This is a genomic window from Kineococcus halophytocola (assembly GCF_041276425.1).
Lineage (GTDB): Bacteria > Actinomycetota > Actinomycetes > Actinomycetales > Kineococcaceae > Kineococcus > Kineococcus halophytocola.
Window position 1 is genome coordinate 115,344 of record NZ_JBGFTU010000006.1, and the last position, 56,005, is coordinate 171,348.

A 56,005-nucleotide genomic window follows, 5' to 3' on the forward strand; every position below is an offset into this window, starting at 1 on the left:
GAGGGGGGTCGTGGTGGACGGGGCCGAAGCGTTCGAGGCGTTCTACCGCACCAGTTCACGCCGCGTCCTGGGGCACGTGTACCTGTCCACCGGGGACTTCGCGGCCTCCGAGGACGCGGTCGCGGAGGCGTTCGCGCGGGCCTGGCAGCGCTGGCAGGCCGTGAGCCGGGCCGACTCGCCCGAGGCGTGGGTGCGGACCGTGGCGCACCGCATCGCGATCAGCCAGTGGCGCAAGCTGCGCAACCGGCTGGTCGCCCAGCGCCGGGCCCACGAGGACGGCCCGCTCCCGGCCCTGGGCCCGGACCACGTGGCGCTGGTCGCCGCCCTGCGGGAGCTGCCCGTGCGCCAGCGGCAGGCGGTCGTCCTGCACCACCTCGCCGACCGCTCCGTCGCCGACATCGCCGACGAGCTCGACGTGGCCGAGGGCACCGTCAAGGCGTGGCTGTCGCGGGGCCGCACGGCGATGCGCGAGCACCTGCAGGAGGACCCCAGATGAGGAGGGACGACGTGAGCGGTGACGGGACGGGTGACGGCATGGGTGAGCGGATCGGACGGGCCGCGGACGAGGCCGCCCAAGGGGCCCGGCTGCCCTCGGCCGCCGAGGTGATGCGCCGGGGCGACCGCCGGCGCCGGCGGACCCGCACGACGCGCGCGGCCGCCGTGGCGCTGGTCGTCGCGGTCGGTGGCGGGGGCTGGTGGCTGACCCAGGACGGCCCGGAGCGCGGGGTCCCGGCGCCGCCCGCCTCGGCGACCGCGACGGCCACCCCGAGCCCCACGTCCGAGGACCCGGCCCCCGGCCCGACGCCGTCCCCGCCGGAGGCGACGTTCACGGCTCCGGACGGCTCGGTGCTGACGACGCGGACCGAGCCGGGCGCCGAACTCGCCGCCCCGGCCGAGGTCGCGGGTCCCACGATGCCCCTGTGGTCGGCCGATCCCGCCGCGACGCCGGGGCGCTACCTGCTGCGCAACGGGGCCCCGACCGACGGGCGGGACGTGTGCCTGTCGGCGCCCCTGGAGGACGCGGTCTCGACCGAGGTGTGCGACCCCGCCGCGACCGGCCAGCAGTTCGAGGTCACCCGCGACGGGTCCGGTTCGTGGACGCTGCGCACGGACGTCGGTTTCGTCTCCGCGGACGCCGACGGGGTCCTGACGACCACCACCGACCCGGCCGCCGCCACCCGGTTCACGGTGACGGCCGGGGACGACGCGGCGCCGTGGACCCCGGGGGACTGAGGAACCGGTCCCGGTACAGCGGCGGCCAAACCGTCCCCGGAGCTCGTCGCCGCGGGGCCGGACGGCGGGCATCGCGATCAGGGGTCGCGGGGGACGACGGGGGCGGGCAGCCCCAGCGCGCGGTGCCGCAACGGCCACAGCGCACCCTCGGCGGTGAGCGCGTCGTCGCCACGCGCCCGGCCCCGGGCGTCCGGGTCGTGGGCGCCGGCGATCCGGTCCTCGCCCGCGAGCGCCTCGGTGAGCCGTTCGGCCCACTGCCGCAGGTTGCCCGCGACGTGGGCGACGTACCCGGCGGCGGTCCCGGCCAGGTCCACCCGCACTCGGTGCACGGGTTCCCGAACCGGGCGGCGCCCCAGACCTCGGACGGCGCGGCGGGGTTCAGGGCAGCGTCAGGATCACGGGGCCGTCGGCGGTCACGGCGACGGTGTGCTCCTCGTGCGCGCCGCGGCTGCCGTCGACGCTGCGCAGGGTCCAGCCGTCGGGGTCGATGCGGTAGTCGGGGTTCCCCCCGGCGGTGAACCACGGTTCGATCGCGACGACCAGACCGGGTTTCAGCCTCAACCCCCGGCCGGCCCGCCCGTCGTTGGGGACGGAGGGTTCCTCGTGCATGGTGCGGCCGACGCCGTGGCCGCCGAACTCGGTGTTCACGCCGCAGCCGTGGGCGTGCCCGACCGCGCCGATGGCGGCCGAGACGTCGCCGACCTTGTTCCCGGGCACGGCGGCGGCGATGCCCGCGGCGAGCGCCTCACGGGTGGCCGCGACGAGGGTCTCGTCCTGCGGCCGGGGCGTCCCGACGCTGAACGTGGTGGCCGCGTCCCCAGCCCAGCCGTCGAGGACGGCGCCGCAGTCGACGCTCAGCAGGTCCCCGTCCTGGAGGGCGTAGGGCCCGGGGATGCCGTGCAGGACGGCGTCGTTGACCGAGGCGCAGATGACGCCGGGGAACGGGGAGTCGGCGAACCGGGGCTGGTAGCCCAGGAACGGCGATGTCGCGCCGGCGCCGAAGACCACCTCCCGGGCGACGGCGTCGAGCTCGTCGAGCCGCACGCCGACCGCGGCGGCCTCCCGCACGGCGGCGAGGGCCTGGCCGACGACGCGGCCGGCGGCGCGCATGGCCTCGACCTCGCCCGGCGTCTTGAGTTCCACCACGCTGACCTCCTGGGAAAACTATCCCGGTATAGTTGTCCCGGTATTAGTATCACGTCATGGTCCGTCCCCCGCTGCCCGACGAGGTGCGCGCCCGCGGCCGCCGCCTCGGCGAACTGCTGCGCACCGCCCGCGGCGACCGCACGGTCCCCCAGGTCTCCGCCCTCTCCGGCGTCCCGGCCGAGACGCTGCGCAAGATCGAGGCCGGCCGGGTGCCGACACCGGCGTTCTTCACCGTCGTGGCGCTCGCCGCCGCCCTCGACCTGCCGCTGACCGACGTCGTGGAGCACTGCACCCCGCCGGTCCCCGCCGTCGAGGGGGTCGCGTGAGCACGCACCCCGGCCTGCTGACCGGCCAGCTGCCCGGCCTGCTCACCGACGCCGCCTCCCGCGAGGCCGCCGCCACCGACCGGTCCGGGCACCGCCCGGCCACCGTGCCCGACGGCGTGGTGCGCGCCCGCGACGTGCAGGACGTCGTCGACACCCTGCTCTGGGCCAGCGCGCACCGCACGCCCGTGGTCACCCGCGGCGGCGGGTCGGGTCTGGCGGCGGGGGCGAGCGCGAGCGCCGGGGAGATCGTCCTGGACGTGTCCGGCATGGACCGGATCGTGGACCTGCGACCGCAGGACCAGGTCGCGGTCGTCGAACCCGGTGTGATCACCGCTCACCTGGACGCCGCCGCGGCCGAGCACGGGTTGTTCTACGCCCCGGACCCGGCCAGCGCCGCGTACTGCACGATCGGCGGCAACATCGCCACCAACGCGGGCGGGTTGCGCTGCGCGAAGTACGGCGTGACGCGCGAGGCCGTCCTCGGCCTGGACCTCGTGCTGGCCGACGGCCGCCGCCTCTCGACGGGCCGGCAGACGGTCAAGGGCGTCGCCGGGTACGACCTGACCGGGCTCGTCGTGGGGTCGGAGGGGACGCTGGCCGTGGTCGTCGGGGCGACGCTGCGGCTGCGGCCGAAACCGCTGGAGACCGCCACGCTCGCAGCGCACTTCGACGACGTCGTCGCCGCGGCCGCCGCGGCGGCGGCCATCACCGCCGCGCGCCTGCAGCCGGCCGTCCTCGAACTCGTCGACGCGGTGACGCTGGAGGCCGTCGACGCCGTCCGCGGGTCCTCGCTGCGGTCCCTGGGGGCCGCGGTGCTCGTCGTGCAGTGCGACGGCCGCGGTGCGCGCGCCGACGTCGACGCCGTCGGCGAGGTCGTGGCCCCGTTCGCGACGTCCTGGCGTGCCACGACCGACCCCGCGGAGGCCGAGGAGCTCCTGGCCGCGCGGCGGGCGGCGCTGCCGGGCCTGGAGGCGACCGGGGACGTGTTCATCGAGGACGTCGCGGTCCCCCGCTCGAAGCTGGCCGCCGCGGTCTCGGGCATCGAGGCGATCTCGGCGCGCACCGGCGTGCGGATCGCGACGGTCGCGCACGCCGGCGACGGGAACCTGCACCCGGTCGTCGTCGTCGAGCGCGGCGGCACCGTGACGCAGGGCCCGCCGTGGGAGGCGGCGTGCGCGGTGTTCGACCTGGCGCTGGAACTCGGCGGGACGCTGACCGGCGAGCACGGGGTGGGCCTGCTCAAGCGGACGTGGCTGGCACGGGAACTTGGGGAGGACTCCCTGGACCTGCAGCGCCGGATCAAGGCCGTGTTCGACCCCCTCGGGATCCTCAACCCCGGCAAGGGGATCTGACCGGCCACCGCGGGGCGGGCCGGGGCCCGCGGGCTAGCGTGAGGACATGCCTCGCGACGTGGACATCGCGCTCTTCGGCGCCTCCGGCTTCGTCGGGCGGCTCACCGCGGCCCACCTCGCCGCGCACGCGCCCGCCGGGACGCGGATCGCCCTGGCCGGCCGCTCCCGCGAGCGCCTGGCGGCCGTGGCCGCGGACCTGGGGCCCGTCGCCGCGGACTGGCCGCTGGTGGTGGCCGACGCCGCCGACCCCGCGTCGCTGCGCGCGCTCGCGGGCTCCACGCACGTCCTCGTCTCCACCGTCGGTCCCTACCTGCGCCACGGGCTGCCGCTGGTGCAGGCGTGCGCCCGCGCCGGGACCCACTACGCCGACCTGACCGGTGAGGTGCTGTTCGTGCGCCGCAGCATCGACGCCGCCGAGGAGGCGGCCCGGGCCAGCGGCGCGCGGATCGTGCACTCCTGCGGTTTCGACTCGGTGCCCTCGGACCTGGCCGTGCTGCTCGCCCACGAGTGGGCGAGCCGGCGCGACGGGGACCCGCTGGCGCAGGCCACGCTGGAGGTGCTGTCGGCGCGCGGTGGGTTCAGCGGCGGCACGGTCGACTCCCTGCGCCTGCAGCTCGACACCGTCCGCCGCGACGAGCAGGCGCGGCGGCTGGTCGCCGACCCCTACGCCCTGAGCCCGGACCGGGCCCGGGAGCCCGACCTGGGCCGGGAGTCCGACGCCTTCGGCCCGCACCGGCGCGCGGAGACGGGCGACTGGGTGGCGCCCTTCGTCATGGCCTCGTACAACACCCGGGTGGTGCGGCGCAGCAACGCCCTGCTGGACCACGCCTACGGGCCACGGCTGCGCTACGCGGAGGTCATGGCGTTCTCCGGGCGCACCGCCGCCGTGCAGGCGGCCGCGGTGACGGGGGTGCTGGCCGGGATCACGGGGTTGCTGGCGGTCGCTCCCCTGCGCCCGCTGGTCGACCGCCTGCTGCCCTCCCCCGGTGCGGGCCCGAGCGAGCGCACCCGCCGCACGGGGCACTTCCGCCTGCGCCTGGACGCGCGCACGGAGTCCGGTCGCCGCGCCGCCGTCACCGTGGCCGCCCAGGGTGATCCCGGGTACGCCGCGACCGCGGTCATGCTCGGCGAGAGCGCCCTGGCACTCGCGCTCGACGGTGACCGGCTGCCCGACCGCGCCGGGGTGTTGACCCCCGCCACGGGCATCGGCGTCGCGCTCGTGGACCGGTTGCGCGACAAGGGGTTCACGCTCGACCTCACCGCCTGACCGATCCCGCGCGCACCGTCGCGGGCGTGCACCCGGGGCGGCCGCCGCCAGCGTTGCATGTTCATGCACTGTTGTGCATACTGTTCCGCATGTCCAAGGTGCTCACCTCCCTGCCCGCCGGCGAGCGCGTCGGCATCGCCTTCTCCGGTGGTCTCGACACCTCCGTGGCCGTGGCCTGGATGCGGGAGAAGGGCGCCGTGACCTGCACCTACACCGCGGACATCGGCCAGTACGACGAGCCGGACATCGCCTCGATCCCCGACCGCGCGGGCGCCTACGGCGCCGAGCTGGCCCGCCTCGTGGACTGCCGCGCCGCCCTCGTCGAGGAGGGCCTGGCCGCCCTGACCTGCGGGGCGTTCCACATCCGCTCCGGCGGGCGGGCCTACTTCAACACCACCCCGCTGGGCCGGGCGGTGACCGGCACGCTGCTCGTGCGGGCGATGCTCGAGGACGACGTCCAGATCTGGGGCGACGGGTCGACGTACAAGGGCAACGACATCGAGCGGTTCTACCGCTACGGCCTGCTCGCCAACCCGGCCCTGCGCATCTACAAGCCCTGGCTCGACGCGGAGTTCGTCACCGAGCTCGGCGGCCGCAAGGAGATGTCGGAGTGGCTGCAGGCCCGCGACCTGCCCTACCGGGCGAGCACCGAGAAGGCGTACTCCACCGACGCGAACATCTGGGGCGCCACCCATGAGGCCAAGCGCCTGGAGCACCTCGACGTCGGCGTGGAACTGGTCGAGCCGATCATGGGCGTGCGGTTCTGGGACCCCGAGGTCGAGATCGCCGCCGAGGACGTCACGGTCGAGTTCGAACAGGGCCGGCCCGTGCGGATCAACGGCGCGTCCTTCGACAGCGCGGTCGACCTGGTCCTGGAGGCCAACGCGATCGGCGGCCGGCACGGCCTGGGCATGTCCGACCAGATCGAGAACCGCATCATCGAGGCCAAGTCGCGCGGCATCTACGAGGCCCCGGGGATGGCGCTGCTGCACGCGGCCTACGAGCGCCTGGTCAACGCGATCCACAACGAGGACACCGTCGCCAGCTACCACAACGAGGGCCGGCGCCTGGGCCGCCTCATGTACGAGGGCCGCTGGCTGGACCCGCAGTCGCTCATGCTGCGCGAGTCGCTGCAGCGCTGGGTCGGCAACGCGGTCACCGGCTCGGTCACGCTGCGCCTGCGGCGCGGGGAGGACTACTCGATCCTCGACACCTCCGGGCCGGAGTTCAGCTACCACCCGGACAAGCTGTCGATGGAACGCACCGAGGACTCCGCCTTCGGGCCGGTGGACCGCATCGGTCAGCTGACCATGCGCAACCTCGACATCGCCGACTCCCGCTCGAAGCTGGAGCAGTACGCCGGGCTGGGCATGGTCGGCAACGCCCAGGTCAGCCTCATCGGGGCCCTGGAGTCCGGTGGCGCGCAGGCCATCGCCTCGCGCGGGGAGTCCAGCGGGGACGACCTGCTGGACCGCGCGGCGATGGAGTTCGGGACCGACTGAGGAACCCCCGGCCCGAACCCGTCCGCGTCGAACGCGTCGGACGTTTCAGACGTGTCAGGTGAGGCGGACGGGTTCGGCGTCGCAGAGGCGGACCAGCTCGGCGAAGCTCGTCGGGAACACCGCCTGCGGCGTGCCCGCCGCCGCCCACACCACGTCGTAGCGCAGCAGGTCGACGTCGATGACCGTGCGCAGCCGCCGGGGGTGACCCAGGGGTGAGACGCCGGCGACGGGCTGACCCGTCGCGGCCCGGACCTGCGGCGCCTTCGGCCGCGTGAGCTCGGTGGCGCCCAGGGCGGCGGCCGTCGCCTCGACGTCGACGCGGTGGTCACCGCTGGCCAGCACGAGCACCGGTTCCCCGTCGGCGAGGAACACCTGACCGCTGGCGACGGCCCCCGCGGGGCACCCCAGCGCCTGCGCGGTCCGGCCCGCCGTCCGCGTGGACGCCGCGAGCTCGACGACCTCCCCCTCGGCCCCGGCCTCGCGCAACGCGCGGGCCACGGCGACTGCGTTGCGGTGCACGGCGACTCCTCCGGCCGGGGTGGTTCGTCGCGGTCCGCCGTCGTGGTCGGCACCGGCCCGGGCCCGCGGCCCCGACCGGTCCAGACCGCGCCGGCGCGGGACGATGCCCCCGAGCTTGGCGAAGGTGCGGCGGACGCGCACGCCGGGACCCGCGACGACCGCCCGGCAGGCCGTTCCCGTGGTCATCACATAGCGTGACTACATGGAACGTGGCGTGAGGACGCGTCGACCGCGCCGGTGGACTTCCCCGCACCGCGCGGCCCCCGCCCCGACGGTGGGTCACCATCGACCCGTGGCCGTCTGGAAGTCGTTCATGGACCTCGTGCACCTCATCGGTGCCCTCGGCTGCCTGGCGCTGACCGGCGGGTTCGCCGCGCAGGGCGAGACCGCCCGGGCGCTCTTCTACGGGCTGTGCACGATGGCCTTCGCCCTCGCGCTGGCCCGCCGCTGGCCCACCCCCGCCCCGCGCCCGGCCCCCGCGCCCGCCGTCGTCGACCTGCGCGAGGACGTACCCGCCTGGGTGACCCACCGGCCCTGACCCCGCCCGGCCGCGCCGCCCCGGGCGACTCGGTAGCGTCGCGCCGTGCCCACCACCACGACCGCCACCGCCGTCCTCGACGAGGCCCACGTCGGGCCGATGGACAACGTCGCCTACGTCGTGCGGTGCCGCAGCACCGGCCGCCGCCTGCTCGTCGACGCCGCCGCCGAGCCCGGGACGCTGCTGGCCCTGGTCGAGGGGACCCTCGACCTCGTCGTCACCACCCACCGCCACCCCGACCACGTGGGGGCGCTCGCCGCCGTCGTCGAGGCGACCGGGGCGCGCACGGCGGCGGGGAGCGAGGACGCCGATGCCCTGCCGCTGCCGGTGCAGCAACGGCTCGAGCACGGCGACGTCGTCCGCGTCGGCGACGTCCTGCTCGAGGTCGTCCACCTGCGCGGTCACACGCCCGGGTCGGTCGCCCTGGTGCTGCGCGACCCCGAGGGTCCCGACCACGTCTTCACCGGCGACTCGCTGTTCCCCGGTGGGGTCGGGAACACTGGCGGTGAGCCCGCCAGGTTCACGCAGCTGCTCGACGACGTGACGGAACGGCTGTTCGACGTCCTCGCCGACGACACCGTCGTGCACCCCGGCCACGGTGCGCCCACGACGATCGGCGCCGAACGCCCGCACCTGGCGCAGTGGCGCGAACGCGGCTGGTGACCGCGCCGGGTCTCACGGCGAGACCGGACCCTTCATCGCCGGGGAGGGGTAGACCGTCCCGACCCTGGTGCCGCCCAGCCACTCGGTGAGTCGGCGGGCCTCGGCCTCCAGGGCCCTGCGGGCCCGTGCGGGAACCCGTTCCAGCAGGCGCAGGTGCACCGTACCGGCGGCGTCCTGCACCCAGCACCCGACGACCCGCCCGTCGACCCAGGCGGTCGTGCCGGCGTTGCCGTTGCGGTCGAACACCTGCTGCCGGTGCGGGCCGAGGTGGAACTCCCGCCCCTTCCAGCCCATGACGGTGGGGTCGAGGACGGGCAGCAGCGCCACCCACGGGCCGGGGTCGGCGACGACGTCGAGGTCGTCGGGCAGGAGCCAGCCCGTGGCCCCGCCGTCGAGGGAGACGGGCACCGCGTCGAGCTCGGCCAGGGCGGCGCGCACGATCCCCTTCGTCGCCCCCAGCCACCAGACGACGTCGTCCTCGGTGCCGGGACCGAACGCGGCGAGCCAGCACCGGACGAGCTCGCGCCAGCCCTCGGCCGCGGCCCACGGCTCCGGCGCCGGGATCCAGTGCCGGGTGAGCGTCCACCGGGGCCTGGACACCCGCCAGTGCCCGGTGTTGACGCCGCGCACGACGTCGCCCGTGAGCCCCAGGTGGGTCAGGACCCGCGCGGCCGGGGACAGCCCGGAACCGGCCCAGACCGTCCCCTCGAGCAGCGGCACGCCCTGGCGGACGGCCTGGGCGGGCAGCCCCTCGGGGAACTCCCCCAGGAGCGCGAGCACCCCGGCGCGGGCCTCCTCGAGCCAGGCGTGGCCGTCCACCGCCCCGGCCTTCACGGCCTCCTTGGCCACGGCCGCCCGCTCGGTGGCCGCCACCCGGGCCGAGGCGCTCGACAGCGCGGCGGGCAGGAGGTCGCGCGGGAACACGAACAGGGTCCGGCGCATCGCGAGCTGCTTGACGAGCGTCCGGTCGCTCTCCAGGGCGCGTTCGACGTCCGCGACCGCCAGGCCCGGGACCCGGGCCCGGCACGACAGGTGAACGGTGGCCGGTTCGGTGGCGTGCAGGACCCCGACCGCCCGGGTCGCCGCCTCGGGCGTGGCGGCGTGGTGGGCGGGGGCCAGGGCGTGCCGGACGGCCAGGCGGGCCCGGCGTTCGTCGTCGGTGACGTGGCGCACCCGGGTCATCCTGGCACCGCGCGCCCCCGGCTGACCCCGGCCGGCCGGGATGGGAACCTTGGTGGCATGGGACTGGGCGGCGGACCGGGCGAGTACGCCGACTACGAGTGGTTCCGCCTCGAGGACGTGCCCGCCGCCGAGGTGGTGCGCCCGGGGCCGGACCCGCTCAGCGACGCCCTGCGCGAGCTCGTCGCGGGCTACCCCGTGTGGGCCGGGCAGGGCGCCACCCGCGTGCTGCTCGTCGACCTCGACAACCTGCGCGCGGGCCCGGCGCGGCTGCGGGCCCGCCTGTCGGTCGTCCTGGACCTGGCCCGCCAGGCCGACCGGGTCGCCCTGGCCGGGCAGGTCGGCGCGGTCGCGCGGTCCCGGCCGTGGCTGGAGGAGTTCGCCGACCGCGCCCAGGCCGTCCCCGACGGGGCCGACGTCGCCGACCTGGCCCTGCTCGCCGCGGCGCGCAGGGTGCCGGACCCGGTGGAGTTCGTCGTCGTGAGCAACGACGGCATCTTCGCCGACCTCGCCGAGCGCGGTGACCTCACGCTGCTGTCGCCGGGCACCAGCGCCCTCAGCGACCGCCTGTACGGGGAGGCGAGCCTGCTCGTCGACCTCGCCGCCCTCGAGACCGAGGCCGCCGCCGGCCTCGTGCGGCGCTGAGGGAGGGGCAGTGGCCCAGGTCGAGGTCTACGGCCGCGCCGACGCGCTGCGCCCGGTGCGCGCGGAACTGTCCGACCTGCTGCACCGCGCCGCCGTGGAGGTCCTGGGCCTGCCGGAGTCAAAGCGGTTCCACCGGTTCTTCCCGATGGACCCCGAGGACTTCCCCACCCCCCGAGGGCCGGACGCACCGGTACACCGTCGTGGAGGTCGTCATGTTCCCCGGCCGCAGCGTGGCGACGAAGAAGGCGTTCCTGCGGCGCCTGTTCGCCGACGCCCAGGACCGGCTCGACCTGGCGCCGGCCGACCTGGAGGTCGTGCTCCTGGAACCCCCGCGCCACGACTGGGGCATCCGCGGGCTGCTCGGCGACGAGCTGGACCTGACGTACCGCCTCGACGTCTGAGGGACCCCGGTCAGTCCAGCGCCAGGCCCCGGCGTTCGGGCAGCAGGAAGCTCGCCGACGCCGCGATCGCGAAGGCGACGCCGAACACGACGAAGACCAGGCCCGTCCCGCCGCCGTCGGACAGGAACGGCACGGAGACCGGCGCGAGGATGGAGGCGATGCGGCCGAACCCCGCCGCGGACCCGGCGCCGCGCCCGCGCACGCTCGTCGGGTACACCTCCGGGGTCACCGCGTACAGCGCGCCCCACGCCCCGAGGTTGCAGAACGACAGGGCCGCCCCCGCGGCGAGCACCGTGCCCGGGGACCCGGCGGCCGAGTAGGCCAGCGCCGCGAGCGCCGAGCCGATGAGGAACGCCGACAACGTCCGGCGCCGGCCCCACGTCTCCACCAGGACCGCCGCGACCGCGTACCCGGGCAGCTGGGCCAGGGTGATGAGGAGGGTGAACTCCAGGGACCGGACGAGGGTGAAGCCGTCCGCGACGAGCAGGCTCGGGATCCAGGTGAAGGCGCCGTAGTAGCTGAAGTTCACGAAGAACCACACCAGCCACAACCCCGCCGTCCGCCGCCGCAGCCCGGCCGACCAGATCCCCCGGCTGGCCGTCGACGGCGGGTCCGGGACGAGGGGGACGTCCGAGGAGCGTCCCGCGGCCGCCTCGAACTCCGCGACGACCCGTTCGGCCTCGGCGGTCCGCCCGCGCGCGAGCAGGAACCGCACCGACTCCGGCAGCCCCCACCGCACGACCACGGCGTACAGGGCCGGCAGCGCGCCCAGGGCCAGGGCCCAGCGCCACCCGTCGTCGGAGGTCGGCACCAGCCAGAACCCCACCAGGGCCGCCAGCGTCCAGCCGACGGCCCAGAACGCCTCCAGGACGACGACGACCCGGCCGCGGATGCGCCGGGGCGCGAACTCGCTGACGAGGGTGGAGGCCACGGGCAGTTCCGCGCCCAGGCCCAGACCGACGAGGAACCGGAACACCAGCAGGGCCGCCAGGGACCAGGACAGCGCGGCGGCCCCGGTGGCCAGCCCGTAGACGATGAGCGTCAGGGCGAACACCTGGCGGCGGCCGATGCGGTCGGCGAGCAGACCACCGAGGGTGGCCCCCAGCGCCATGCCCGCGAACCCGATCGAGGCGATCCAGGACTGCTCGGTGGCGCTGAGGTCCCACTGCACCTTGAGCGCGACGAGGACGTAGGCCACGAGGCCGACGTCGAACGCGTCGAGGGCCCAGCCCACCCCCGACCCCAGCAGCAGACGCCGGTGCCGCGACGTGAACGGCAGCGCGTCGAGCCGCTGCGAGACGGTGGGGGGCTGGCTCACGACGCACGAGCCTAGATGGTGGCGACGGACCCCGAGTCGACGCGGTAGTTGCTGCCGTTGACGAAGCTGGCCCGCTCGGAGGCGAGGAACGCGATGACCGAGGCGACCTCCTCGGGTTCACCGCGGCGCTTCAGCTCCATGAACGGGCGTTCCTCGTCCAGGAAGCTGGCGATGGCCTCCTCGACGCTGACGCCGAGTTCGGAGGATCGCTTCTCCATCATCTTGTCGGTCATGGGGGTGGAGATGAAGGCCGGCGAGACGGCGTTGACGAGGATCCCCTCGCTGCCGTAGGTCTTCGACAGCCCCTTGACCAGGCTGAGGACGGCGGCCTTGGCGGCGCAGTACGGCAGCTCGTCGGAGTAGGGCTGGACGGCGTCCTCGGAGGCGAGCAGGACGATGCGGCCCCAGCCCTTGCCCCGCATCCCGTCCAGGAACGTGCGCACGACGCGGACGGCGGAGAAGAAGTCGATCTCCAGGGTCGAGCGCCAGCCCTCCTCGTCGATCTCGTGGAACAACCCCTGCGCGCCGGTCACCCCGGCGGCGTGGACGAGGACGTCGGGGTCGCCCACGCCCGCGACGACCTCGCGGTGCAGCCGGGCGACGTCGTCGGGGTCGGTGAGGTCGGCGGCCACGGCCAGGACGTCGCCGGGGAGCTTGGCGGCGGCCTCCTTCAGCGAGTCCGCGTCGACGTCGGTGATCGCGACCTTCGCGCCCTCCTCCAGGAGCAGACGCGCTGTGTGCCAACCGATGCCGGAATCGCCGCCCGTGACCAGAGCCGTGCGTCCCGTGAGTTCGAGATCCATGCCGCTCACGCTAGGCACGGCGCAGCGGCCCCGCGCGGTGAAGCTCACCGGGGTGCGCGCCGCCACAGCGCCCGCGGGGTGAGGGTCATCGCCGCGGCCAGGGCGCGCAGCGCCCCCGGCACCCACACCACCTCCCGGCCCGCGGCCAGTCCGTCGGCGACGGCGTCGGCCACCTCGACCGGGGTGCTGGCCAGCGGGGCCGGGGACATCCCGGTCGTCATCCGGCCCACGACGAACCCCGGGCGCACCAGCAGCAACCGGACGCCGCTGCCGTGCAGGGCGTCCGCGAGGCCGGAGGCGAAACCGTCCAGACCCGCCTTGGCCGAGCCGTACACGTAGTTCGCGCGCCGCACCCGGGCCCCGGCGATGGAGGAGAACACGACCAGCCGCCCGCCGCGCAGGGGCCGCAGCAGGGACGCCAGGTGGGACAGCACGCTGACCTGCGCGACGAAGTCGGTGTGCACGACGGCCAGGGCGTGGTCGACGTCACGTTCGGCGCGGGCCTGGTCCCCGAGGACCCCGAAGGCGACGACGACGTCCAGCGGTCCGTGCCGGGCGACGAGGCCGGCGAGCAGCGGGCCGTGGGAGGGGAGGTCGTCGGCGTCGAACTCGACCGTCTCGACGGTGGCGCCCAGGGCGGTCAGCCGCGCCGACTCCGCCACCAGGTCACCGGCCCGGCGGGCGGCCAGGACGACCGTGCGGGCGCCGGCGCGCACGAGCCGGTCGGCCACCTCCAGCCCGATCTCGCTGCGCCCGCCCAGGACGAGCACGGGGTCCGGTGCACCCTCGACCATCAGATCCAGCCCGCCTTCCGCGCGATGGCGACGGCCTCGTGCCGGTTCGCCGCCCCCAGCTTCCCCGACGCCGCCGAGAGGTGGTTGCGCACGGTCCCCGGCGACAGCGAGACCTTGACCGCGATCTCCTCCACCCCGGCCCCGTCGGCGGCGAGTTCGAGGACGTCGGCCTCCCGGGCCGTCAGCGGGCTGGCCCCCGCCGCGATGGCGTCGGCCGCGAGCGAGGGATCGACGTACCGGCCGCCGCCGGAGACGGTGCGGATGGCCTCGGCCAGCACGGCGCCGGAGGAGGTCTTCGGCAGGAAACCCCGCACGCCCGCCTCCAGCGCACGGCGCAGGTGCCCGGGGCGCCCGTGGCTGGTGAGCAGCAGGGTCGTCGTGCCGGGCACCTCGGCGTGCAGACGTTCGGCCAGGGCGATCCCGTCCGCGGGCGCCCGTGGTCCGCCGGGCGGCATCTGCAGGTCCAGGACGGCGACGTCGGGGGTGACCTTGCGCGCCACCGCGAGCGCCTCCGCGCAACTGGCGGCCTGGCCGACGACCTCGAGGTCGTCCTGCAGGTCGAGCAGGCCCGCGACGGCGCTGCGGACGAGGTGCTCGTCGTCGGCGAGCAGGACGCGGGTGCCCTGCGCGGCAGGCGGTGTCGAGGGGGGCGGGGTCACGGCAGCTCCCAGTGGGCGTGGAGGGTGAACGTCCCGTCGCGGCGGGAGGTGTCGAGGCGACCACCGAGGGGCTGCAGGCGTTCGGCCAGACCCAGCAGACCCGAGCCGCGACCGGCGGGCCGGTCGGGCACCCCGTCGTTCTCGAGGCGGACGGTGAACTCCGACGCCTCCTGCCGGACCGAGATGCGGCACCACGTGGCGGCGCTGTGGCGCACCACGTTGGTCACGCCCTCGCGGATGACCCAGGCCGCGGCCGAGCGCAGCTCGTCGGGGAGGGGACCGTCCTGGTCGGGGTGCTCGAGGGTGCAGGCCACCCCGGCGGACTCCAGCAGCGCCACGGAACCCTCCAGCTCGGTGGCGAGGTCGACGGTGCGGTAACCGCGGACGACGGACCGGATGCGGTCCAGCGAGCCGTGGGCGATGGAGCGGACCTCCTCGGCGCGCTCGACGGCCTCGGGCCGGCCGCGGCGGGCGAGTTCGGCGACCAGATCGCTCGTCACCGCGATCGCGGACAGGTCGCGGCCGACGACGTCGTGCAGGTCCCGGGCGAACCGCAGCCGCTCCTCGGCGACGGCCAGGCGCGTGCGGTCCCGTTCGGCACCGGCCAGGCGCCGGACGACCTCCATCATCCACAACGACATCTGGACGACCGCGGCCAGGAACACCCCGTAGAACGCGTAGGTGAGGACCATCGCGAACCGGTCGGTGAACGGGAACGTGGCGACCCCCACGACGAGCACCGCGAGCGGGGCGTAGCGACGGAACCGCCACCGCCCCAGGGGGACGACGGCGGCGACGGCCGCGACGGCGGCCACGACGTCGACCGCGTCGCGGCCGGTGGAGGACGTGCGCAGCGCGAGGACGCCGGCCGCGTGGGCGAGCACCGAGGTGGCGATCCACGCGCCCTCGACGGCACGGCCGGTGGGCCGGCGCCGGACGGCGCGGCTCAGCAGGACCGCGAGCGCCAGCGCCTGGACGAGCGATGCGGCCACGGCCACGGCGACCGCGGCCCCGGAGTCGGCGACCGCGCCCGCGGTGACGCCGGCGACGACGAGCGGGCCGAGGAAGGCCAGCGGCACGAGCGACCAGTGCGTGTACAGCTCGACGCGCCGCGGGTCGTCCGCGGCGCGCCAGCGTCCCAGCAGGTCCACGGACCCGACTCTGCCAGAACCCCTCACACGCGGGGCGACCAGCGGAACCGGGCCCGGACCGCCGCGAGGCCCACGAGCGCCCACGCCACCGCGACGGCGGCGGCCCGCCCCACGTCCGCCCCCGAGGGGTCACCCGTCCAGCCCGCGTCGACGAGGCCGAGGACGGGGTTCAGCGGGGTGTACTCGGCCACCCGCGCGAGACCGGCGGGGAGCAGGTCCAGCGGGACGGCCGCACCGGCCCCCACGACGGCGACGGCGATGACGGGCAGGCTCGTGATCTGCACGGACTCCAGCGTCTTCGACGCGGTCGCGGTCACCAGGGCCAGACCGGTGAACACGACGCAGCCCACGAGGACGCCGGCGAGGCACAGCAGCGGGTCCTGCGGCAGCGGGAGGTCGATGACGGCGGAGCCCACGGCGGCGAGGACCACCGTCTGCACGAGCGTGACGGCGACGGCCGGGACCGCGAGGGCGGTGAGGATCTCGGCGTCGGAGGCCTCCCCCGTGCGCAGTCGCTGGAGCACCCCCTCCTCCCGACGTGCGACGGCCGTGGACAGGACCGTGTAGTAGACGACGAACAGCAGCAGCATCCCGACGAGGGAGGCGGTGGCGAGCGCCGCGGCGTCGCCCCCGTCGCCGACACCCTCGATCGTGCTGAACAGGCCGATGACCCCGACGGGCATGAGCAGGGCGATCGACATCAGGGTCTTGTTGCGCCGCAGCAGGAGCAGTTCGGCGCGGGCGAGGGACCAGGTGCGGTGCAACGATCCCGCGAGCCGTCCGCGCGTCCCACCCGACGTGGTGGCGGTGGGTCGGGGCGTGGTCGTGGTGGTGGTCGTGGTGGTGGTCGTGGTGGGCATCAGGCGGCCTCCTCCGTGGCGGCGAGTTCGAGGAACGCGGTCTCGAGCGAGGCCGGGACGGCCTGCAGACCGGGCAGGGCGGCGTCCTGCGCGTCGGCCCAGGCCAGGACGCGGGACAGGCTGCGCTGCAGGTGGTCGGTGCGGACGACGACGTGCCGTCCGTCGACGGTGACGGTGTCGCCGGGGTCCAGGTCGGCGGCGGCGGGGCGGCCGGCGGAGGCGGCCCAGCGGATCTCCGAGCGGTGCCCGGCGACGACGTCGCTGATCGTGCCCTCGGCGGCGACGAGGCCGCGGTGCATGATCGCGAGACGGTCGGAGAGTTCCTCCGCCTCCTCCAGGTGGTGGGTCGTGAGCAGGACCGCGGTCCCCTCGTCGACCAGGTGACGGACGAGCCCCCACACGGCGCGGCGGGACTGGGCGTCCAGACCGGTGGTGGGTTCGTCGAGCACGAGGAGTTCCGGGCGGCCCAGCAGGGCGACGGCCAGGTCGACGCGTCGGCGTTCCCCGCCGGACAGGGACTTCACGGTCGCGTCGAGCTTGTGCTGCAACCCGACCACCTCGACCACCTCGGCGGTGGGCCGGCTGCGGGTGAGGGTCCCGCTCCACATCTGCAGGCTCTCGGCGACGGTGAGGTCGCCGGGCAGGTTCCCCGACTGCAGCACGACCCCGGTCCGCGGCCGGACGAGACGGCGGTCGCGCACGGGGTCGTGGCCGAGCACGCGGACGGTCCCCGCACTGGGCCGGGCCAGGCCGGTGACGACGTCGACCGTGGAGGTCTTGCCGGCCCCGTTGGTGCCGAGCAGGCCGAACACCTCGCCCCGGCCGACGGTGAAGCTGATGCCGCGCACGGCACGGACCCCGCCGGAGTACGTGCGCTGCAGGTCCCTGACCTCGACTGCGTCCATGCCCTCCAGCCTGCCGCCGGACCGGGTGCCGGCCCCGTGCGCCGGCTCACGAGTTCGCGGCCGGGACGCACGGGGGACCCGTGAGGAACCTCACGGGTGGCTCGGGGCGGTCAGGTGGTGCGCAGCCTCGTCGCCAGGTGCACCTTGCTCCCGTCCCGGCTGCGGACGGCGCTGCTCCACCCGTCGGCCTCGCGCCGCGCGACGTGCCGGACGGTGGAGGGCAGGTGCAGGGGGGAGCCGAAGTCGACCTCGTACCGCGCGGCTCCGAGGGCCGGACCGCCGAGGTCGGCCAGGGAGCGCGACGCCGTCCACATGCCGTGCGCGATGGCCCGGCGGAACCCGAACGCGCGGGCGGTGAGCGGGGAGACGTGGACGGGGTTCACGTCCCCGCTGACGGCGCCGTACCGGCGGCCGAGGTCGGCCGGGACGCGCCAGAGCGTGCCCTCCCCCTCCGGGGCGTCGAGCCGGGCGACGTCGCGCGGGATGCCCGGCCAGTCCACGCCCCGGGCGAGGTAACGGCTGCGCCCGGTCCAGACGGGCGCCCGTTCCCCGGCCACGGTGAGTTCGGTGCGCAGCTCGACGGTCGCCCCACGGCGGTGCGGGAGCATCCCGACGGCCCGCACGGACAGGTCGAACCGCTCGTCGACGCCGATCGCGCGGGTCTGCTCGAACTCCTGCTGCAGGTGCAGGACGCCGACGACGGAGAACGGGAACGGCTCGCGGACCATGAGGTCGACCTGGAGACCGAAACCGACGACCTGGGGGAACGGCAGCGGCACCTCGTCGCGCACGGGGAACCCCGTGAGGCGGCAGAACTCCGTCAGCCGGTCCAGGTCGAAGCGCTGGTCGCGCAGCACGACCCGCGTGCGGGGGAAGTCCAGCCGGCCGGTGGACCGGCGCAGCAGCGACCGGGCGTACAGCGCCGGGAAGGACGGCGGCGCGGTGAGTTCACGGGTGTCCATCACGCCCCCAGCAGGTTCTGGCCGCACACGCGCAGCACCTGGCCGTCGATGCCCGCCGCGTCGGGCTGGGCCAGCCAGGCGATCGTCTCGGCGACGTCGACGGGGAGCCCGCCCTGCTGCAGGCTGGACGTGCGCCGGCCGAGCTCGCGCGGGACCGGCGGCATCGCGGCCGTCATCGGCGTCTCGATGAACCCCGGTGCCACGGCGTTGACGGCGAAACCCCGTGCGGACAGCGGCCCGGCCAGGGCCTGGACGAGCCCGACCAGACCCGCCTTGCTCGTCGCGTAGTTCGTCTGCCCCTTCGCCCCGGCGAGGCCGTTCATCGAGGACAGGCACACGAACCGCGCCCCGGGCGCGAGGGCCCCGGGGTGGTCCAGGAGCGCGCCGGTGAGCCGGATCGGCGCGCCCAGGTTCACGGCGAGGACCGAACCCCACGCGGCCTCGTCGAGGTTGACGAACGACCGGTCGCGGGTGATGCCCGCGTTGTGCACGACGACGTCGGCACCGTCGAACCGGTCGGCCAGGTGCGCGGCGAGGGTGCCCGGCGCGGTCTCGGCGGTGACGTCCAGGTGCAGCGTGGACCCACCGACGCGGTTGGCGACGGCGGCGAGCTTCTGCCCGGAGGCGGCGATGTCGACGCACACGACGTGGTGCCCGGACCGGGCCAGCACCTCGGCGGTCGCGGCGCCGATGCCCTGCGCCGCACCGGTGACGACGGCGACGCGGCGCTCGCGGACGGAACCGGGGCGCCCCGGGCCCACGACGATCGGCTGACCGTCGACGTAGGCGGAGCGGGCCGAGCAGAAGAACCCCACGGCGCTGCGCAGGGACGTGCCCGCCCCCGCCGCGACGCGCAGGAGGTTCACGGTCGTGCCGCCGCGGGCCTCCTTGCCGAGGCTGCGGACGAAACCCTCCAGGCCCTGCTGGACGGCGCGCGCTTCGGGGTCCTCCACGTCCGCCGGGACCGTGGACAGCACGAGCACCCGGCCCCGGGTGCGCTTGAAGTCCGGCGCCGTGGCCAGCAGTTCCGCGAGCTGGTCGACGGTCCGCAGCCCGGACGCGTCGACGACGAGGGCCCCGAGGTCCCCGGTGCCGGCGCCGGTGCCGGCGTCCAGGCTCGCCCCGGCAGCCCGCAACGTGTCGCGGACGGCGTCGACGTGGGTGGCCCCGGTGAGCCCGGTGACCAGGGCCGGGCCGGTGAGCAGGTCCTGCCCGTCCTCGTACCGGCGCAACCGCGGCGGGCGCGGCAGCCCCGTGCGGGCGGCGAGGAACTTCCCCGGGCCGGTGCGGACGAGGGCGCCGTAGGGGTCGCCGGCGAGCGGTCCGGCCATCAGGAGGCCTCCACCAGCGCGACGATGCCCTGCCCGCCCGCGGCGCAGACGGAGATGAGCGCCCGGCCGCCGCCGCGTTCGCGCAGGAGCTTGGCGGTGGTGGCGAGCAGGCGGGCCCCGGTCGCGGCGAACGGGTGGCCGGTGGCCAGCGAGGACCCCGCGACGTTCAGCTTCTCGCGCGGGACGGCGCCCAGCCCCTTGCCCTCCCAGGCGGTGAGCGTGGCCAGGACGGTGGAGGCGAAGGCCTCGTGGACCTCGACGAGGTCCAGGTCGCCCAGCGTCAGGCCGTTCCGCGCGAGCAGGCGCGGGGCGGCCTCGACGGGGGCGGTGAGCAACCCCTCGCCGTGGACGTGGTCGACGGCCGCGGTCTCGGCGTCGAGGAGGTGCGCCAGGACCGGCAGCCGGCGCTGGGCCGCCCACTCGTCGGAGGCGAGCAGGACGGCGGCCGCGCCGTCGGTCAGCGGGGTCGAGTTCCCCGCCGTCATCGTCGCCTCGCCGTCCAGGTCGCGCCCGAACACCGGCTTCAGCGCGGCCAGCTTCTCCAGCGTGGTGTCCGGGCGCAGCAGGTCGTCGCGGCGGACCCCGAGGTAGGGCGTCAGCAGGTCGTCGAAGAACCCGCGGTCGTAGGCCGCGGCGAGGTTGCGGTGGCTGGCCAGGGCCAGCTCGTCCTGCGCCTGGCGACTCACGCCGAACTCCAGGGCGGTGCGGGCGGCGTGCTCACCCATCGACAGCCCCGTGCGGGCCTCGGCGTTGCGCGGCGGGAGCGGGCGCAGCTGGCCCGGGCGCAGCTTCGCGACGGCCGCCAGCCGCTGCCCGGCGGTGCGGGCCCGGGACAGCTCCAGCAGCACGCGGCGCAGCCCCTCGTCGACGGCGATGGGCGCGTCGGTGGCGGAGTCGGTGCCCCCGGCGATGCCCGCCTCGATCTGGCCCAGGGCGATCTTGTTGGCGACGAGGACGGCCGTCTCCAGGCCCGTCGCGCACGCCTGCTGCACGTCGTAGGTCGGGGTGGCCGGGTCCAGGGCCGTCGACAGGACGGCCTCGCGGGTGAGGTTGAGGTCCCGGCTGTGCTTGAGGACGGCACCGGCCACGACCTCCCCCAGGCGCTCGCCGGCCAGGCCGTAGCGGGCGATCAGGCCGTCGAGGGCGGCCACGAGCAGGTCCTGCGCCGAGACGTTCGCGTACCGCCGTCCGGCGCGGACGAACGGTGTGCGGTTGCCTCCGACGATCGCGGCTCTGCGTGTCACGGGTCCCCCAAGCGGTCCGGGTGGGCGGTGTCCTCCGAAGTTAACAGGTACTCCGGGTACCCGATACCCGGAGTCCGGGGTACCGTCGAGGAGTGGAGGTCATCGAGGACGGCACCGCCGTCACCGCCGTCGGCACCGCCCCGGCCGTGGACGGACGCCGGACCCGCTGGGCCGAGCACCGCCGCCGTCGGCGCGAAGAACTCGTCACCGCCGCCCTGCGCGCCATCACGGCCAAGGGAGCCGGGGTCGGCATGGACGAGGTCGCCGCCGTCGCCGGCACCAGCAAGACCGTCCTCTACCGCCACTTCGCCGACAAGGAGGACCTGTACCTCGCCGTCGCCGAACGGGTCAACGCGCGCATCCTGCGGGAGTTCGCCCAGGCCGTCGACCGCGCACCCACCGCCCGCGACGGGCTCGCCGCGGTCATCGACGCCTACGTGCGCCTGGTCGAGGCCGACCCGGAGGTCTACCGGTTCGTCGTCTCGCACCCGTTCCTGGAACGCCCCCTCAGCACCGACCCCGTCCAGCGGATCTCCGGCACCATCGCCGCCGAGACCGCCCGCACCATCACCGCGCACCTGCGGGTGGGCGGGGCCCGCGGAGCCTCCGCGGACGTCCTGGCGCACGCGATCATCGCGATGATCCGCACCGCCGCGGACCGGTGGATCTCCTCCACCGACCGCGTCCCCGCCGACACGCTCGTCTCCGATCTCACGCAACTCGCCTGGGGCGGCCTGCAGGCCGTCCTGACCCCGGAGGAGGTTCAGTGACCACCGTCGAACTGCCCGCAGGAAACCCCGTCGAAGCACCTGCCGAGACCACCGCCGCCGCGCCGGGCGGGCCGGTGGACACCGACGTGCTGCGTCGCCTCCTGGACGGCCGGTTCGCCGACGTGAAGGAGCAGTTCCGGGCCGATGCGCCGGACCACCTGTTCAGCCCGTCGTACGACCTGACCACCGCCGAGCACCGCGACGTGACCCGTGCCCGGCTGCGCACGCTGGCCGAGCTGGGCGGTCACGACCTGGGGTTCTCCTCGCGCTGGGGCGGGGGCGACAGCCCCGGCGGGCAGGTCGCGCAGTTCGAGATGCTCGGGTTCGGCGACGCCTCGCTCATGATCAAGTCCGGTGTCCAGTGGGGGTTGTTCGGCGGGGCCGTGCAGGCCCTGGGCACCGAGCGCCACCACGCCGAACTCCTGCGCCCGCTGCTGAGCCTGGAACTCGTCGGCTGCTTCGGCATGACCGAGTCCGGGCACGGCTCCGACGTCTCCTCCATCGGCACCACCGCGACGTACGACCCGGCCACGCGCGAGTTCGTCGTCCACACCCCGGACGAGTCCTGCCGCAAGGACTACATCGGCGGGGCCGCCGAGGACGCCGACGTCGCCGTGGTCTTCGCCCAACTGGTGACCGGCGGTGAGGGTCGCGGCGTGCACGCCTTCGTCGTCCCGCTGCGGCGCGACGGTGTCGACCTGCCGGGGATCTGGCGCGGCGACGACGGCCGCAAGATGGGCCTGAACGGCGTCGACAACGGCCGGCTCGCGTTCGACCACGTCCGCGTCCCCCGCGAGGCGCTGCTGAACCGGTACGCCGACGTGGCCGAGGACGGCACCTACTCCTCCCCCATCGCCAGCGCGAACGCCCGCTTCTTCACGATGCTCGGGGCCCTGGTGAAGGGCCGCGTCAGCGTCTCCGGCGGCGCGCAGTCGCAGACCAAGGTCGCCCTGGAGATCGCGCTGCGCTACGGCGCCGGCCGCAGGCAGTTCAAGGCGCCCGGCCGGGCCGAGGAGGTCACGGTGCTGGACTACCTGGCCCACCAGCGGCGGCTGCTGATCCCGCTGGCCACCACGTACGCGCTCTCGTTCGCCCAGGACGAGCTGATGGGCGAGATGGACGACCTGCTGCGCGTCCAGCTCGCCGGCGACGAACCCGACTCCGCCCGCCAGCGCGCCTTCGAGGCGCACGCGGCCGCGCTCAAGGTCGCTTCCACCTGGCACGCCACCCGGACGATCCAGACGTGCCGCGAGGCGTGCGGGGGCAACGGGTTCCTCGCCGACTCCCGGTTGCCGCTGCTGAAGGCGGACACCGACGTGTTCACCACCTTCGAGGGCGACAACACCGTCCTGCTGCAGCTCGTGGCCAAGAGCTTGCTGACCAGCTACGCCCAGCAGTTCTCCGACCTGGACACCCTGGGCATGGCCCGCTTCGCGACGAAGGACTTCATCTCCACCTACGCCGGGCGCAGCCCCGCGGCCTCCCTGGTCGCGGACGTGGTCGAGGCCGGCCGGATCCCCGACGACCTGCACGACCGGGCGTGGCAGGTCCGCATGCTCGCCGACCGGGAACGGCACGTCGTGGAGTCGCTGGCCAAGCGGATGCGCAAGGCCCGCAGCAAGCCCGAGGCCGAGCGGTTCGCCGCCATCGACGACCTGCAGGACCACCTCCTGCTCGCCGGGCGCGCGCACACGGACCGCATCGTGGCCGAGGCGTTCGCCGCCGCGATCGCCCGCTGCGAAGACCCATCCGTCGCGGCCCTGCTCGCCGACGTCTGCGACCTGCACGTCCTGGCCCTGCTGGAAGCGGAGAAGGGCTGGTACCTGGAGCACCGCCGGATGACGACGTTGCGCGCCAAGGCCATCACCAGTGCCGTGAACGCGCTGTGCCGCAAGCTGCGCCCGCGCACCGAGGAACTCCTCGCCGGGTTCGGCACGCCGCGGCACTGGCTGGGGTCGCGCCTGGTCGGCTGAACCGGACGGGGCCGCGGGTCGGCGAGGACGTAGCCTGCCGGGATGCACGGTGAGTACAAGGTCCCGGGCGGCAAGCTCGTCGTCGTCGACCTCGACGTCCGGGACGGCCGCCTCGCCGACGTCCGCCTCAGCGGGGACTTCTTCCTCGAACCCGACGACGCCCTCGAGGCGATCGACACCGCGCTCACAGGGGTGCCGGCCGACGCGGACGCGACGGACCTCGCCGGGCGCGTCCGCTCGGCCCTGCCCCGAGACGCGGTGCTCCTCGGGTTCACCCCCGAAGCCGTCGCGACGACGGTCCGGCGCGCCGTCGGCGGGGCCACCGGCTGGCTCGACCACGCGTGGCGGCTCGTCCACACCGGTCCGCAGGCCCCGCTGACGCACATGGCCCTCGACGAGGTGCTGACCCGTGAGGTGGCCGCGGGCCGGCGCGGCCCGACGCTGCGGGTGTGGGAGTGGGCGAGCCCCGCGGTCGTGCTCGGCAGCTTCCAGTCCGTGCTCAACGAGGTGGACGCCGAAGCCGCCGACCGCTTCGGCGTCGAGGTCGTCCGCCGGGTCTCCGGCGGCGGCGCGATGTTCGTCGAGCCCGGGAACACCATCACCTACTCCCTCTACGCCCCCGGCTCCCTCGTCGAGGGCCTGAGCTTCACCGAGTCCTACGCGTTCCTCGACGACTGGGTGCTCGTCGCCCTCGGCGACCTGGGCGTCAAGGCCTGGTACCAGCCCATCAACGACATCACGACCGACCAGGGCAAGATCGCGGGCGCCGCGCAGAAGCGGCTCGGGGACGGGACCGTCCTGCACCACGTGACGATGTCCTACGACATCGACGCGGCCAAGATGCTCCAGGTCCTGCGGATCGGGCGGGAGAAGCTGTCGGGCAAGGGACTGGCCAGCGCCGCCAAGCGCGTCGACCCCCTGCGCCGGCAGACGGGTCTGCCGCGCGAGGAGGTCATCGACTCCATGGTCGCCACGTTCCGCCGCCAGTACGGGCTCACCGACGGACCGTTGACGGACGCCGAGCTCGCCGCGGCCGACGAGCTCGTGCGCACCAAGTTCGCGACACCGGGGTGGGTCGGGCGCATCCCCTGACCGGCGGCGTGGACAGCGCCGGGGCGGGGGAGCACACTCGGGAGATGGACAGGGCGGTCGACCGCGGGATCCGCACCGGTGTCGTCCGCGACGCCGACCGGGGTGGTCGAGCGCTGCGCGTGAGCGCCCACCCGGAGGCGGACCGCGTCGTCCTGTCCACCTGGCAGGACGCGACGTGCGTCTCCACGGTCCGCCTGGACCGGGCCGAGGTCGTGGAGCTGCTCACCGCGCTCGGCGCGGCGCTGCTCCCGCCCGACCGCTGAGGTCCGGTCCGCCGCCGGTCGCCCTCCGGACGCTGCCGTCGTCCAGCAGGATGGGCCCGTGAGCAGTGCACCACCCCCGCGCCCCTCGGCCCCCTCCCCGGTGCGCCCGCGCGCCACCCGGCGCCGCCCCGGGCGCCCCATGAACCCCGCCCGGTTGACGATCGCGGGCTTCGCCCTGGCCGCGGTGCTGGGGACGGGGCTGCTCATGCTGCCGCTGGCCTCGCAGGACGGGCAGGGCACCGACGTGGTGACCGCCCTGTTCACGGCCGTCTCGGCGTTGTGCGTGACGGGTCTGGTCGTCGTGGACACGGCCGGGTTCTGGTCCGGGTTCGGGCAGGTCGTCGTCCTGGTCCTCATCCAGGTCGGCGGCTTCGGGATCATGGCGCTGGCCTCGCTGCTGGGCGTCCTCGTGGCCCGCCGGCTGGGCCTGCGCGGTCAGCTCGCCGCGGCGGCCGAGACCAAGACGCTCAGCCCGGGCGACGTCCGGCTCATCCTGGTCGGGGTGGCCCGGACCAGTCTCGTGGTCGAGGCGGTCACCGCCGCGGTGCTGGCGGTCCGCTTCGCGACCGGGTACGGCGAGCCGGTGCCCCGGGCGCTGTGGCTGGGGGTGTTCCACTCGATCTCGGCGTTCAACAACGCCGGGTTCGCGTTGTGGAGCGACAGCCTGACCCGCTTCTCGACCGATCCGTGGATCTGCCTGCCGATCACCGCGGCGGTGGTCGTCGGAGGGCTGGGTTTCCCCGTCCTGTTCGAGCTGCGCCGCCACCTGCGGGCCCCTTCGCGCTGGAGCCTGCACACCAAGCTGACGGTGCTCGGTTCCGCGGTGCTGATGGTGGTGGGGCCGGTGGTGGTCTGCGTCCTGGAGTGGCGCAACCCGGCGACCCTGGGGTCGTTGAGCGTGCCGGGGCGGTTGCTGGCGGGGTTCTTCCAGGGCGTCATGCCGCGGACCGCGGGGTTCAACAGCGTCGACATCGCCCAGATGAACAGCGCGACCTGGCTGGGCTCGGACGTGCTCATGTTCATCGGCGGGGGCAGCGCCGGCACCGCGGGCGGCATCAAGGTCACCACTTTCGCGGTGCTGCTGCTGCTCATCGTCTCCGAGGCCCGCGGCGACGAGGACGCCACCGTCTTCGGCCGCACGCTGCCCCGCAACCTGCACCGGCAGGCCCTCAGCGTCGCCCTGCTGGGGGTCGGCGCCGTGGTGACGTCGGCGATGGTGCTGGTCGCCACGACCCGCTTCCCCCTCGACCAGGTGCTGTACGAGGTGGTCTCCGCGTTCGCCACCGTGGGCCTGTCCACCGGCATCACCGCCCAGCTCCCCCCGGGGGGCCAGCTCCTGCTGGTCGCCCTGATGTTCCTGGGCCGCACGGGCACGATCACCCTGGCCACCGCGCTGGCCCTGCGCAGCAGACCGCGGCTCTACCAGTTGCCGGCGGAACGGACGATCGTGGGCTGAACCGCGCGGGCCCAGCACGGCACCGGCGCGCACGGCGAGGGGCGGGCGCGGTCGGTCGGCGGGGCGCGGACTACGTTGGCCGGACCGGGAAACCCAGGACCTCGTCGAGGAGACCACCGTGAGCACCCCCACCGCCCGCACCACCCCGCTGCGCTTCCGCGAGAGCGACTGCGACGTGACCGAGTTCGCCCGCCTCATCGACCGCACCACGGACCTCGCCGACTACCCGCACGCCGCCGACGTGCGCCGAGAGGTGCTCGTCTACGACGCTGCCGCGCTGCGCCGGACCGTCGGGGACGACACCGGCCGTGAGGCGGTCGAGGCCGAGCTCGTGCGCGCTCTGACCGACGGGCCCGGCGTCGTGGTCGTCGAGGGTGCCTTCCCCGTCGCCGTCGTCGACCGGGTCAGCGCCGTGTTCGACGCCGTCATCGCCGAGGAGAAGGCCGCCGGGACGGCCCGGGGCGACCACTTCGCCACCGCCGGCGCCAACGACCGCGTCTGGAACGCGCTGGAGAAGCTCGCCGTCCGCGACCCCGAGGCGTTCGTCGACTACTACGCCAACGACGTGCTCGCCCTCGTCTCGACGGCGTGGCTGGGCCCGGGGTACCAGGTGACGTCCCAGGTGAACCTCGTGCGTCCCGGGGGGAAGGCGCAGGACCCGCACCGCGACTACCACCTCGGGTTCCTCTCGAACCCGGTCGCGGCGCGCTACCCCGCGCACGTGCACCTGCTCTCCCCCGTGCTGACGTTGCAGGGTGCCGTGGCGCACAGCGACATGCCCGTCGAGAGCGGCCCCACGATGTACCTCCCGTACTCCCACCGGTACCCGCAGGGCTACCTCGCCTGGCGGCGGCCGGAGTTCCGCGAGCACTTCGCCGCGCACCACGTGCAGCTCCCGCTGCGCGCGGGCGACGCCGTGTTCTTCAACCCCGCCCTGTTCCACGGTGCGGGGACGAACGTGTCCGCCGACGTGCAGCGCAGCGCGAACCTGCTGCAGGTGTCCTCGGCGTTCGGCCGCGCGATGGAGTCGGTCGACCGCGTGCGGATCGCCCGCGCCGTGTACCCGGCCCTGCTGGCCCGCAAGGCGTCCGGGGCGGCGGCGGAGTTCCTGGCCAACGCGGTCGCCGTCGCCTCCGAGGGCTACCCGTTCCCGACGAACCTCGACCTGGACCCGAACGTCGGCGGCCTCACCCCGCTGTCGCAGACGGAACTCCTCGACGAGGCCCTCGCCGGGGACCGCAGCGCCGAGGAGGTCTCACGCGACCTCGACGCCTACGCCGCGCGTCGCCGCACGCACTGAGCGCCCCTCCCCGCCGCCGGGGTCCGGAACGACGACCGAGCACGGTGGTGCGGCACCGCGAGGTTCACCAGGGCACGACGCCCGCCCGGTCGCGGAACTGACCCGTCGGCCCGTCCACGCCGATCGTCGCCAGTTCCACGATGGCGTCCGTGCCCTCCGTCACGGTCTGCGGACCGCTGTGCCCGTTGAGGTCGGTCGCGGTGTACCCGGGGTCGACGGCGTTGAACTTCACGTCCGGCAGCGCCTTGGCGAACTGCGTCGTGAGCATCGTCAGGGCCGACTTCGACGACGTGTACAGCGGCGCCGTCACCTGCGACTCGACCCGCTCGGGGTCGTGGGTGGCGGCGAAGGAGCCGAGACCGCTGGAGACGTTGACGACGACGGGGTTGGGCGAGGTCCGCAGCAGCGGCAGGAACGCGTTCGTCACCCGAAGCGGGCCGAACACGTTCGTCTCGTAGACGGCGCGCGCGTCGTCGGCGGTGAGTTCCTCAGCGGGCGCCTGCGGGCCGGAGATCCCGGCGTTGTTGACGAGGACGTCGAGCGTCCCCTCGTGGGCGGCGACGTCGGCCACCGCGGCGGCGACGGACGCGTCGTCGGTGACGTCGATCTGGACGAACCGGGCACCGAGCGCCTGCGCGGCGGCCCGGCCGCGCTCGGGGTCGCGGGCGCCGACGAGGACGGTGTGGCCGGCCGCGAGGAGGCGCCGGGCGGTCTCGTAGCCGAGGGACTTGTTGGCCCCGGTGATGAACGTGGTGGTCATGGGTCCACCCTCACCCCGGCCCGGGAACCCTGCCAGGGCTCTGTTCACCGGGACCGGGGTGCCGGCCGCCCTGGTCACCGACCTGCACCGGACGCGGAGGAGCTGGACTTCCTGCGCGTCACCCGTGGGCGGCGCGCCGGGTCCGGACCCACTCCTGCACCCGTTCCACCGGCCACGTCGTGACGATCCGGTCGGCCGGCACCCCGCACTCCTGCGCCCGCACGCAGCCGTAGGGCTGCCAGTCGAGCTGCCCGGGCGCGTGCGCGTCGGTCGACAGGGTGAACAGGCAGCCCGCCTCGACGGCCTGGCGCAGCAGTGCCCGAGGTGGGTCGAGGCGTTCGGGCCGGGCGTTGATCTCGACCGCGACGTCGAACTCGACGCAGGCCGCGAACACGGCGGCGGCGTCGAACTCGCTCGGCGGGCGGCCCCCCTGCCCCACCCGGCCGTGCCCGCCCTCGACCATCCGTCCGGTGCGGTGGCCGAGGACGTCCGCGCGCCCCGAGCGGATCGCGGCGAGGGCCGCGATCTGCCCCAGCTGCGCCTCGCGCCGGCCGCGGTCCAGGCCGTGGGCGACCTTCAGGCCCTCGGAGTGGTCGGTGACCGCGATGTGCTCGTGGCCGAGTTCGGCGGCGGTGAACGCCACCCTCCGCGAGCGGGCTGCCACCGTCGCTGGCGTCGGTGTGGGTGTGCAGGTCCCCCCGCAACCGCGCCCGCAGCTCCTCCCCGCCCTCCACGAGCGGCCCGGCCGCCTCCTCCAGGACGGCGAGCCGGTCCGGTGCCCGGCCCTGCGCGGCCTGGGTGACGATCTCGGCCGAGGACGTCCCGATCCCCCCGAGGTCGGTGAGCGTCCCCGCCGCGAGCCGGGTGTCGAACTCGTCGGCGTCCAAGGCCTGCAGGACGGCGGCGGCCCGGCGGAACGCCGCCACGCGGAAACTGCCGGCCCGTTCCCGTTCGAGCAGGAACGCGGTACGGCGCAACGCCTGCACGGGGTCCACTGCGGTCCCTCCCCGCCTCCGGACGCGGGTCGGGCTCCACTGTGCACCTGCCCGGGCCCTCGCGCGGGCGGAGGTGTCGCCGCAGTGGGGGAGCACCCGGGCGGGTGCCGTCGCGGCTGCGTCGTGCCCGTCATCGACCTGCCGGGGGCGCGGGGACACCCCGGCGCGCGGCTCGGGTCAGCAGCACTCCGGCGCGTCCCCTATGCTGGTCGGGCTCCGGCAGCAGTGCCGAAGCGCCACGCCCCCATCGTTTAGTGGCCTAGGACGCCGCCCTTTCAAGGCGGTAGCACGGGTTCGAATCCCGTTGGGGGTACGAGCGGGTCCCCCGCCCGGGAGGTGGTCACGACCACCGCGCGGATCGGGTAAGGTCTTCTCTGCAAGCGCACGACAGCAACACCCAGCAACACAAGCAAGGCCTCCCTGAGGCCCCGTAGCGCAGTTGGTTAGCGCGCCGCCCTGTCACGGCGGAGGTCGCGGGTTCGAGTCCCGTCGGGGTCGCTCGTCGTGCCGGTTCGTCCGGCCCGGCACGGCCAGGTAGCTCAGTTGGTAGAGCGTCCGACTGAAAATCGGAAGGTCAGCGGTTCGACCCCGCTCCTGGCCACCTGGAAGCAACTTCCGAAGGGCCCCGGTGCACCGCACCGGGGCCCTTCGTCGTGCCCCGGGCCGGCGGTTACCCTCCTGCCGTGCCCGCCATCCCGAGCCCCGTCGCCCTCGCCCCCGCCGTCCTGGGCGGCTACGCCCTCGGCCGCACCACCGGGAACCGGAAGCTCGCCGGGGTCGCCCTGGTGGCCGGGCTCGGCGCCGTGGTCCCCCGCTGGGCCGCCGCCTCACCCGTCCTGGCCGCCGCGCTGGCGGCCGGCACCGTCGGGCTCGTGGGGCTCTCGCACCCGTTGTCCCGCCGGACCGGCCCCTGGCCCGCCGTGCTCACCACGACCGCGGCCGCCGCCGCTCTCGCGGCGGTCGGCGACCGGCTCACGGCACCGCGCTGACCTTCAGAGCTGCGTGGCGGTGAGGTCCCGCACCTGCGCGTAACGCTCCCGCACACCCGGCGTCGGGTCGGCCTCGAAGGTCTCCGACGGGCCGAGCGTCCACTCCGGCGGCGCGTCGCCCCCGGCGAGCACCCACGCGGCCTGCCGGGCCGCGCCGTCGGCGACGTACTCCCCCGGCGCCGGCACGACGACGGGACGCCCCAGGACGGCCGGGGCCAGGACGCGCACGGCTTCGGAGCGCGCCCCGCCGCCGACGAGGACGACGCGGCCGATCGCGCAGCCCTGCGCCTCCAGGGCGTCCAGTCCGTCCGCGAGCCCGCACAGCAGCCCCTCCACGGTCGCGCGGGCGAGGTGGGCGGGCGTGGACGTCGCCAGCGTGAGGCCGTGCAGCGCCCCCGTGGCGTCGGGGCGGACGGGCGTGCGCTCGCCCTCCAGGTACGGCACGAGGACGAGCCCGCCACTGCCGGGCGGGGCGGACAGGGCCAGCCGGGACAGCTCGGCGTGGTCGACGCCGAGCATGCGCGCGGCGGCGTCCAGGACCCGGGCCGCGTTGAGCGTGCAGACCAGCGGCAGGTAGCGGCCGGTCGCGTCGGCGAACCCGGCGACGAGACCGCTGGGGTCGTGCGTGGGGACCTCGCTGACGACGCTGACGACGCCGGAGGTGCCGATGGACACGACGACGTCGCCCACCTGCGCACCCACCCCGAGGGCGGCGGCCATGTTGTCGCCCGTGCCCGGACCCAGCCGGGCGCCGCGGGACAGGGCCGAGGCGCTCGTCCCCGCCTCCTGCGCCGGGCCCAGGACGTCCGGCAGGGACGGCACCGCGCCGAAGGCGCGCTCCAGCAGGTCGGTCCGGTACGTGCCGTCGGCGGGGGCGAAGTAGCCCGTCCCGCTGGCGTCGCCGCGGTCGGTCACCAGGCGTGCGGTGCCCCCGCCGGCGAGGCGGTGCGTCAGCCAGTCGTGCGGCAGGCAGACCGCGGCCGTGCGGCCCACGGCGTCCGGTTCGTGCTCGGCGATCCAGCGCAGCTTGGTGATCGTCAGCGACGCCACGAGGACGCTGCCGACCTGCTCGGCCCACGCGCCCGGCCCACCGAGCTCGGCGGTGAGCGCCTCGGCCGCGGCCGCGGACCGGCCGTCGTTCCACAGCAGAGCCGGGCGGACGACCTCGCCGGCCTCGTCGAGCAGGACCGCGCCGTGCTGCTGGGCGCCGACCGCCAGGGCGTCGACGTCGTCGAGGCCGCCGGCGTCGGCGACGGCCTGCTCCAGCGCCCGCCACCAGTGCGCGGGGTCGACCTCGGAGCCGTCGGGGTGGGAGGCGCGCCCGGAGCGCAGCAGCTCCCCCGTGGCGGCGTCGCGGACGACGACCTTGCACGACTGGGTCGAGGAGTCGATCCCGGCGACGACGCCCGCGCCCCCACCCGCGTCCACCCCTGCACCTGTGCTGGTCATGGGCCCACCCAACACCATCGCGACCCGGCACCGCCGCACCCCGTGAGCCGTCCGGGGTGCCACCTCGTGACCGGGATGCCGGAACCTCTGCAGAACATGTACCGTTGGGGGCACGGAGAGATGACAGCTGCTCCGGGGTCAGCACAGACTGCCCCGGCCGACGCGCGAGGGGGTCGACGCCATGGGGCGCGGCCGTCAGAAGGCCAAGCAGACGAAGGTCGCTCGGGAGCTGAAGTACTTCAGTCCCGACACCGACTACAACGCTCTGCAACGTGAGCTTCACGGGCCCGACCCGTACCGCCAGACGGGGCGCAACGCCGCCCCCGAGGCGCCGGAGTCTGACGTGGAAGACGACGACTCGGACGACAACCCCGAGAACTGGTCGAAGTACACCGCCACGGACGACTACGACGACTGGACGTCCAAGCGCCGGGCTTGACCCGGCGCCCGCACGGCCAGTTCGCGCAGTAGCTCGCGGCACCGCACGAGGCGTGGCGCTCCCCCGGTCCTCACCAGCCCTGGTGGGAACCCCGGAGGGTCGTCACGCCTCCTGCGATCCCCTTGCCGTTGCTCGACCCGTCGGCCTCGGTGCGCCGGCGGACCTCACCGCACACCCACGCCGGGATCCCGGTCTGCTCGACGGTCTCCACGACGGCCTGCGCCTGCTCGGCGGCCACGACCGCAACCATGCCCACCCCCAGGTTCAGGGTGCGCTCGAGGTCGTCGGTCGGCACCTGACCCAGGTCGCGCACGACGGAGAACACCGCCCCCGGCGTCCACGTCGAGCGGTCGACCTCGGCGGTCACGTCGGCGGGCAGGCAGCGCGCCAGGTTCGCGGCCAGACCACCGCCGGTGACGTGGCTCATGGCGTGCACCCCGCCGGTGGCCAGCGTCGCGAGCGCGGGCTTGGCGTAGATGCGGGTCGGGACCAGCAGTTCCTCGCCCAGGGTGCGGCCGAACTCCTCCACGTGCCGGTCGTAGGCCCAGCCCGCGTCGGCGACGACGCGCCGCACGAGGGAGTAGCCGTTGGAGTGCAGCCCGGAGGAGGCCATCGCCACGAGCACGTCCCCGGCGCGGACCTTCTCGGCGCCCAGCAGCTCGTCGGACTCGACGACCCCCGTCACGGCGCCGGCGACGTCGTACTCGTCGGCACCCAGCAGGCCCGGGTGCTCGGCGGTCTCGCCACCGACGAGGGCGACCCCGGCCTCCTCGCAGGCGCGCGCGATGCCCGCGACGATGGCGGCCATCCGCTCGGGCACGACGCGGCCGCAGGCGATGTAGTCCGTCATGAACAGCGGCGTCGCGCCGCAGACGACGATGTCGTCGACGACCATCCCGACGAGGTCGGCGCCGATGGTGTCGTGCACGTCGAGCGCCTGGGCGACGGCGACCTTCGTCCCGACGCCGTCGGTGCTCGTCGCGAGCAGCGGACGGCGGTAGTCCTTGAGCACCGACACGTCGTACAGGCCGGCGAAGCCGCCGAACCCGCCGACGACCTCCGGGCCCTGCGTGCGGGCGACGGACGCCTTCATGAGCTCGACGGCGCGGTCGCCCGCGACGACGTCGACGCCCGCGGAGGCGTAGGTCGTTCCACTCACTGCTGGGCTCCCTCGGGGGTGTCGTGCTGGTGCCGGGTGACGGGGGTGATCGGGATGCGGGGCTTGTCCATCGAGCGCTCGCCGAGCCGGTCGAGGTCGTTGAGCGGCACGGGGTACTCCCCCGTGAAGCACGCCGAGCACAGCCGCTCGGCGGGCTGCTCGGTCGCCGCGATCATGCCCTCGGCCGAGATGTAGCCCAGGGAGTCGGCGCCGATGCTCTGGGCGATGTCCTCCACGCTCAGGCCGTTGGCGATGAGCTCGGCGCGGGTGGCGAAGTCGATGCCGTAGAAGCACGGCCACTTCACCGGCGGGGAGGAGATCCGGACGTGGATCTCGGCGGCGCCGGCCTCGCGCAGCATCCGGATGAGGGCCCGCTGGGTGTTGCCGCGCACGATGGAGTCGTCGACGACGACGAGCCGCTTGCCCGCCACGACGTGCTTGAGCGGGTTGAGCTTGAGCCGGATGCCGAGCTGCCGGATCGTCTGGCTGGGCTGGATGAACGTCCGGCCCACGTAGGAGTTCTTGACCATGCCCTGGCCGTAGGGGATGCCGGACTCCTCGGCGTAGCCGATGGCCGCGGGCGTCCCGGACTCCGGGGTCGGGATGACGAGGTCGGCCTCGACGGGGTGCTCGCGGGCCAGGACCCGGCCCATCTCCACGCGCGACTCCTGGACGACCTTGCCGTTGATGGAGGTGTCCGGGCGGGCGAGGTAGACGTACTCGAAGACGCAGCCCTTGGGCTTCGCCTCGGCGAACCGGGTGCTGCGCAGCCCGTCGGCGTCGATGGCGATGAGCTCGCCGGGCTCGACCTCGCGCACGAAGCTGGCGCCGACGATGTCCAGGGCCGGCGTCTCGGAGGCCACCACCCAGCCGCGCTCGAGGCGGCCCAGGACGAGGGGGCGGATGCCCTGCGGGTCGCGCGCGGCGTAGAGCGTGTGCTCGTCCATGAAGACCAGGGAGAACGCCCCCTGCACGTGCGGCAGGACCTCGGCGGCCGTCGCTTCCAGCGTGTGGTCGGGGTCACCGGCGAACAGGGCGGTGAGGATCGCGGTGTCCGTGGTGTTGCCGCGGGCGATCTCGCTGGGCGAGGGACGACCGCGCAGCGGCGGCTGCGGGGCGCTGGGGTAGCGCTCGGTGAGCATGTCGCGCAGCGCGAACTGGTTGGTGAGGTTGCCGTTGTGGGCCAGGGCCACGGTGCCGCCGGCGGTGTCGCCGAGCGTGGGCTGGGCGTTCTGCCAGCCGCCGCCACCGGTCGTGGAGTAGCGGGCGTGACCGACGGCGATGTGCCCCTGCAGGGACTCCAGCGCCGACTCGTCGAACACCTGCGAGACCAGCCCGGTGTCCTTGAACACGAGGATCTGCTCGCCGTTGCTCACGGCGATGCCGGCTGCCTCCTGGCCCCGGTGCTGCAGGGCGTAGAGGCCGTAGAAGGTGAGCTTGGAGACTTCCTCACCCGGCGCCCAGACCCCGAAGACGCCACACGCGTCCTGAGGGCCCTTCTCGCCGGGGAGCAGGTCGTGGTTCAGACGTCCGTCACCGCGGGCCACGCCCCGAGTGTGTCACACCCCGGAACGCTTCCGGCTCCGCCGACGGGGTTGGGCCCGGGTCCCGGTGCGCCGGTCGGCGAGGACCGCGATGAGGGCACCGAGCAGGACGAACACCAGCCCGAGGGAGCAGAACAGGTACCCGAACAGGGCCTGCTGGGAGTACCCGTCCGAGGGCGGGGTGGTGATCGCGACGGCACCGGAGACGACGAAGGCGATGACCAGACCCGTCAGGGCGAAGGCCCGGAAGCGCGGTGCCCGACGGCGCGTGACCTGCACGAACGCCGTCCCCTCGCGCTCCTGCTCGGCCTCGCGCTCGGGGGCGTCCGGGGTCGGGTCCTGCGTCGGCTCGCTCACGGGGAGAACGCTACGGGCTCAGCCGGGGTCCGGTGGCACGAGGGGCAGCAGCTCGCCCAGGTCGGTCCGCTGGCCGCTGGCCTGGACCCGGCCGCCCGCGCGGGCGTCCTCGAAGGTCAGCCGGCCGGTGGCCAGCGCGACCCAGGTGGGCCCGTCCATCTCGACGACGGCGGGCGGGGTGCCGCGGGTGTGCCGGGGTCCGGCGATGACCTGGACGGCCGCGAACGGGGGCACCCGCACCTCGACGCTGCCGCCGGGGTAGCGGGCGGCGAGCTCCTCCAGGCAGTACCGGACGGCCGTGGCCAGCGCGGGCCGCGCGGGCTTCCCGCCCTCGTCCAGGACGTCCGTCACCTCGCGGACGGCGCTCAGGCCCGCAGTGGGATCGGTGCGGCGACGCGGGGGCACCCCCTCATGCTGCCACCGGCCCGACCGCGGCTCAGCGCGGCCGGCGGTAGAACGGCAGGGGCACGACCTCCGCGGGCAGCTCGGTCCCCCGCACGTCGACGCCGAGGTGCGTGCCGGGCTCGGCCAGCGCGGCGTCGACGTACGCCATCGCCACGGGGTACCCGAGCGTCGGCGAGAGCGCCCCGCTGGTGACGACGCCGACCGGTTCCCCGGCGGCGAGGACCGCGTACCCGGCGCGCGGTGCCCGCCGGCCCTCGCCGCGCAACCCCACGAGCACGCGCGCGGGCGGCTCCTGGGCCAGGCGCTGCAGCGCCTCCAGCCCCACCGCCCCGTCCTCCTTGTCCAGGACCACGACGCGCCCCAGCCCGGCCGCGAACGGGGTGACGTCCCGGCTGAGCTCGTGCCCGTACAGCGGCATCCCGGCCTCCAGGCGCAGGGTGTCGCGGCAGGCCAGCCCCGCCGGGACCCCGCCGTGCTCGCGGGTGGCGGCCAGCAGGGCGTCCCACACCTCGCGGGTGCGCTCGACGGGGACGAAGACCTCGAACCCGTCCTCGCCGGTGTACCCGGTGCGGGCCAGGAGCACCTCGACACCGGCCAGGACGGCGGTGACCGCGCGGTAGTAGCGCAGCGCCGCGAGGTCCACCCCGGACGCCCCGTCCAGCAGCGGGGCGACGATCGCGACGGACGCCGGCCCCTGGACGGCGACCAGACCCCAGCGGGCCGTCTCGTCGGCGACGTGGGCGTCGAAGGGGCGGGCGCGGTCGGCCAGGGCCACGACGACGGGCTCGACGTTGGCCGCGTTGGCCACGACGAGGAACTCCTCCTCGCCCAGGCGGTACGTGACGAGGTCGTCGACGATCCCGCCGTCGTGGTCGACGACCATCCCGTAGGCGGCCCGGCCGACGGCCATCGTCGAGGGGCGCCCGACGAGCGCGGCGTCGAGGGCGCGGCCGGCCTCGGGGCCGGTGACGCGGACCTCGCCCATGTGCGAGAGGTCGAACAGCCCCGCGGTGGCCCGCACGGCCCCGTGCTCGGCGAGGTCGGAGGCGTAGCGCAGCGGCATCGACCAGCCGGCGAAGTCGGTGAAGGACGCGCCGAGCTCGGCGTGCGCGGCCGCCAGCGGGCTCGCGGCGGGCGTGGTCTCGGCGGCGGTCTCGGGGGTGGTGCTCGTGCTCACGGGGCTCCTCTCGTCGCGGCCGCGCGGCGCGGCCGGGCTGGACCCCCTCTGTCGCGGAACCTGAGAGCTTCACCGTCACCGGTTGCCCAGCAACGGTTTTCCCCGTGGGTGAGGACCTCGCGGTCCTGCTTTCCAGAGCGGCCTGCCCGTGGCGGTCCGTGGACCTGAGAGGTTCCGGGGTGATTGCTCCTTCGGTGCCCGCCGCGGACGGCGGGGCTCTCCCGCCGGGGCGGAGCGGCCGAGTGTTCAGTTGTCCCGCACAGCGTGGCACACCGGCGGCCCCGACCGGGACCTCGCGGCTCCCGGTGCCGTGGGGGCACGGGGGCCGACCGGTCCTGCCGCGCCCTGCACGGTCGCTGTTCAGAGTCGGACGACCTCCCCGGTCGTGGCGCTGCGGGCCGCGGCCTCCAGCACCACGAGACCCGCGACGGAGTCGGCCGGGTCGACGGGCACGGGGAGGCCGTCGGTGACCGCCGCCGCGAACGCCGTGTAGAAGTCGCGCCAGTCGGCGCGCTCCGCAGGGATGCGGGTGCTCGACGCGCCGCGGTGCAGGATCGGCCAGGACGCCTGCGGGACCTCGCCCCACCCGGGGTCGGCCGGCGTCCCTCCGGCCATCAGGACGTCGGCCTGCCGATCGTCAGCCGGGACCTCGAGGATCGCGTCGGTGCCGAACACCCGGAAGCGGGGCCCGGGGCGACCGTGGAGAGCGAGGTCGCCGACGACCTCCGACACGACCCCGGACGCGTGTCTCACCTGCAGGGCGAAGCGCTCCGGGGAGACGTCGGCGTACACCGACGCCACGGGCCCGGCGAGCTGCAGCACCTGGTCGACGACGTGGGCACCGAGGTCGAGGAGGATCCCGCCGCCGGAGTCGGGCACACCTCCTGGTGGCGCGAACTGCTCCAGGCGCGACTCGATGCGTCGCACCTGCCCCAGCGCCCCCGACGCCACCACGGCCCGGGTGGTGCGGAAGTCGTTGTCGTAGCGCCGGTTCTGGTAGGTGCTGAGCAGGACCCCGGCCGCCCGGGCCGCGTCGACGCACCTCTGCGCCGCGCTCGCGTCGAGGGCGAACGGCTTGTCGCACACGACGGGCAGCCCGAGGTCCACCGCCTCGAGGACCAGGTCGGCGTGCGTGTCCGCCGTCGTCGTGACGGTGACCGCGTCGACGAGGCCGGAGGCGGCCATCGAGGCCAGGTCGTCGAACGCGACCGCACCGGTGTGGTCCGCGGCGAGCTCCGCCCGACGTCGCGGCGAACGGGTCACCGCGGCGGTCAGCGCGCACCCTTCCGCACGGGCGACGAGGGGGGCGTGGAAGAAGCGCCCGCCCTTGCCGTACCCGACCAGTCCGAACCTCACGGTCATCAGTCGTTCCTCTCCGCTCCGTGGTCGGAGCGCTCAGCACCGCGGGACGGTGCGCACGGTTCCCGTGGACGGCCTGCTCGTCCTGACGTCAGAGCTCCCCCGTGAGGAACTGGGCGCGGCCGTACCCGAAGGACCAGTCGGCGTCCCCGTTCTCGACGATCGAGACGACGACGTCGCTGCCGGCCGTTCCGGCCGCTTCCAGGTTGCGGACGAGCAGGTGGTGGAAGGCGACCTTCTGCTCCTGGGGGCGGGCGCGGCTCGTCACCTGCAGCAGCACGACACGGTCGGTGCGCTCGATGCCGAGTCCGGTGTCGTGGACGACGAGCTCACCGGCGGGGTGCTGGTGGACGACCTGGTACCGGTCCCCCTCCGGGACGTCGAACGCCTCCACGACGGCCGCGTGGGCAGCGTCGAGCAGGGCACCCAGTTGCGCCGGGGTTCGGCCGGCGACGACGTCGAAGCGGAGCAGGGGCACGACAACCTCCTCATAGTTTGTCCTGTCATTGTGACATATGAATCGGCGGGGGCGCCGTGGTCCCGCGGATCACGAGGTGCGGCTCGACGACCACGTCCACGCTCTCGCGCTCGATCCCCTCGACCCGTTCGACCGCGAGGCGGACCGCCGCCCGGGCCTGCCCGGCCGGGTCCTGACCCACCGAGGTCAGCTGCACGTGCCCGAGCCGGGCGAGCGGGCTGTCGTCGTACCCGGCCACCGAGACGTGCCGCGGCACGTCCCTCCCCGCCCTCAGGAGGGCGTCGAGCACCCCGAGGGCGACGCGGTCGTTGGCGGCCACCACCGCCGTCGCCGGAGTGCGCGCGGCGAGCAACCGCTGCGCGGCGCGTACCCCGGCCTCCTCGTCGAACCCCGCCTCGAGGGTGCGACCCAGGATCTCGAACTCCGCAGCCGCGGCCTCGAACCCGGCGCGGCGGTCGGCGGCGATGTCCCCGCGACCACCCGAGACGTGGACGAGGTCGCGGTGCCCGAGGGAGACGAGGTGCTCGACGACCAGCCGGAGACCGACCTCGTCGGACGCACGGACGACGTCCGGACCCGCGCCGGTCACCGTCCGCGGCCGGCGCCCCAGGACCACCGCGGGGGCACGGGCGTCCCACCGCTGCAGCTCGGCGGAGTCGGCTTCCGGCCCGAGCAGCAGCAGGGCCTCGCACCGGGAGTCCAGGAGCGTCTCGACCGCGGCCCGCTCACCCCGGGTGCGCGTCACGGGGGCCAGCACGAGCTCGTACCCGGCGTCCTCGGCCGCCGCCTGCAACTCCTCGACGAGCTCGGCGTGGAAGGCGTTGCGAACGGTCATCGCCACACCCAGCAGCCGCGTCCGGCGCAGGGCCAGGGAGCTCGCCGCCCGGTTCGGCCGGTAGCCGAGCTCCTCGGCGGCCCGCAGGACGCGCGCGGCCGTCTCCGCGCTCGGGCCGGGCGCACCGCGCAGCGCCAGCGACACCATCCCCTTCGAGATGCCGGCGCGGGCGGCCACGTCGGTGATGGTCGGGCGGCCGGTGGAGCCCTGCGGCACGGAACCTCCTGGGCGGCTTGACACGGGAGCGGGTCGAACCGATTCTAGTCGATGTCTTTCAAACCGGTTTGAAAGCTGCTCACGCACCGAGGACGGTGCGCGTCACCGCTACCGGAAGGCTCCCCGTGTCCTCTCCCCGCACGCGACCGCTGGGTGTCGCCGTCATCGGCGCCGGCATGGCCGGCCGCGCCCACATCGCCGGCTACCGCGCCGCCACCACGCTGGCCGGCGGCGCCTACGGGGAGGGCCTGCCACCGGTCCGCCTCGTGGCCGTCGCCGACGCCCACGCCCCCTTCGCGCAGGCGGCCGCCGCACGGTACGGCTACGAGCGCGCCGAGACCAGCTGGCAGACGATCGCCGAGGCGGACGACGTCGACGCCGTCAGCGTCGTGGTCGCCAACCACCTGCACCGCGAGATCGTCGAGGGCCTGCTGGCCGCCGGCAAGCACGTCCTGTGCGAGAAGCCGTTGGCGCCGTCGGTCACCAACGCCGAGGCCATGGTCGCCGCCGCGGCCGAGCACCCCGACCTCGTCGCCGCCGTCGGGTTCACGTTCCGCCGTTCCCCGGCGATCAACGCCCTGCGCGAACAGGTCCTGAACGACCACCTCGGTGCGGTCCGCCACTTCAACGGGCACTACTGGTGCGACTACGCCGCCAACCCGAACGCGCCCATCAGCTGGCGGTACAAGGGCGGCCCGGGCTCGGGGGCGCTGGCCGACATCGGCAGCCACCTGGTCGACCTCGGTGAGTTCTTCTGCGGGCCGCTGGAGTCGGTGCGAGGCACCGTCTTCTCCCAGGTCACCACGCGCCGACCCAAGCCCGTGGGTGCGGTCGTCGGGCATGCCATGGCCGAGGTCGGCACCGAGTTCGAGGACGTCGAGAACGAGGACCTGGTTACCTTCACCGCCTCCTTCGCCGGCGGCGCCACAGGCACCTTCTCGGTGTCGCGCATCGCGCACGGGCTGCCCAACGGCCTCGGCTTCGAGATCTTCACCGAGAACGGCGCCGGGGCCTTCGACCTCAACCGCACGGGCGAGTTCACCATCGCCGACGCGACCGCGCCGAACGCCGTCAACGGGTACCGTCAGGTCCTCGTCGGCCCCGAGCACCCCTACGTCGCCGGCGGCCTGCCGATGGACTTCCCCAGCGTCGGGCACGGCCAGAGCGACTTCTTCACGTTCCAGTGCCGGGCGTTCCTCAACGAGATCGCCGGCGGGGTCGGCACCCCGATCGGCGACCTGCCCGTGGTGCCGCCGATGACCCACGGCCTGCACAACCTGCGCGTGCTCGAGGCGGTCACCAGGGCCGCCGACGGCACGGGCGAGACCGTCTCCGTCGACTGAGAGGAACCACCGGTGAAACTGGGCGTCTACAACGCGATCCTGCACGACCGCCCGCTGCCCGAGGCACTGAAGGTCATCGCCGACCTGGGCCTGACCGGCATCGAGCTGAACACCGGCGGGTTCCTCCCGCCCGTGCACATCCCCACCTTCGACGACATCCTCGTCAGCGACACCGCGCGCGACGACTTCCTCGGGGTCTTCGAGGGCACCGGCGTCTCGATCGCGGGGCTGAACTGCAACGGCAACCCGCTGCACCCGAACGAGATCATCGGCGGCAGGCACGCCGAGGACGTCCGCCGCTCCATCCGGCTGGCCCACCGCCTCGGAGAGCACCGCGTCGTCACGATGTCCGGACTGCCCGGCGCCGAACCCGGCGCCAGCCACCCGACCTGGGTGGTCAACGCGTGGAACTCGCGCGACCTCGACATCATCGAGCACCAGTGGTCGGTGGCGGTCCCCTTCTGGAAGGAGATCGACGCGCTGGCCCGCGATCACGACGTCAAGGTGGCCCTGGAGCTGCACCCGCAGAACGTCGTCTTCAACCCGGCGAACACGCGCGAGCTCGTCGAGCGCACCGGTGCGACCAACGTCGGCGTCGAGCTCGACGCCTCGCACCTGTTCTGGCAGCAGATGGACCCGGTGGCCGTCGTGCGCGACCTGGGGCCGTTGGTCTTCCACGCCGCCGCCAAGGACGTCCGCATCAACCCCGCGGCTGCGATCTACGGCGTGCTGGACAACCGGTTCCGCCGGCTCGACCCGTCGGAGGACCGCACGAACCTCGGTGGCGACGAGTGGGTCAACGAGTGGCCGAAGGAGTCCGCGTGGGACTTCGTCGCTCTCGGCAAGGGCCACGACACCGCGTTCTGGGCCGAGTTCCTCCGCGCCCTGCACGAGGTCGACCCCGACATGGTCTGCAACATCGAGCACGAGGACGTCTCGCTCGGCCGCGTCGAGGGCCTCGAGGTGGCGGCCGCCGTCCTGCTCGAGGCCGCGCGAACGGCGGGCGTTTGAGAGGAGCGGGGATGCTGGGGGCGGGGAGGCGCGAGAAGCTGTTCGCACGACGGTCGACGACGCCCGACGCTCCCCGGCACCGGGAGGTCCGACGCGGTCCACTCCTGGTCCCTGGACCGCACCCTGAAGCACCTGCCCCTGCTCGACCTCCCGCAGCAGCTGCGGATCCCCGGTCACCGCACGGTGCAGCTGTGCCACTTCCACCTGCCCCACCGCGACGCCGGCTACCTCGGCGGACTGGGCGCCGCCCTCGCCGAGGCCGGTGTCGAGCTGGACGCGCTCCTCGTCGACGACGGTGACCTGACCCACCCGGACGAAGGCCCCCGCCACGAGGCGTCGATCTCCAACCGGGTCGCCGACGCGGCCGACGTCACCGCGATCCTCGACCCCCTCGACGGGGCCGTCGGCCTGCTCGTGGCCCTGGGGAACTGGACCGGCCCGGGCAAGTACGCCGACCTCGCCGCCGTGACGCGGTTCGCCGAGACCTGCCACGCCAAGGTCCACCGGAACGGGCCCGACGTCGACGCGCAGGGCTACCGCCGCAACGTGTCCACCGTCCTGGAGCACGGGCACACCGGGCCGTTCTGCCTCGTCTGCGACGCGACCGACGACGAGTGGGCCGGCCTGGAGGTCCAGCGGGCGATCGTGCGCGAGCTCCCGGCGTGAGGCGGCCGGACGGCCCCGACAGTTCCCACCAGTTCGGACCGCGATCCTCCCGGCGATCCCGGCCCGACGTCGTCGTCCTGAACCGTGGCCGCCGCTGCGCCCGAGGGCCGGCCCGCCGGTGTCCTCGCTCAGAACCGGAAACGACCGACGAGGGCCTGCAGGTCCTGTGAGGCCTGGGCGACCTCCGCCGCAGTGGCGGCTGTCGTCTCGGCGCTGCGTGTCGTCTCCTGGGCCCCCGCGGCGATGCCGCTGATGTTCGCCGCGATCTCCTGCGACCCGCCCGAGACCTCCGTCACGTTCCGGACCATCTCACTGGTCGTGGCCGACTGCTCCTCCACCGCGGCGGCGATGGTGGCCTGCAACCCGTCGATCTGGGCGATGACGTCGGCGATCTGGGCGATGACCCCGGTCGCCGCCCCCGCGTCGGCCTGCGTGGCGTTCACCTTCGTGACGATCTCCTCGGTCGCCCGGGCGGTCTGCTGGGCCAGTTCCTTGACCTCCCCGGCCACGACGGCGAACCCCTTGCCGGCGTCGCCGGCGCGGGCGGCCTCGATGGTGGCGTTGAGGGCCAGCAGGTTCGTCTGCTCGGCGATGGAGGTGATGAGCTTGACGACGTCGCCGATCTCCCGGCTCGAGGCGCCCAGGCGGGTGATCGTGGCCTCGGCGTCCTGGGCGGCGGTCACCGCGGTGGCGGCGGTCTGGGAGGCCTGCGCGGTGGAGGTGGCGATCTCGCGGATGGCCGAGGTCATCTCGTCCCCGGCCGCCGCGACGGTCCCGATGTTCGCGCTGATCTCCTCGGTCGCCGCGGAGACGACGTGCGCCTGCGAGGCGGACTCGGCCGCACCGGCGGACAGGACGTCGGCCACGGAGGTCAGCTGGCGGGACGAAGAGGACAGGTCGCCGGCATGCCCGGACAACTGCTGCATGACCTGGGCCAGGGAGGAGATGGAGGCGTCGAGGGCTCGGGACAACGCCCCGAGCTCGTCTTTGCTCTCGTAGCCGACACGCTGATCCAGGCGCCCGTCGGCCAGCCCTTCGACCACGGCCACCGTCCGCGTCAGCGGGCGCACCACTGATCGGGTGATGAGGGTGAGCAGCGTCAGGGCGACCGCCAGACCGAGAACGGCGACGGACAGCAGCTCCACCACGGAGCGGCGGAACGCCGCCCGACCGTCCGACGCCGCCACCTGCGCTGCCTTCGACTCCGCCAGCTGCATGTCGTCCAGCGTGGTGTTGATGTCGGCGAAGGCCTTCAACGCGGGCGAGGCGCGGTAGGCAGCCACCCAAGCGGCGTTGTCCCCCTTGATCGCCTCCGGGTCCAGGTCCTCGACGCGGGCCTGGCGGTAGGTGGCGAGGTTTGCTCGGAAGCTGTCGCGCTGCACCTGCGTGCTGCTCGGAGACGAGGCGAGGTACTCCTCCCAGGCCGCGTCGACCTCGGCGTCGTGCCCAGCCCGGTTCTTGTCCCGCACCTCCGCGGTCTTCACCTCCGGCTCCTGGGTGATGAGCATGTCGGTGTTGTCCTTGGCCGAGGAGTTGAAGGAGGCCCGTACCCGGCCCAGCGCGACCGCTGACTGCACGTTGTGGTCGTACATCTCCTGCTGCCCGGCGGAGAGGTCGTGGGCGAGGTCGACCGACACGGCGGTCAGCCCCCCGGTCATCACCAGGACCAGCAACCCGACACCGGCCAGCTTGGAACCGACTGTCATGTCACGGATGAACCCCATCGCCCTGCTCCTGTCCGCCCTGCTTCGGTAGTGGCAGCGGTACTGCCGGCGGAACGTCGGAATCCGTCCAGCCGCCCGGTGACGACCGCACCGGACGGCTTCACCGCATCGGAGTGATCGCGTCGGTGCAGCCGCCAGAGGGAGTCGCACCCAGCTCATCGACCGGGCGTGGAAGAACATGAGCCTCGCGTCGTCCCCGGTTCCCGGCGTCCGGGGTCCGGGCGTCTCCACCCCCGCGGGGAGCGGCCACCCTTCCCCTGCACGAGGCCCCGGCGAGTCGCGCTCGCCGGGGATCGGAAGCGGGTCGGGTCAGTGGTGGTCCGCCGTCACCCAGGTCGCGGTGGCGTCAACGGTGGGCGAAGCGGCGGTGGATCGACGTCCCTGAGCTTGACCAGGACGCCCTCCCGTTCGGGGCTGGGGATCGCTCCACCACGTCGCGCAGTGCCGCGTCGACGGGCGCTGGAACGGCTCACCCTCACCCCGTCCAAGATCAACCGCGGCGGAGACGACCGGCGACCGCAGGCTGGTCACGACCGCGGCGGGGCACTCGTCGTCCGTCGCACCACCAGTGAGGCCGGAACCCGGTGCACCCGCCCGGTCCGCACACCTCCGTCGATCCGTTCGCTCAGCCACCGCGCGGCTTGCAGTCCGATGGCCATCGTCCCGTTGTCCACAGAGGTCAGCGACAGGTGCCGGATGGTGGCGAGGTAGGTGTTGTCGTACCCGACGATCGAGACGTCCTCGGGCACGCGCAGGTCCAGGTCGTGGGCCGCCGACAACGCCCCGATGGCGGCGAGGTCGTTGTACGCGACCACCGCCGTCGGTCGATCCGTCGCGGCCAGCGCACGGCGTGCCGCGGCGTACCCGCTCTCCTCGCTCATCCCGCCCGGGACCACCACGGGCGTCAGCCCAGCCCTGGACATCGCCCCCCGGTACCCCTGCTCGCGCAGCTCGCCCACGTGCCCGGGGCCGCGCAGGTGCGTCACCGAGGTGTGACCGAGCTCGATGCAGTGCTCCGTGGCCGCGGTGGCACCGTCGACGTCGTCGTTCACGACGACGTCCGAGCCCAGACCGGCGGGCTCGTAGGTGCCCGCCAGCACGATCGGCACGAGGGTCGCGGCACGGCGAAGCTCCTCGTCGTCCTCGGTGGTGCCGACCACCACGATGCCGTCGACCTGCTGCTGCAGGAGCTTGTCGACGGGAGAACCACCGACCCGGCGGGTCGTCGCGGAGTCGACGAGCACGGTCGAGAGGCCGACGGTCTCGAGGGTGGCCGTCAGGCCGGTGAGCAGATCGACGAACCAGGGGTTGCGCAGGTCGTTGAGGAGCACGCCGACGGCGTTCGAGCGCCGCGTCCCGAGCGCCTGCGCCACCCGGTTGGTGCGGTAGCCCAGCTCGTCGATGGCGCGGGACACCGCCGTCCGACGAGCCTCACTGACTCCCGGATCACCCCGCAGGACCAAGGAGACCAACGACTTCGACACCCCGGCCCTCGCCGCCACGTCACGGATGGTGGGCGTTCGGGCCGTCGACACGCCTCAAGCCTAGCGTTAGACTGGACCGGTCCATTTTGTCCATCGCCCTCCGACCAGGCCGCTGGACACCGCGTTCGACGCACAGGAGCACCGTGGCCCCCAAGATCTCGATGAACGTGACCACCACGTTCTTCGGCAACGTCGTCCAGGACGTCCGCCTGGCGAAGGAAGCCGGGTACACCGGCATCGAGCTGCAGAGCCCGAAGCTCTACCGCTACCTCGACGCCGGTTTCGACGTCCACACCCTGCCGGAACTGCTCGACGGCCTGGAGGTGACCGGCCTGGGCGCTGTGCTCGACATCGAGCGCCAGGGCACCGCACGCGATGAGTACCTGGCCGAGGTCGACCGCATGTGCGCCGTCGCAGCCGTCGTCGGTGCCCCCATCGTCCAGCTGTGCACCGGGCCGGTGGACTGGAACGTCGTCAAGGACTTCAGGGCCGGGCGCCTGGCCGCCGACGACGGTCGCTACCGGGCGACCCTGGGACTGGACGAGGCCGAAGCCGTCCGCGTCACCGGCGCCAACGTGCGCGAAGCCGCCGACATCGCCGCCGGGTACGGCCTGGACCTCTACCTCGAGCCCCTGGCCTGGGCGAGGTTGAACCGCTGCCGGCACACACTGGCCCTCATCGAAGAAGCCGGTCGGGACAACGTCGGCATCGCGCTCGACACCTGGCACTTCTGGACGACGGGCGACACGCTCGACGAGGTCCGGTCCCTGCCCGCTGAACTCATCAAGGCCGTCCACCTGTCCGACGGCTTCGACCTGGACCGCGAGCACGACGTCCCTGACCAGTCCCACCACCGCAACGTCGTCATCGGTGGTGGTTCGATCCCCCTGCAGCAGTGGGTCGACGCGGTCAAGGAGACCGGCTACGCCGGCTGGTGGGTGACGGAGATGTTCTCCGACCGGGCCAACGAACTCGACCCAGCCACGGTCGCACGCACCATGCGCGACCTGACCGCCATCCTCGTGAGCTGAGGAGCTCACAGTGCAACGCTTCGCCCTCATCGGCGCCGGCTTCATCGGCGCGGTCCACGCAGCATCTCTCGCAGCACATCCAGAGGTGGACTTCGTCGGCGTGCACGACGTCGACACCACCCGCGCAGGGACACTGGCCACCCGCTTCGGGGCACGCGTCCTGGACGGGGCGGAGGTCTTCGACGCCTCGCACCTGGACGCCGTCTTCATCGCGTCCTCGACCGACACCCACGCCCAGCACCTGCGGTCCGCAGCCGACGCCGGGCTCGCCGTCCTGTGCGAGAAACCGATCGCAGCGGATCTCGCCGAGGCCGTCGCCGTCAGCGAGCACGTCCGAGCCAGCGGCGTCCCCGCGATGCTCGACTTCAACCGCCGCTTCGACCGCGACCACGCTGAACTGCAGCGCGTCGTGGCCTCGGGCGGTGTCGGCGACGTCGAGCTCATGCAGCTCACCTCACGCGGCCCGAGCCTGCCGCCCTCGGAGTACCTGCGGTCCTCGGGCGGTCAGCTCCGGGACCAGACGGTGCACTTCTTCGACCTGGTCCGGTGGATCAGCGGTCAGGACCCCGTGTCGGTCTTCGCCACGGGCTCGGCGCTGGTGGACCCGTCCATCCGTGAGTTCGGTGACGTCGACACCTCGGTGACGACCCTGACCCTGCCGAGCGGTGCGCTCGTGCAGATCGACAGCGTCCGCCGCACCGGCTACGGGTACGACGAACGCATCGAGGTCATGGGTGCGACCGGTCTGGTCGAATCCGGTCGCAACCGCCGAGGGAACCTTACCCGGTACAGCGCCGGGCACGTCGTTCTGGACGGCCTGCACGACGGCTGGTTCGAGCGCGTGCAGCCCACCTACGCCGCCACCCTCGCCGCGTTCGTCGCCGCCCTCGAAGCCGGTGTGGAGCCACCCGTCTCCCTCGACGACGGCATCCGCGCCCAGGCGATCGCCGAAGCGGCCAGCCGCTCACTCACCTCCGCGCGCACCGAAGCCATCGACTACCCCTGAGCCGTCGACCGGACCGGGCGGACCCGCTCGAGGTGTCGCGCACCTGCACCGACCCGGACGCCGAGGTCGAGACGTCGAGAACGTGCACCTCCGACGCTCGAGCGCGAACACTTCGTCGTCGTGGACGCGACGTGCTGCGAGGCCCGCAGCGGCGGTCGTGACGTCCCTCGTCGACGACGGGGTGGGCCACCTCTCCGGTGCTCCTGCGGTGACGACGACGGCGGTGCGCTGGAGCACGAAGACCTCCGAGTGGGCGGCGTGGTCCCTCGACGGTTCCACACCCACTCGGAGGTCTTCAGCGTCACGGACCGGCGGTCACCGGCGTGTGACGAACACGAGTGCTCAGCGCACCTAGCGGTTGCCGGCCTTCGCGTACGTGGCGATGGCGTCGATGTTCGAGGAGTCGATGAACGCCGGACCGGTCAGGGTGGGCTGCCCACCACCGATGGTGTTGCCGTTGTTCAGGTACAGCCACAGCGAGTCGATCGCCAGGTACCCCTGCAGGTAGGGCTGCTGGTCGACGGACCACTCGACCTTCCCGTTCTTGATGGCATCCACGAGCTCGGCGTTGGTGTCGAACGTGGCGAGCTTGGCCGAGCTGCCGGCTTCGGTGATCGACTGCGTCGCGATGAGCGCGATCGGGGCACCCAGGGTGATGACGTGGTCGATCGAGGGGTCCTGCTGCAGCTTGGCGGTGATGGTCGACTGCACCGACGGCGCGTCGGTGCCGTTGACGTAGATCGTCTCGACGGAGCCGCTGCCACCGACGCCGGAGGTGACGGCCTTGCACCGCTCCTCCAGAGCGCTCTGCCCCTGGGTCTGGATCACGCAGAGGACCTTCTTGGCCCCCTCCGACACCAGCCGCTGACCAGCCGCGGTCCCCGCGACGGTCTCGTCCTGCCCGAAGTACCCGATGAGACCCAGGTCCTTCCACTCGTTCTTGCCGGTGTTGAACCCGACCACCGGGATCCCGGCGGCCTCGGCGTTCTTGATCGCCGGGGCCAGGGCCGCAGCGTTCGGCATGGCGACGGCGATGGCGTCGACCTTGGCGTCGACCGCGTTCTGGACCAGCGTCGCCTGCTGGGTGGCGTTGTCGTTGTTCGAGTACTGGTACTCGATGTTGTCCTTCGCGGCCGCCGCGTCAGCGCCCTTGCGGACGATGTCGAAGAAGGTGTCACCCGCCGATCCGTGGGTGATCATCGCGACCTTGAACCTCGGGGTGTCCGCGACCGCGCCGCCGGAGTCACCGCCGTTGTCGTCCGCCGCGCCCCCGGAGCTGCTGCACGCCGCGAGCCCGAGCGCCGCCACCGCCAGCATCGCCGCGGTACGGAAACCTGCACGAGACTTCTTCATGTGTGTTCCCATCCTCATCGACAGGTGCCGTCCGCACCGTGCGGATCGGCTGTCAGTCCGGCCGGTTGGTGTTGCTCACCTGCGCCGACGGCCGGGCCGGGCGGTGCATCCAGGGCCTGCGGTGGCCGGCTGAGCGGCCACCGCAGGGGTTCCCCGCAGGGGGAGGATCAGGGGCGGGCGCCGAGGTCGACCTCGACGCGCTGCCCCGTCTTCAACGACTCCACGCCGGCCGCGCAGACGGCGGCGGCGGCGTAGCCGTCCCACACGCCCGGGCCGTCGACGTTGGTGCCGGCGCGGACCGCGTCGATCCAGCGCTGGAACTCCAGGTCGTAGGCCGCGCCGAAGCGCTCCTTGAAGTCCTTCGTGATGGACCCGCCCCAGCCGGCCGCCGACTGGGTCACGATGCCCTCGTGCAGGCCGATGCGGGCCTGGCCCTTCTCGGCGACGAGCTCGGTGCGGACCTCGTACCCGAAGGTCGTGTTCACGAAGATCTCGACGTCGACGAGGACGCCGCTCTCGGTCTCCATGATGACGAACTGCGGGTCGAGCAGGCCCTCCGGTGCCGCGGTCGTCGACCGCGGGGCGATGACGCGGACGGCGACGATCTCCTCGCCGGTCAGGAAGCGGACGGAGTCCACCTCGTGCACGACCGAGTCGAGCATGAGCTGCTCGGAGGAGAAGTTCGGCGGCGTGGTCGCGTTGCGGTGCGCGCAGTGCAGGAACAGCGGGGCACCGTACTCACCGGACTCGATGAGCGAGCGGAGCTGCTGGTAACCGGTGTCGAAGCGGCGCATGAAACCGACCTGCACGAGCGGGCGGCCGAGCTCGGCCTCCTTCTCGACGATCCTGCGCGAGGTCTCCGGCGACGTCGTCAGCGGCTTCTCGCACAGCACGGGCTTGCCCGCCTCCAGGGCCAGCAGGACCAGCTCCTCGTGGGTGAAGCCGGGGGTCGCGATGACCAGGGCGTCGACCTCGGGGTCGGCGATCGCGGCCTTGGGGTCGTGGATCGCACGGACCCCGAACTCCGCGGCCACCGCGTCGGTGCGCGCCACGTCGACGTCGCTGACGGCGACGAGCTCGGCCCCCACCGTGAGCGTCGCCAGCCGGCGGGCGTGGTCCTGACCCATCATGCCGACACCGAGGACGGCGACCCGGACCTGGCGGTCCCGGTCGTAGCCCTCCCGGGCGGTGTCCGGGCTCGGGGTGGGGTTGCTGCTCGTGCTCATGGCGGGTCGGGCTCCAGTTCTCAGTTCGCGTCGGTCGCTGCCGTGACGGCGGACAGCTCGTGGCTGAGGGCCTCGAGCTCCGCGCCGCCGGCCATCTCGTTGGTGAGACGGTCGAGGGTGATGTCAGCGCGGGAGGAGTCCAGGGAGACGTTCCCGCGGTTGAGGATCACGAAGTGGTTGCCCACGAGGTAGGCGTGGTGCGGGTTGTGGGTGATGAAGATGACGCCGAGCCCCGCGTCGCGGGCCTTGGCGACGTACTTCAGGACCACGCCCGACTGCTTGACCCCGAGGGCGGCCGTCGGCTCGTCGAGGATCAGCACCTTCGCCCCGAAGTAGATGGCCCGGGCGATCGCGATGCACTGGCGCTGCCCCCCGGACAGCGCCCCCACCGGGCGGTCCAGGTCCGGCACGGAGATCCCCATCTTGGTGAGCTCCTCACCGGTGATCTGCATCATCCGCTTCACGTCGAGGTGGGCGAAGGGACCCCACCCCTTGCGGATCTCCTGGCCCAGGAAGAAGTTGCGCCAGATCGACATCAGCGGGACCAGCGCGAGGTCCTGGTAGACGGTGGCGATGCCCCGGTCCAGCGACTCGCGGGGGGAGGAGAACGTCACCTCCTCGCCGTTGACCGTCACGGTACCGTCGCTGTGGGCGTGCAGCCCGGCGATGATCTTGATGAGGGTCGACTTGCCGGCGCCGTTGTCGCCGAGCACGCAGGTGATCTCCCCCTGCTTCACCGACAGGGACACCCCGCGCAGCGCGTGCACGTTGCCGTAGCGCTTGCCGACGTCCTTCAGCGACAGGATCTCGGTGTTCGGGGAGAGCGTGGACGCGTTCGGGGTCATCGCTTGGCCGCCTGGTTCTTCACGACGAGGTTGACGATGGTCGCGATGACGAGCATCGCGCCGAGGAAGAGCCGGTTCCAGTCGGCGTTCCAGCCGGCGTACACGATGCCGTTGGTGACGACCCCGTAGATCAGCGCGCCGATCGCCGCGCCGATCGCCGACCCGTACCCGCCGGTCATCAGGCACCCGCCCACGACCGCGGCGATGATGTAGAAGAGCTCGTTGCCGACGCCGTTGCCGGACTGGGCGTTGGAGAACGCGAAGAGGTTGTGCATCCCGAGCAGCCACGCGGTGAAGCCCACCGCCATGAACAGCCCGATCTTCGTGGCCTTGACCGGGACCCCGACCGCACGGGCCGCCGCCGGGTCGCCCCCGGCCGCGAAGATCCAGTTGCCGATCCTCGTCCTCAGCAAGATCCACGTCGCGACGACCACCAGCACCAGCCAGAAGATGATCGGGACGCGCAACCCGTTGCCCACCGGCAACGAGTAGTTGAAGAAGGCCTTGGCCGAAGCGAAGCCGTCCATGTCGGTGATCGTCGGCGAGGACACCCCGCCGGTGACCACCTTGGTGACGCCCAGGTTCAGACCCGTCAACATGAAGAAGGACCCGAGCGTGATGATGAACGACGGTAGACCCGTCCGCACCAGCAGCCACCCGTTGAAGAGCCCGACCGCCAACGCCAGCACCAGTGCGGCGAGCACGCCCACCCACACGTTGAGGTGGAGCTGGTAGGCCACCATCGACGCCGTCAGCGACGCGGTGGTGACCGCCACACCCGCCGACAGGTCGAACTCGCCGCCGATCATCAGCAGGGCCACCGACACCGCCATGATGCCGATGGTCGACGACGAGTACAAGACCGTGAAGAGCGAGGCCCCCGACCGCAGGGTCGGCGCCACCACCAGGAACAGCACGAGCAGCGCGATCGCCCCGATGAGCGATCCGATCTCGGGGCGTGAGACGAGCATCGCCAACGGTGAGCGACGCTGGACGCGGTCGTCGGCCGAGGTGGCCTTGCCTCCCGCGTGAGTCGTCGGGGCCGGGGTCGGGGCCGCAGCCCCGCCCGCGTCCGTGCGAATCTCCATCGATCCGTCCTCTCGTGAGGGTGCCGAGCCGAACCGGCGATCTAGCGGCAGGAGTTGAGGTAGGTGCGGGTGCGCGTAGCGATGGGCAGCGGCTTGTCGAACGCGATCGGGTACAGGTCCTGCTCGACGATCGCGAAGATGTCGCGCCCCAGGCCCTCCAGCGCCTCCAGGATCGGCGGCATGGCCGGGATGCCCTGGGGGGGCTCCACCATCGCACCGAGCTTGACGGCCTCACCGAAGGGCAGGTCCTGCTCCTTGACCTTGGCCACGATCGCCGGGTCGACCTGCTTGAGGTGGACGTAGGCGATGCGGTCCGGGAAGTCGCGGATGAGCGCGAGGTTGTCGCCACCGGAGTACGAGACGTGGCCGGTGTCCAGGCACAGCTTGACGGGGTCGCCGTCGGTCATCTCCAGGAAACGCTCGACCTGGGCCTGCGTGTCGATGTGGGTGTCCGCGTGGGAGTGGACCGCGACCTGCAGGCCGTAGCCGTTCTTGACGTCCCGACCCAGGCGGTTCATGCCCTCGGCCAGGCGCGACCACGACGCGTCGTCCAGCTCGCGGGGTTCGATCTGCTCGCCGGTCTTGTCGCTGCGCCACTGGCCGGGGATGACGACCAGGTGGGTGCCACCCATGGCCTGGGTGAGCTTGGCGACCTGCTCGACCTGCGCCCAGGCCTCGTCGTAGTGGTCGGGGCGGTGCAGCGCGGCGAAGATCGTGCCGGCGGACACCTTGAGACGACGCTTCTCGAGCTCCTCGGAAAGTTCCGTGGGGTCGGTCGGCAGGTAGCCGTAGGGACCGAGCTCGATCCACTCGTACCCGGCGTCGACGACCTCGTCGAGGAAGCGGGATGCGGGGGTCTGCAGCTCGTCGTCGGCGAACCAGACGCCCCAGGAGTCGGGGGCGGTGCCGATGGTGATGGAGCGGCCCATGGGGAACTTCCTCCACGTCCTCGTGTGTGTCCTCGGGAGAGTCTCGTGCGTCGCCGACCCGTGCGGGGTGGGCGCCTGGGAGAACAGTGGCGCAGCCGGGCAGGACGTGTCAAGACTTTGTCGTTACATTCTTACCTCGTGACCCGTCTGGCTCCGACGCGCCACAACCTCCCCGGCCGGCGGGCTCCGGGGAGGTCGTGGGGGTGGGCCGTCAGAGGAGCGGGCGCTGCCGGGCCTTGCGCTCCTCGTACCAGGCACGGGCGGTGCGGGTGGACTCCAGGTGCGAGACCTCCGAGACCGGCACGTCCCACCAGCCGCCGCCGTCGGGTGCCGCGGAGTACAGGTCGGTCTCGACGTGCACGACGGTCGACTCGCTCGACGCCTTGGCCTCCTGCAGCGCCTCCACGAGTTCCTTGCGGGTGTCCACACGGACGGTGCGCACACCCAGGCTCTCGGCGTTCGCCGCGAGGTCGACGGGCAGCTTGTCGCCCTCCAGCCGCCCCTCGGGCGTGCGCCGGCGGTACTTCGTCCCGTACCGCTGGGACCCGTGCTGCTCCGACAGGGCCCCGATGGAGGCGAACCCGTGGTTCTGCAGCAGCACCACGATGACCTTGACCCCCTCCTGCACGGCAGTGACGAGTTCCGTCGGCATCATGAGGTACGAGCCGTCCCCGACCGTGATGAACACGTCTCGGTCCGGTGCCGCCATGGCCACGCCGATGCCGCCGGGGATCTCGTACCCCATGCAGGAGTACCCGTACTCCACGTGGTACTGCTTCGGGTCGCGGCTGCGCCACATGCAGTGCAGGTCCCCGGGCAGCGAGCCCGCGGCGCAGACCACGACGTCGCGGTCCTCGGCCACCTCGTCGACGGCTCCGATGACCTCGGCCTGGGCCAGCAGGCCCGTGCGCTCCCCGATGCCGGAGTGGAAGAACGACTCCACGACCTCGTCCCACTCGCGGTTCAGGCGGGCGGCCCGCTCGCGGTGGGCGTCGGACGTCGTGAAGCCCGCCAGCTCCGCGGTGAGCGCCTCCAGCGCGACCTTCGCGTCCGCCTGCACCGCGACCCCGGCGTGCTTGACGGCGTCGATGGCGGCGACGTTGACGTTGACGAACTTCACGTCCGGGTTCTGGAACGCCGTGCGCGAGGACGTGGTGAAGTCGGAGTACCGCGTCCCGACGCCGATGACGACGTCGGCCCCGGCGGCGATCTCGTTGGCCGCCGTCGTCCCGGTGGAACCAACGGCGCCGAGGGACAGCGGGTGGTCGTAGCGGATCGCACCCTTGCCGGCCTGGGACTGCCCGACGGGGATACCGGTCGCCTCGACGAACGTCTTGAGCGCCTCGGTCGCCTGGGAGTACACAACCCCGCCCCCGGCGACGAGCAGGGGGGCCTTGGCCGTCCGGATGAGGGCGGCGGCCTCCTCGATCGCGACCTGCTCGGGCACAGGCCGGGCGATGCGCCAGGTCCGCTCCCGGAACAGCTCGACGGGGAAGTCCCACGCCTCGGCCTGCAGGTCCTCGGGCAGGCAGATCGTCGCAGCGCCCGTCTCGGCCGGGTCGGTCAGAACCCGCATCGCACCCAGCAGCGCCGACGAGAGCTGCTCGGGCCGCCAGACGCGGTCGAAGAACTTCGACAGCGGCCGGAACGCGTCGTTGACCGACACGTCGTAGCCGTAGGGCTGCTCCAGCTCCTGCAGCACGGGCGAGGCCACGCGCGTGGCGAAGACGTCGCTCGGCAGCAGCAGCACGGGGATGCGGTTGATCGTCGCCAGCGCCGCACCCGTCAGCATGTTCGTGGAACCCGGACCCACCGACGCCGTCACGGCGAGGGTCTGCAGACGGTCCTGCTGGCGGGCGTACCCGACGGCTGCGTGGACCATCGCCTGCTCGTTGCGCCCCGTCATGTAGGGCACCCGCGCGGGAGGCATCCAGCCATCGCCCAGGGCACCCTCCTCGGCTTCGAGCAGGGCCTGGCCGACCCCGGCCACGTTGCCGTGACCGAAGATGCCGAACACCCCGCCGAAGAACGGGCGGCGGACGCCATCGCGCTCGGAGAACTGGGCCTGGAGGAAGCGGACGACGGCCTGGGAGACCGTCAGCCGGACGGTCTGCACGGCCGGGTTCGGGGGGACTGCACTCATCGGGTTCTCTCAGTTCTCGGCGGTGTCCGGGTCGATCGCTTCGGGGCGGATCACGTGGGGACGGATCACTTGGGGGCGGAGTAGAACGGGAGGCGCTCGTCGACGCGCTGCCCGTCCCAGGTCGACCGAACCCAACCGTGGGCGGGGTCGTCACAGATCTTCCAGGCCCGCTCGTCCGCGGGCCCGGCCATGACGTTCAGGTAGTACATGTCGTACGCGGGCGAGGCGATCGATGGCCCGTGCCAGCCGTGCGGGAGCAGCACGACGTCTCCGCCGTGCACCTCCTCCAGGACCTCCAGCGGCCGCTCATCGTCACCGTACGCCTGCTGCAGCCCCAGCCCG

At 73.7% G+C, this 56,005-nt stretch carries 56 protein-coding genes, 3 tRNA genes, 1 pseudogene and 2 riboswitches (1 of these 62 running past the window's edge); of the genes and pseudogenes, 26 read left to right on the plus strand and 34 right to left on the minus strand.

Going from position 1 to position 56,005, the window contains the following annotated elements:
• Nucleotides 1–13 precede the first annotated feature (13 nt).
• Nucleotides 14–496, plus strand: coding sequence for a SigE family RNA polymerase sigma factor (locus AB2L27_RS06695; RefSeq protein WP_370440696.1), 483 nt, complete (start codon nt 14–16; stop codon nt 494–496).
• The gene (locus tag AB2L27_RS06700) at nt 493–1,233 is read left to right on the plus strand and encodes a hypothetical protein (protein ID WP_370440697.1); all 741 of its coding nucleotides are present in this window, start codon (nt 493–495) and stop codon (nt 1,231–1,233) included. Before AB2L27_RS06695 ends, AB2L27_RS06700 begins: the two co-directional genes overlap by 4 nt.
• A gap of 77 nt (nt 1,234–1,310) precedes the next feature.
• Here AB2L27_RS06700 and AB2L27_RS06705 read toward each other — a convergent pair whose 3' ends face one another.
• Nucleotides 1,311–1,547: a hypothetical protein gene (locus tag AB2L27_RS06705; RefSeq protein WP_370440698.1), complete on the minus strand. Its 237-nt coding sequence runs from the start codon at nt 1,545–1,547 to the stop codon at nt 1,311–1,313.
• A gap of 64 nt (nt 1,548–1,611) precedes the next feature.
• Nucleotides 1,612–2,379: a type I methionyl aminopeptidase gene (gene map, locus AB2L27_RS06710; RefSeq protein ID WP_370440699.1), complete on the minus strand. Its 768-nt coding sequence runs from the start codon at nt 2,377–2,379 to the stop codon at nt 1,612–1,614.
• A 56-nt stretch (nt 2,380–2,435) separates the two neighbouring features.
• On the opposite strand from map, the gene AB2L27_RS06715 reads away from it, so the two are divergent.
• The 4 genes from AB2L27_RS06715 (at nt 2,436) to argG (ending at nt 6,826) form a co-directional block, all read left to right on the plus strand.
• Nucleotides 2,436–2,705 (plus strand): helix-turn-helix domain-containing protein, encoded by a 270-nt coding sequence (locus AB2L27_RS06715; RefSeq protein WP_370440700.1) that lies wholly within the window; start codon nt 2,436–2,438, stop codon nt 2,703–2,705.
• Entirely contained in the window at nt 2,702–4,057 is a 1,356-nt protein-coding gene (locus AB2L27_RS06720; protein WP_370440701.1) for an FAD-binding oxidoreductase, read from the plus strand. Before AB2L27_RS06715 ends, AB2L27_RS06720 begins: the two co-directional genes overlap by 4 nt.
• 46 nt (nt 4,058–4,103) lie before the next feature.
• On the plus strand, nt 4,104–5,324 hold the full coding sequence (locus tag AB2L27_RS06725; RefSeq protein ID WP_370440702.1) for a saccharopine dehydrogenase family protein: 1,221 nt from the start codon (nt 4,104–4,106) through the stop codon (nt 5,322–5,324).
• An 89-nt stretch (nt 5,325–5,413) separates the two neighbouring features.
• Entirely contained in the window at nt 5,414–6,826 is a 1,413-nt protein-coding gene (gene argG, locus AB2L27_RS06730) for an argininosuccinate synthase (protein ID WP_370440703.1), read from the plus strand.
• A 54-nt stretch (nt 6,827–6,880) separates the two neighbouring features.
• Here the strand turns inward: argG and AB2L27_RS06735 are convergent, their stop codons facing one another.
• Nucleotides 6,881–7,531 carry a YbaK/EbsC family protein gene (locus tag AB2L27_RS06735; protein WP_370440800.1) on the minus strand — a complete coding sequence of 217 codons (651 nt, stop codon included), beginning with the start codon at nt 7,529–7,531 and terminating at the stop codon, nt 6,881–6,883.
• A gap of 106 nt (nt 7,532–7,637) precedes the next feature.
• Between AB2L27_RS06735 and AB2L27_RS06740 the strand changes: the two genes are divergently transcribed.
• Together AB2L27_RS06740 and AB2L27_RS06745 are read left to right on the plus strand one after the other, a co-directional pair.
• Nucleotides 7,638–7,883 (plus strand): hypothetical protein, encoded by a 246-nt coding sequence (locus AB2L27_RS06740; RefSeq protein ID WP_370440704.1) that lies wholly within the window; start codon nt 7,638–7,640, stop codon nt 7,881–7,883.
• A gap of 99 nt (nt 7,884–7,982) precedes the next feature.
• Nucleotides 7,983–8,546, plus strand: a complete 564-nt coding sequence (locus AB2L27_RS06745) for an MBL fold metallo-hydrolase (RefSeq protein ID WP_370440801.1) — start codon at nt 7,983–7,985, stop codon at nt 8,544–8,546.
• A gap of 12 nt (nt 8,547–8,558) precedes the next feature.
• Here the strand turns inward: AB2L27_RS06745 and AB2L27_RS06750 are convergent, their stop codons facing one another.
• Nucleotides 8,559–9,719 carry a winged helix DNA-binding domain-containing protein gene (locus AB2L27_RS06750; RefSeq protein WP_370440705.1) on the minus strand — a complete coding sequence of 387 codons (1,161 nt, stop codon included), beginning with the start codon at nt 9,717–9,719 and terminating at the stop codon, nt 8,559–8,561.
• Nucleotides 9,720–9,785: 66 nt separating this feature from the next.
• Between AB2L27_RS06750 and AB2L27_RS06755 the strand changes: the two genes are divergently transcribed.
• A complete protein-coding gene (locus AB2L27_RS06755; RefSeq protein ID WP_370440706.1) occupies nt 9,786–10,370 on the plus strand; it encodes a hypothetical protein in 585 nt (194 codons plus the stop codon).
• A gap of 200 nt (nt 10,371–10,570) precedes the next feature.
• Nucleotides 10,571–10,771, plus strand: coding sequence for a tautomerase family protein (locus tag AB2L27_RS06760; protein ID WP_370440707.1), 201 nt, complete (start codon nt 10,571–10,573; stop codon nt 10,769–10,771).
• 10 nt (nt 10,772–10,781) lie between these two features.
• Here the strand turns inward: AB2L27_RS06760 and AB2L27_RS06765 are convergent, their stop codons facing one another.
• From AB2L27_RS06765 to AB2L27_RS06810, 10 genes are all read right to left on the minus strand, one after another.
• Nucleotides 10,782–12,089, minus strand: coding sequence for an MFS transporter (locus tag AB2L27_RS06765; RefSeq protein WP_370440708.1), 1,308 nt, complete (start codon nt 12,087–12,089; stop codon nt 10,782–10,784).
• Nucleotides 12,090–12,100: 11 nt separating this feature from the next.
• Nucleotides 12,101–12,892, minus strand: a complete 792-nt coding sequence (locus tag AB2L27_RS06770) for an SDR family NAD(P)-dependent oxidoreductase (RefSeq protein ID WP_370440709.1) — start codon at nt 12,890–12,892, stop codon at nt 12,101–12,103.
• A gap of 44 nt (nt 12,893–12,936) precedes the next feature.
• Complete coding sequence (locus tag AB2L27_RS06775) at nt 12,937–13,686, minus strand: SDR family NAD(P)-dependent oxidoreductase (RefSeq protein ID WP_370440710.1); 750 nt, start codon at nt 13,684–13,686, stop codon at nt 12,937–12,939.
• The gene (locus AB2L27_RS06780; RefSeq protein WP_370440711.1) at nt 13,686–14,345 is read right to left on the minus strand and encodes a response regulator; all 660 of its coding nucleotides are present in this window, start codon (nt 14,343–14,345) and stop codon (nt 13,686–13,688) included. Before AB2L27_RS06780 ends, AB2L27_RS06775 begins: the two co-directional genes overlap by 1 nt.
• A complete protein-coding gene (locus tag AB2L27_RS06785) occupies nt 14,342–15,496 on the minus strand; it encodes a sensor histidine kinase (protein ID WP_370440712.1) in 1,155 nt (384 codons plus the stop codon). Before AB2L27_RS06785 ends, AB2L27_RS06780 begins: the two co-directional genes overlap by 4 nt.
• A gap of 23 nt (nt 15,497–15,519) precedes the next feature.
• A complete protein-coding gene (locus AB2L27_RS06790; protein WP_370440713.1) occupies nt 15,520–16,356 on the minus strand; it encodes an ABC transporter permease in 837 nt (278 codons plus the stop codon).
• Nucleotides 16,356–17,261: an ABC transporter ATP-binding protein gene (locus AB2L27_RS06795; RefSeq protein ID WP_370440714.1), complete on the minus strand. Its 906-nt coding sequence runs from the start codon at nt 17,259–17,261 to the stop codon at nt 16,356–16,358. The genes AB2L27_RS06790 and AB2L27_RS06795 overlap by 1 nt, the downstream gene beginning before the upstream one ends.
• A gap of 110 nt (nt 17,262–17,371) precedes the next feature.
• Nucleotides 17,372–18,223 (minus strand): MaoC family dehydratase, encoded by an 852-nt coding sequence (locus AB2L27_RS06800; RefSeq protein WP_370440802.1) that lies wholly within the window; start codon nt 18,221–18,223, stop codon nt 17,372–17,374.
• On the minus strand, nt 18,223–19,554 hold the full coding sequence (locus AB2L27_RS06805) for a 3-oxoacyl-ACP reductase (protein ID WP_370440715.1): 1,332 nt from the start codon (nt 19,552–19,554) through the stop codon (nt 18,223–18,225). The genes AB2L27_RS06800 and AB2L27_RS06805 overlap by 1 nt, the downstream gene beginning before the upstream one ends.
• Complete coding sequence (locus AB2L27_RS06810; RefSeq protein ID WP_370440716.1) at nt 19,554–20,798, minus strand: acetyl-CoA C-acetyltransferase; 1,245 nt, start codon at nt 20,796–20,798, stop codon at nt 19,554–19,556. Before AB2L27_RS06810 ends, AB2L27_RS06805 begins: the two co-directional genes overlap by 1 nt.
• A 92-nt stretch (nt 20,799–20,890) precedes the next feature.
• On the opposite strand from AB2L27_RS06810, the gene AB2L27_RS06815 reads away from it, so the two are divergent.
• From AB2L27_RS06815 to AB2L27_RS06840, 6 genes are all read left to right on the plus strand, one after another.
• Complete coding sequence (locus tag AB2L27_RS06815) at nt 20,891–21,568, plus strand: TetR/AcrR family transcriptional regulator (protein ID WP_370440717.1); 678 nt, start codon at nt 20,891–20,893, stop codon at nt 21,566–21,568.
• Nucleotides 21,565–23,541: an acyl-CoA dehydrogenase family protein gene (locus tag AB2L27_RS06820; RefSeq protein ID WP_370440718.1), complete on the plus strand. Its 1,977-nt coding sequence runs from the start codon at nt 21,565–21,567 to the stop codon at nt 23,539–23,541. Before AB2L27_RS06815 ends, AB2L27_RS06820 begins: the two co-directional genes overlap by 4 nt.
• A gap of 42 nt (nt 23,542–23,583) precedes the next feature.
• Nucleotides 23,584–24,633 carry a lipoyl protein ligase domain-containing protein gene (locus tag AB2L27_RS06825; protein WP_370440719.1) on the plus strand — a complete coding sequence of 350 codons (1,050 nt, stop codon included), beginning with the start codon at nt 23,584–23,586 and terminating at the stop codon, nt 24,631–24,633.
• Nucleotides 24,634–24,677: 44 nt separating this feature from the next.
• Nucleotides 24,678–24,896, plus strand: a complete 219-nt coding sequence (locus AB2L27_RS06830; RefSeq protein ID WP_370440720.1) for a hypothetical protein — start codon at nt 24,678–24,680, stop codon at nt 24,894–24,896.
• Between the two features lie 139 nt (nt 24,897–25,035).
• On the plus strand, nt 25,036–26,352 hold the full coding sequence (locus AB2L27_RS06835) for a TrkH family potassium uptake protein (protein ID WP_370440803.1): 1,317 nt from the start codon (nt 25,036–25,038) through the stop codon (nt 26,350–26,352).
• Nucleotides 26,353–26,470: 118 nt separating this feature from the next.
• Nucleotides 26,471–27,652, plus strand: a complete 1,182-nt coding sequence (locus AB2L27_RS06840; RefSeq protein ID WP_370440721.1) for a phytanoyl-CoA dioxygenase family protein — start codon at nt 26,471–26,473, stop codon at nt 27,650–27,652.
• A gap of 64 nt (nt 27,653–27,716) precedes the next feature.
• Here AB2L27_RS06840 and AB2L27_RS06845 read toward each other — a convergent pair whose 3' ends face one another.
• Complete coding sequence (locus AB2L27_RS06845) at nt 27,717–28,412, minus strand: SDR family NAD(P)-dependent oxidoreductase (RefSeq protein ID WP_370440722.1); 696 nt, start codon at nt 28,410–28,412, stop codon at nt 27,717–27,719.
• A gap of 118 nt (nt 28,413–28,530) precedes the next feature.
• A pseudogene (locus tag AB2L27_RS06850) lies at nt 28,531–29,371 on the minus strand (PHP domain-containing protein).
• 276 nt (nt 29,372–29,647) lie between these two features.
• On the opposite strand from AB2L27_RS06850, the gene AB2L27_RS06855 reads away from it, so the two are divergent.
• The 4 genes from AB2L27_RS06855 (at nt 29,648) to AB2L27_RS06870 (ending at nt 30,396) form a co-directional block, all read left to right on the plus strand.
• Nucleotides 29,648–29,720 (plus strand) — tRNA-Glu (locus AB2L27_RS06855).
• Nucleotides 29,721–29,831: 111 nt separating this feature from the next.
• Nucleotides 29,832–29,905 (plus strand) — tRNA-Asp (locus tag AB2L27_RS06860).
• Nucleotides 29,906–29,935: 30 nt separating this feature from the next.
• Nucleotides 29,936–30,008 (plus strand) — tRNA-Phe (locus AB2L27_RS06865).
• An 82-nt stretch (nt 30,009–30,090) separates the two neighbouring features.
• Nucleotides 30,091–30,396, plus strand: a complete 306-nt coding sequence (locus AB2L27_RS06870; RefSeq protein WP_370440723.1) for a hypothetical protein — start codon at nt 30,091–30,093, stop codon at nt 30,394–30,396.
• A gap of 3 nt (nt 30,397–30,399) precedes the next feature.
• Here AB2L27_RS06870 and xylB read toward each other — a convergent pair whose 3' ends face one another.
• Nucleotides 30,400–31,845 carry a xylulokinase gene (xylB, locus tag AB2L27_RS06875; protein WP_370440724.1) on the minus strand — a complete coding sequence of 482 codons (1,446 nt, stop codon included), beginning with the start codon at nt 31,843–31,845 and terminating at the stop codon, nt 30,400–30,402.
• 181 nt (nt 31,846–32,026) lie between these two features.
• Between xylB and AB2L27_RS06880 the strand changes: the two genes are divergently transcribed.
• Nucleotides 32,027–32,284, plus strand: a complete 258-nt coding sequence (locus AB2L27_RS06880; protein ID WP_370440725.1) for a DUF3073 domain-containing protein — start codon at nt 32,027–32,029, stop codon at nt 32,282–32,284.
• A 70-nt stretch (nt 32,285–32,354) separates the two neighbouring features.
• On the opposite strand, the gene purM is transcribed toward AB2L27_RS06880, so the two are convergent.
• The 8 genes from purM to AB2L27_RS06920 form a co-directional block, all read right to left on the minus strand.
• Nucleotides 32,355–33,443, minus strand: coding sequence for a phosphoribosylformylglycinamidine cyclo-ligase (gene purM / locus AB2L27_RS06885; RefSeq protein WP_370440726.1), 1,089 nt, complete (start codon nt 33,441–33,443; stop codon nt 32,355–32,357).
• Complete coding sequence (purF, locus tag AB2L27_RS06890; RefSeq protein ID WP_370440727.1) at nt 33,440–34,990, minus strand: amidophosphoribosyltransferase; 1,551 nt, start codon at nt 34,988–34,990, stop codon at nt 33,440–33,442. Before purF ends, purM begins: the two co-directional genes overlap by 4 nt.
• A 12-nt stretch (nt 34,991–35,002) precedes the next feature.
• Nucleotides 35,003–35,344 (minus strand): hypothetical protein, encoded by a 342-nt coding sequence (locus AB2L27_RS06895; protein ID WP_370440728.1) that lies wholly within the window; start codon nt 35,342–35,344, stop codon nt 35,003–35,005.
• An 18-nt stretch (nt 35,345–35,362) separates the two neighbouring features.
• Nucleotides 35,363–35,749, minus strand: coding sequence for a sterol carrier family protein (locus AB2L27_RS06900; protein WP_370440729.1), 387 nt, complete (start codon nt 35,747–35,749; stop codon nt 35,363–35,365).
• Nucleotides 35,750–35,780: 31 nt separating this feature from the next.
• Nucleotides 35,781–36,926 carry a glycine cleavage system aminomethyltransferase GcvT gene (gcvT, locus tag AB2L27_RS06905; RefSeq protein ID WP_370440730.1) on the minus strand — a complete coding sequence of 382 codons (1,146 nt, stop codon included), beginning with the start codon at nt 36,924–36,926 and terminating at the stop codon, nt 35,781–35,783.
• Between the two features lie 42 nt (nt 36,927–36,968).
• A riboswitch (glycine riboswitch) is annotated at nt 36,969–37,067 on the minus strand.
• A 1-nt stretch (nt 37,068) separates the two neighbouring features.
• Nucleotides 37,069–37,160: riboswitch (glycine riboswitch) on the minus strand.
• Between the two features lie 126 nt (nt 37,161–37,286).
• The gene (locus AB2L27_RS06910) at nt 37,287–38,288 is read right to left on the minus strand and encodes a Gfo/Idh/MocA family protein (RefSeq protein WP_370440731.1); all 1,002 of its coding nucleotides are present in this window, start codon (nt 38,286–38,288) and stop codon (nt 37,287–37,289) included.
• An 88-nt stretch (nt 38,289–38,376) separates the two neighbouring features.
• A complete protein-coding gene (locus AB2L27_RS06915; protein WP_370440732.1) occupies nt 38,377–38,763 on the minus strand; it encodes a tautomerase family protein in 387 nt (128 codons plus the stop codon).
• A gap of 25 nt (nt 38,764–38,788) precedes the next feature.
• Nucleotides 38,789–39,814 (minus strand): LacI family DNA-binding transcriptional regulator, encoded by a 1,026-nt coding sequence (locus tag AB2L27_RS06920; protein WP_370440733.1) that lies wholly within the window; start codon nt 39,812–39,814, stop codon nt 38,789–38,791.
• A gap of 125 nt (nt 39,815–39,939) precedes the next feature.
• Here AB2L27_RS06920 and AB2L27_RS06925 point away from each other — a divergent pair, with 125 nt between their 5' ends.
• The 3 genes from AB2L27_RS06925 (at nt 39,940) to AB2L27_RS06935 (ending at nt 42,834) form a co-directional block, all read left to right on the plus strand.
• Nucleotides 39,940–41,157, plus strand: a complete 1,218-nt coding sequence (locus AB2L27_RS06925) for a Gfo/Idh/MocA family protein (protein WP_370440734.1) — start codon at nt 39,940–39,942, stop codon at nt 41,155–41,157.
• A gap of 12 nt (nt 41,158–41,169) precedes the next feature.
• Nucleotides 41,170–42,168, plus strand: a complete 999-nt coding sequence (locus AB2L27_RS06930; protein WP_370440735.1) for a sugar phosphate isomerase/epimerase family protein — start codon at nt 41,170–41,172, stop codon at nt 42,166–42,168.
• 183 nt (nt 42,169–42,351) lie between these two features.
• Nucleotides 42,352–42,834, plus strand: coding sequence for a hypothetical protein (locus AB2L27_RS06935; RefSeq protein ID WP_370440736.1), 483 nt, complete (start codon nt 42,352–42,354; stop codon nt 42,832–42,834).
• Nucleotides 42,835–42,962: 128 nt separating this feature from the next.
• Here AB2L27_RS06935 and AB2L27_RS06940 read toward each other — a convergent pair whose 3' ends face one another.
• Entirely contained in the window at nt 42,963–44,540 is a 1,578-nt protein-coding gene (locus tag AB2L27_RS06940; protein ID WP_370440737.1) for a methyl-accepting chemotaxis protein, read from the minus strand.
• A gap of 545 nt (nt 44,541–45,085) precedes the next feature.
• On the minus strand, nt 45,086–46,093 hold the full coding sequence (locus AB2L27_RS06945; RefSeq protein ID WP_370440738.1) for a LacI family DNA-binding transcriptional regulator: 1,008 nt from the start codon (nt 46,091–46,093) through the stop codon (nt 45,086–45,088).
• Nucleotides 46,094–46,185: 92 nt separating this feature from the next.
• On the opposite strand from AB2L27_RS06945, the gene AB2L27_RS06950 reads away from it, so the two are divergent.
• On the plus strand, nt 46,186–47,073 hold the full coding sequence (locus tag AB2L27_RS06950; RefSeq protein ID WP_370440739.1) for a sugar phosphate isomerase/epimerase family protein: 888 nt from the start codon (nt 46,186–46,188) through the stop codon (nt 47,071–47,073).
• A 10-nt stretch (nt 47,074–47,083) separates the two neighbouring features.
• Nucleotides 47,084–48,079 (plus strand): Gfo/Idh/MocA family oxidoreductase, encoded by a 996-nt coding sequence (locus tag AB2L27_RS06955; protein WP_370440740.1) that lies wholly within the window; start codon nt 47,084–47,086, stop codon nt 48,077–48,079.
• A 351-nt stretch (nt 48,080–48,430) separates the two neighbouring features.
• On the opposite strand, the gene AB2L27_RS06960 is transcribed toward AB2L27_RS06955, so the two are convergent.
• The 7 genes from AB2L27_RS06960 to iolB form a co-directional block, all read right to left on the minus strand.
• Nucleotides 48,431–49,432 (minus strand): substrate-binding domain-containing protein, encoded by a 1,002-nt coding sequence (locus AB2L27_RS06960; RefSeq protein ID WP_370440741.1) that lies wholly within the window; start codon nt 49,430–49,432, stop codon nt 48,431–48,433.
• 167 nt (nt 49,433–49,599) lie between these two features.
• Nucleotides 49,600–50,658, minus strand: a complete 1,059-nt coding sequence (locus AB2L27_RS06965) for a Gfo/Idh/MocA family protein (RefSeq protein WP_370440742.1) — start codon at nt 50,656–50,658, stop codon at nt 49,600–49,602.
• Between the two features lie 20 nt (nt 50,659–50,678).
• A complete protein-coding gene (locus AB2L27_RS06970) occupies nt 50,679–51,503 on the minus strand; it encodes an ATP-binding cassette domain-containing protein (protein ID WP_370440743.1) in 825 nt (274 codons plus the stop codon).
• The gene (locus AB2L27_RS06975) at nt 51,500–52,591 is read right to left on the minus strand and encodes an ABC transporter permease (RefSeq protein ID WP_370440744.1); all 1,092 of its coding nucleotides are present in this window, start codon (nt 52,589–52,591) and stop codon (nt 51,500–51,502) included. The genes AB2L27_RS06970 and AB2L27_RS06975 overlap by 4 nt, the downstream gene beginning before the upstream one ends.
• 41 nt (nt 52,592–52,632) lie before the next feature.
• On the minus strand, nt 52,633–53,520 hold the full coding sequence (locus tag AB2L27_RS06980; protein WP_370440745.1) for a TIM barrel protein: 888 nt from the start codon (nt 53,518–53,520) through the stop codon (nt 52,633–52,635).
• A gap of 211 nt (nt 53,521–53,731) precedes the next feature.
• Nucleotides 53,732–55,663, minus strand: coding sequence for a 3D-(3,5/4)-trihydroxycyclohexane-1,2-dione acylhydrolase (decyclizing) (gene iolD / locus AB2L27_RS06985; protein WP_370440746.1), 1,932 nt, complete (start codon nt 55,661–55,663; stop codon nt 53,732–53,734).
• 65 nt (nt 55,664–55,728) lie between these two features.
• Nucleotides 55,729–56,005, minus strand: the end of a protein-coding gene (gene iolB, locus AB2L27_RS06990) for a 5-deoxy-glucuronate isomerase (RefSeq protein ID WP_370440747.1). It continues 617 nt past the right edge of the window; 277 of the gene's 894 nt are visible here — the last part of the coding sequence; its start codon lies off the right edge, out of view — the gene reads right to left on this strand; the stop codon is at nt 55,729–55,731.

Excerpts from the sequence above, each read along its gene's own strand:
- AB2L27_RS06825 (WP_370440719.1), top strand. The coding sequence starts at position 23,584 with ATGCACGGTGAGTACAAGGTCCCGGGCGGCAAGCTCGTCGTCGTCGAC.
- AB2L27_RS06700 (WP_370440697.1), top strand. The coding sequence starts at position 493 with ATGAGGAGGGACGACGTGAGCGGTGACGGGACGGGTGACGGCATGGGT.
- AB2L27_RS06770 (WP_370440709.1), bottom strand. The coding sequence starts at position 12,892 with ATGGATCTCGAACTCACGGGACGCACGGCTCTGGTCACGGGCGGCGAT.
- AB2L27_RS06910 (WP_370440731.1), bottom strand. The coding sequence starts at position 38,288 with ATGACCGTGAGGTTCGGACTGGTCGGGTACGGCAAGGGCGGGCGCTTC.
- AB2L27_RS06790 (WP_370440713.1), bottom strand. The coding sequence starts at position 16,356 with ATGCCCACCACGACCACCACCACGACCACCACCACGACCACGCCCCGA.
- AB2L27_RS06800 (WP_370440802.1), bottom strand. The coding sequence starts at position 18,223 with ATGGACACCCGTGAACTCACCGCGCCGCCGTCCTTCCCGGCGCTGTAC.
- AB2L27_RS06975 (WP_370440744.1), bottom strand. The coding sequence starts at position 52,591 with ATGGAGATTCGCACGGACGCGGGCGGGGCTGCGGCCCCGACCCCGGCC.
- AB2L27_RS06795 (WP_370440714.1), bottom strand. The coding sequence starts at position 17,261 with ATGGACGCAGTCGAGGTCAGGGACCTGCAGCGCACGTACTCCGGCGGG.
- AB2L27_RS06880 (WP_370440725.1), top strand. The coding sequence starts at position 32,027 with ATGGGGCGCGGCCGTCAGAAGGCCAAGCAGACGAAGGTCGCTCGGGAG.
- AB2L27_RS06940 (WP_370440737.1), bottom strand. The coding sequence starts at position 44,540 with ATGACAGTCGGTTCCAAGCTGGCCGGTGTCGGGTTGCTGGTCCTGGTG.
- argG (WP_370440703.1), top strand. The coding sequence starts at position 5,414 with ATGTCCAAGGTGCTCACCTCCCTGCCCGCCGGCGAGCGCGTCGGCATC.
- AB2L27_RS06965 (WP_370440742.1), bottom strand. The coding sequence starts at position 50,658 with ATGAGCACGAGCAGCAACCCCACCCCGAGCCCGGACACCGCCCGGGAG.
- AB2L27_RS06980 (WP_370440745.1), bottom strand. The coding sequence starts at position 53,520 with ATGGGCCGCTCCATCACCATCGGCACCGCCCCCGACTCCTGGGGCGTC.
- AB2L27_RS06835 (WP_370440803.1), top strand. The coding sequence starts at position 25,036 with ATGAACCCCGCCCGGTTGACGATCGCGGGCTTCGCCCTGGCCGCGGTG.
- AB2L27_RS06755 (WP_370440706.1), top strand. The coding sequence starts at position 9,786 with ATGGGACTGGGCGGCGGACCGGGCGAGTACGCCGACTACGAGTGGTTC.
- AB2L27_RS06715 (WP_370440700.1), top strand. The coding sequence starts at position 2,436 with ATGGTCCGTCCCCCGCTGCCCGACGAGGTGCGCGCCCGCGGCCGCCGC.
- AB2L27_RS06805 (WP_370440715.1), bottom strand. The coding sequence starts at position 19,554 with ATGGCCGGACCGCTCGCCGGCGACCCCTACGGCGCCCTCGTCCGCACC.
- AB2L27_RS06960 (WP_370440741.1), bottom strand. The coding sequence starts at position 49,432 with ATGAAGAAGTCTCGTGCAGGTTTCCGTACCGCGGCGATGCTGGCGGTG.
- iolD (WP_370440746.1), bottom strand. The coding sequence starts at position 55,663 with ATGAGTGCAGTCCCCCCGAACCCGGCCGTGCAGACCGTCCGGCTGACG.
- AB2L27_RS06830 (WP_370440720.1), top strand. The coding sequence starts at position 24,678 with ATGGACAGGGCGGTCGACCGCGGGATCCGCACCGGTGTCGTCCGCGAC.
- AB2L27_RS06970 (WP_370440743.1), bottom strand. The coding sequence starts at position 51,503 with ATGACCCCGAACGCGTCCACGCTCTCCCCGAACACCGAGATCCTGTCG.
- xylB (WP_370440724.1), bottom strand. The coding sequence starts at position 31,845 with ATGACCAGCACAGGTGCAGGGGTGGACGCGGGTGGGGGCGCGGGCGTC.
- AB2L27_RS06735 (WP_370440800.1), bottom strand. The coding sequence starts at position 7,531 with ATGACCACGGGAACGGCCTGCCGGGCGGTCGTCGCGGGTCCCGGCGTG.
- AB2L27_RS06845 (WP_370440722.1), bottom strand. The coding sequence starts at position 28,412 with ATGACCACCACGTTCATCACCGGGGCCAACAAGTCCCTCGGCTACGAG.
- AB2L27_RS06725 (WP_370440702.1), top strand. The coding sequence starts at position 4,104 with ATGCCTCGCGACGTGGACATCGCGCTCTTCGGCGCCTCCGGCTTCGTC.
- AB2L27_RS06775 (WP_370440710.1), bottom strand. The coding sequence starts at position 13,686 with ATGGTCGAGGGTGCACCGGACCCCGTGCTCGTCCTGGGCGGGCGCAGC.
- AB2L27_RS06745 (WP_370440801.1), top strand. The coding sequence starts at position 7,983 with ATGGACAACGTCGCCTACGTCGTGCGGTGCCGCAGCACCGGCCGCCGC.